General features: G+C 68.3%; 48 protein-coding genes and 9 pseudogenes (2 of these 57 only partly in view). 28 read left to right on the top strand and 29 right to left on the bottom strand.

Going from position 1 to position 57671, the window contains the following annotated elements:
* A protein-coding gene (locus ACFYW1_RS04720; protein ID WP_388987019.1) for an SLC13 family permease crosses the window boundary here: on the top strand, positions 1-42 show its final stretch. 1215 nt of this gene lie to the left of the window's left edge; the window shows 42 of its 1257 coding nt (coding positions 1216-1257); its start codon lies off the left edge, out of view; it ends in the stop codon at positions 40-42.
* A gap of 5 nt (positions 43-47) precedes the next feature.
* Positions 48-563, top strand: coding sequence for a universal stress protein (locus ACFYW1_RS04715; RefSeq protein WP_388986924.1), 516 nt, complete (start codon positions 48-50; stop codon positions 561-563).
* 290 nt (positions 564-853) lie between these two features.
* Here the strand turns inward: ACFYW1_RS04715 and ACFYW1_RS04710 are convergent, their stop codons facing one another.
* The 5 genes from ACFYW1_RS04710 to ACFYW1_RS04690 form a co-directional block, all read right to left on the bottom strand.
* Positions 854-2026: a serine hydrolase domain-containing protein gene (locus ACFYW1_RS04710; RefSeq protein ID WP_388986920.1), complete on the bottom strand. Its 1173-nt coding sequence runs from the start codon at positions 2024-2026 to the stop codon at positions 854-856.
* Complete coding sequence (locus ACFYW1_RS04705; protein ID WP_388986917.1) at positions 2023-3003, bottom strand: glycosyl hydrolase family 32; 981 nt, start codon at positions 3001-3003, stop codon at positions 2023-2025. Before ACFYW1_RS04705 ends, ACFYW1_RS04710 begins: the two co-directional genes overlap by 4 nt.
* A 71-nt stretch (positions 3004-3074) precedes the next feature.
* Positions 3075-3899: a carbohydrate ABC transporter permease gene (locus ACFYW1_RS04700; protein WP_388986914.1), complete on the bottom strand. Its 825-nt coding sequence runs from the start codon at positions 3897-3899 to the stop codon at positions 3075-3077.
* A complete protein-coding gene (locus ACFYW1_RS04695; RefSeq protein WP_388986911.1) occupies positions 3899-4897 on the bottom strand; it encodes a carbohydrate ABC transporter permease in 999 nt (332 codons plus the stop codon). The genes ACFYW1_RS04700 and ACFYW1_RS04695 overlap by 1 nt, the downstream gene beginning before the upstream one ends.
* On the bottom strand, positions 4897-6120 hold the full coding sequence (locus ACFYW1_RS04690) for an ABC transporter substrate-binding protein (protein ID WP_388986908.1): 1224 nt from the start codon (positions 6118-6120) through the stop codon (positions 4897-4899). Before ACFYW1_RS04690 ends, ACFYW1_RS04695 begins: the two co-directional genes overlap by 1 nt.
* Before the next feature lie 300 nt (positions 6121-6420).
* Between ACFYW1_RS04690 and ACFYW1_RS04685 the strand changes: the two genes are divergently transcribed.
* From ACFYW1_RS04685 to ACFYW1_RS04675, 3 genes are all read left to right on the top strand, one after another.
* A complete protein-coding gene (locus ACFYW1_RS04685; RefSeq protein ID WP_388986905.1) occupies positions 6421-7563 on the top strand; it encodes a LacI family DNA-binding transcriptional regulator in 1143 nt (380 codons plus the stop codon).
* A 937-nt stretch (positions 7564-8500) separates the two neighbouring features.
* Positions 8501-9220 (top strand): IS6 family transposase, encoded by a 720-nt coding sequence (locus ACFYW1_RS04680; RefSeq protein ID WP_388986902.1) that lies wholly within the window; start codon positions 8501-8503, stop codon positions 9218-9220.
* A gap of 142 nt (positions 9221-9362) precedes the next feature.
* Positions 9363-9530, top strand: coding sequence for a hypothetical protein (locus ACFYW1_RS04675; protein ID WP_388986899.1), 168 nt, complete (start codon positions 9363-9365; stop codon positions 9528-9530).
* Between the two features lie 77 nt (positions 9531-9607).
* Here ACFYW1_RS04675 and ACFYW1_RS04670 read toward each other — a convergent pair whose 3' ends face one another.
* The 4 genes from ACFYW1_RS04670 to ACFYW1_RS04655 all read right to left on the bottom strand — a co-directional run bounded on the left by ACFYW1_RS04670 (position 9608) and on the right by ACFYW1_RS04655 (position 13651).
* Positions 9608-11350: an endo-1,4-beta-xylanase gene (locus tag ACFYW1_RS04670; RefSeq protein ID WP_388986896.1), complete on the bottom strand. Its 1743-nt coding sequence runs from the start codon at positions 11348-11350 to the stop codon at positions 9608-9610.
* Between the two features lie 454 nt (positions 11351-11804).
* Entirely contained in the window at positions 11805-11975 is a 171-nt protein-coding gene (locus ACFYW1_RS04665) for a hypothetical protein (protein ID WP_388986893.1), read from the bottom strand.
* A gap of 147 nt (positions 11976-12122) precedes the next feature.
* Complete coding sequence (locus ACFYW1_RS04660) at positions 12123-12431, bottom strand: hypothetical protein (protein ID WP_388986890.1); 309 nt, start codon at positions 12429-12431, stop codon at positions 12123-12125.
* A 239-nt stretch (positions 12432-12670) separates the two neighbouring features.
* Complete coding sequence (locus ACFYW1_RS04655; protein ID WP_388986886.1) at positions 12671-13651, bottom strand: GlxA family transcriptional regulator; 981 nt, start codon at positions 13649-13651, stop codon at positions 12671-12673.
* Between the two features lie 122 nt (positions 13652-13773).
* Here ACFYW1_RS04655 and ACFYW1_RS04650 point away from each other — a divergent pair, with 122 nt between their 5' ends.
* The 6 genes and pseudogenes from ACFYW1_RS04650 (at position 13774) to ACFYW1_RS04625 (ending at position 19398) form a co-directional block, all read left to right on the top strand.
* Positions 13774-14817, top strand: a complete 1044-nt coding sequence (locus ACFYW1_RS04650; protein ID WP_388986883.1) for a nuclear transport factor 2 family protein — start codon at positions 13774-13776, stop codon at positions 14815-14817.
* 375 nt (positions 14818-15192) lie between these two features.
* Positions 15193-16373, top strand: a pseudogene (locus ACFYW1_RS04645) (IS3 family transposase); the annotation flags it as partial.
* 94 nt (positions 16374-16467) lie between these two features.
* Entirely contained in the window at positions 16468-16875 is a 408-nt protein-coding gene (locus tag ACFYW1_RS04640) for a hypothetical protein (RefSeq protein ID WP_388986880.1), read from the top strand.
* A 156-nt stretch (positions 16876-17031) separates the two neighbouring features.
* Positions 17032-17528: pseudogene (locus ACFYW1_RS04635) on the top strand (transposase); the annotation flags it as partial.
* Positions 17482-17868 carry a helix-turn-helix domain-containing protein gene (locus tag ACFYW1_RS04630; RefSeq protein ID WP_388986877.1) on the top strand — a complete coding sequence of 129 codons (387 nt, stop codon included), beginning with the start codon at positions 17482-17484 and terminating at the stop codon, positions 17866-17868. The pseudogene ACFYW1_RS04635 and the gene ACFYW1_RS04630, both read left to right, overlap by 47 nt.
* Before the next feature lie 111 nt (positions 17869-17979).
* Positions 17980-19398, top strand: coding sequence for a hypothetical protein (locus tag ACFYW1_RS04625; protein WP_388986874.1), 1419 nt, complete (start codon positions 17980-17982; stop codon positions 19396-19398).
* Positions 19399-19467: 69 nt separating this feature from the next.
* Here ACFYW1_RS04625 and ACFYW1_RS04620 read toward each other — a convergent pair whose 3' ends face one another.
* The 4 genes from ACFYW1_RS04620 to ACFYW1_RS04605 all read right to left on the bottom strand — a co-directional run bounded on the left by ACFYW1_RS04620 (position 19468) and on the right by ACFYW1_RS04605 (position 25507).
* Positions 19468-20223 (bottom strand): transposase family protein, encoded by a 756-nt coding sequence (locus ACFYW1_RS04620; protein WP_388986871.1) that lies wholly within the window; start codon positions 20221-20223, stop codon positions 19468-19470.
* Positions 20224-20551: 328 nt separating this feature from the next.
* Positions 20552-21319 carry an STAS/SEC14 domain-containing protein gene (locus tag ACFYW1_RS04615; protein ID WP_388986868.1) on the bottom strand — a complete coding sequence of 256 codons (768 nt, stop codon included), beginning with the start codon at positions 21317-21319 and terminating at the stop codon, positions 20552-20554.
* Positions 21320-22030: 711 nt separating this feature from the next.
* Complete coding sequence (locus tag ACFYW1_RS04610; RefSeq protein WP_388986865.1) at positions 22031-23461, bottom strand: wax ester/triacylglycerol synthase family O-acyltransferase; 1431 nt, start codon at positions 23459-23461, stop codon at positions 22031-22033.
* Between the two features lie 555 nt (positions 23462-24016).
* Complete coding sequence (locus tag ACFYW1_RS04605; RefSeq protein ID WP_388986861.1) at positions 24017-25507, bottom strand: alpha/beta fold hydrolase; 1491 nt, start codon at positions 25505-25507, stop codon at positions 24017-24019.
* Positions 25508-26283: 776 nt separating this feature from the next.
* Between ACFYW1_RS04605 and ACFYW1_RS04600 the strand changes: the two genes are divergently transcribed.
* On the top strand, positions 26284-26430 hold the full coding sequence (locus tag ACFYW1_RS04600; protein ID WP_388986858.1) for a hypothetical protein: 147 nt from the start codon (positions 26284-26286) through the stop codon (positions 26428-26430).
* Positions 26431-26977: 547 nt separating this feature from the next.
* On the opposite strand, the pseudogene ACFYW1_RS04595 reads toward ACFYW1_RS04600, so the two are convergent.
* Together ACFYW1_RS04595 and ACFYW1_RS04590 are read right to left on the bottom strand one after the other, a co-directional pair.
* Positions 26978-27714, bottom strand: a pseudogene (locus ACFYW1_RS04595) (alpha/beta fold hydrolase); the annotation flags it as partial.
* A gap of 13 nt (positions 27715-27727) precedes the next feature.
* Positions 27728-29432 (bottom strand): annotated as a pseudogene (locus tag ACFYW1_RS04590) (ISAzo13 family transposase).
* A 124-nt stretch (positions 29433-29556) separates the two neighbouring features.
* On the opposite strand from ACFYW1_RS04590, the gene ACFYW1_RS04585 reads away from it, so the two are divergent.
* Positions 29557-30342, top strand: coding sequence for a transposase family protein (locus ACFYW1_RS04585; RefSeq protein ID WP_388987016.1), 786 nt, complete (start codon positions 29557-29559; stop codon positions 30340-30342).
* 241 nt (positions 30343-30583) lie between these two features.
* Positions 30584-31484: pseudogene (locus tag ACFYW1_RS04580) on the top strand (IS5 family transposase).
* A 21-nt stretch (positions 31485-31505) separates the two neighbouring features.
* Here ACFYW1_RS04580 and ACFYW1_RS04575 read toward each other — a convergent pair.
* On the bottom strand, positions 31506-31634 hold the full coding sequence (locus tag ACFYW1_RS04575) for a hypothetical protein (RefSeq protein WP_388986855.1): 129 nt from the start codon (positions 31632-31634) through the stop codon (positions 31506-31508).
* Between the two features lie 71 nt (positions 31635-31705).
* On the opposite strand from ACFYW1_RS04575, the pseudogene ACFYW1_RS04570 reads away from it, so the two are divergent.
* Together ACFYW1_RS04570 and ACFYW1_RS04565 are read left to right on the top strand one after the other, a co-directional pair.
* Positions 31706-31878, top strand: a pseudogene (locus ACFYW1_RS04570) (imidazolonepropionase); the annotation flags it as partial.
* 186 nt (positions 31879-32064) lie between these two features.
* Positions 32065-33417: an erythromycin esterase family protein gene (locus tag ACFYW1_RS04565; protein WP_388986852.1), complete on the top strand. Its 1353-nt coding sequence runs from the start codon at positions 32065-32067 to the stop codon at positions 33415-33417.
* Here the strand turns inward: ACFYW1_RS04565 and ACFYW1_RS04560 are convergent.
* The 3 genes from ACFYW1_RS04560 to ACFYW1_RS04550 all read right to left on the bottom strand — a co-directional run bounded on the left by ACFYW1_RS04560 (position 33371) and on the right by ACFYW1_RS04550 (position 36679).
* The gene (locus tag ACFYW1_RS04560) at positions 33371-34765 is read right to left on the bottom strand and encodes an IS701 family transposase (RefSeq protein ID WP_388986849.1); all 1395 of its coding nucleotides are present in this window, start codon (positions 34763-34765) and stop codon (positions 33371-33373) included. The genes ACFYW1_RS04565 and ACFYW1_RS04560 overlap by 47 nt on opposite strands.
* Before the next feature lie 206 nt (positions 34766-34971).
* Positions 34972-35685, bottom strand: coding sequence for a hypothetical protein (locus ACFYW1_RS04555; protein ID WP_388986846.1), 714 nt, complete (start codon positions 35683-35685; stop codon positions 34972-34974).
* Positions 35686-36040: 355 nt separating this feature from the next.
* Positions 36041-36679 carry a LysE family translocator gene (locus ACFYW1_RS04550; RefSeq protein ID WP_388987013.1) on the bottom strand — a complete coding sequence of 213 codons (639 nt, stop codon included), beginning with the start codon at positions 36677-36679 and terminating at the stop codon, positions 36041-36043.
* Positions 36680-36778: 99 nt separating this feature from the next.
* Here ACFYW1_RS04550 and ACFYW1_RS04545 point away from each other — a divergent pair, with 99 nt between their 5' ends.
* Entirely contained in the window at positions 36779-37069 is a 291-nt protein-coding gene (locus ACFYW1_RS04545) for a helix-turn-helix domain-containing protein (protein WP_388986843.1), read from the top strand.
* Positions 37070-37179: 110 nt separating this feature from the next.
* Here ACFYW1_RS04545 and ACFYW1_RS04540 read toward each other — a convergent pair whose 3' ends face one another.
* Positions 37180-38049, bottom strand: coding sequence for an IclR family transcriptional regulator (locus ACFYW1_RS04540; protein ID WP_388986840.1), 870 nt, complete (start codon positions 38047-38049; stop codon positions 37180-37182).
* 132 nt (positions 38050-38181) lie between these two features.
* Here ACFYW1_RS04540 and ACFYW1_RS04535 point away from each other — a divergent pair, with 132 nt between their 5' ends.
* From ACFYW1_RS04535 to ACFYW1_RS04525, 3 genes are read left to right on the top strand one after another with little or no spacing between them, the layout of a single operon-like run.
* The gene (locus tag ACFYW1_RS04535) at positions 38182-39312 is read left to right on the top strand and encodes a homoserine dehydrogenase (protein ID WP_388986837.1); all 1131 of its coding nucleotides are present in this window, start codon (positions 38182-38184) and stop codon (positions 39310-39312) included.
* Complete coding sequence (locus tag ACFYW1_RS04530) at positions 39305-40732, top strand: aldehyde dehydrogenase family protein (RefSeq protein WP_388986835.1); 1428 nt, start codon at positions 39305-39307, stop codon at positions 40730-40732. Before ACFYW1_RS04535 ends, ACFYW1_RS04530 begins: the two co-directional genes overlap by 8 nt.
* Positions 40729-42108, top strand: a complete 1380-nt coding sequence (locus ACFYW1_RS04525; protein ID WP_388986832.1) for an aspartate ammonia-lyase — start codon at positions 40729-40731, stop codon at positions 42106-42108. Before ACFYW1_RS04530 ends, ACFYW1_RS04525 begins: the two co-directional genes overlap by 4 nt.
* A 113-nt stretch (positions 42109-42221) precedes the next feature.
* Here ACFYW1_RS04525 and ACFYW1_RS04520 read toward each other — a convergent pair whose 3' ends face one another.
* The 5 genes from ACFYW1_RS04520 to ACFYW1_RS04500 form a co-directional block, all read right to left on the bottom strand.
* The gene (locus ACFYW1_RS04520) at positions 42222-42662 is read right to left on the bottom strand and encodes an Lrp/AsnC family transcriptional regulator (RefSeq protein ID WP_388986829.1); all 441 of its coding nucleotides are present in this window, start codon (positions 42660-42662) and stop codon (positions 42222-42224) included.
* Positions 42663-42744: 82 nt separating this feature from the next.
* Positions 42745-43518, bottom strand: coding sequence for a cyclase family protein (locus tag ACFYW1_RS04515; protein ID WP_388986826.1), 774 nt, complete (start codon positions 43516-43518; stop codon positions 42745-42747).
* A gap of 112 nt (positions 43519-43630) precedes the next feature.
* A complete protein-coding gene (locus tag ACFYW1_RS04510) occupies positions 43631-44290 on the bottom strand; it encodes an HAD hydrolase-like protein (protein WP_388986823.1) in 660 nt (219 codons plus the stop codon).
* Positions 44287-45669 carry an amino acid permease gene (locus tag ACFYW1_RS04505; protein WP_388986820.1) on the bottom strand — a complete coding sequence of 461 codons (1383 nt, stop codon included), beginning with the start codon at positions 45667-45669 and terminating at the stop codon, positions 44287-44289. The genes ACFYW1_RS04510 and ACFYW1_RS04505 overlap by 4 nt, the downstream gene beginning before the upstream one ends.
* A 267-nt stretch (positions 45670-45936) precedes the next feature.
* Entirely contained in the window at positions 45937-46410 is a 474-nt protein-coding gene (locus tag ACFYW1_RS04500; protein WP_388986817.1) for a hypothetical protein, read from the bottom strand.
* A gap of 147 nt (positions 46411-46557) precedes the next feature.
* On the opposite strand from ACFYW1_RS04500, the gene ACFYW1_RS04495 reads away from it, so the two are divergent.
* Positions 46558-47322, top strand: a complete 765-nt coding sequence (locus ACFYW1_RS04495) for an IclR family transcriptional regulator (protein WP_388986814.1) — start codon at positions 46558-46560, stop codon at positions 47320-47322.
* Between the two features lie 31 nt (positions 47323-47353).
* Here ACFYW1_RS04495 and ACFYW1_RS04490 read toward each other — a convergent pair whose 3' ends face one another.
* Positions 47354-48283, bottom strand: coding sequence for a LysR family transcriptional regulator (locus tag ACFYW1_RS04490; RefSeq protein WP_388986811.1), 930 nt, complete (start codon positions 48281-48283; stop codon positions 47354-47356).
* 90 nt (positions 48284-48373) lie between these two features.
* Here ACFYW1_RS04490 and ACFYW1_RS04485 point away from each other — a divergent pair, with 90 nt between their 5' ends.
* From ACFYW1_RS04485 to ACFYW1_RS04470, 4 genes and pseudogenes are all read left to right on the top strand, one after another.
* Positions 48374-48925 (top strand): DapH/DapD/GlmU-related protein, encoded by a 552-nt coding sequence (locus ACFYW1_RS04485; RefSeq protein ID WP_388986808.1) that lies wholly within the window; start codon positions 48374-48376, stop codon positions 48923-48925.
* 53 nt (positions 48926-48978) lie between these two features.
* Positions 48979-49632 (top strand): annotated as a pseudogene (locus tag ACFYW1_RS04480) (IS5 family transposase); the annotation flags it as partial.
* 175 nt (positions 49633-49807) lie between these two features.
* Positions 49808-50197: pseudogene (locus ACFYW1_RS04475) on the top strand (transposase); the annotation flags it as partial.
* Between the two features lie 126 nt (positions 50198-50323).
* Entirely contained in the window at positions 50324-51769 is a 1446-nt protein-coding gene (locus tag ACFYW1_RS04470; RefSeq protein WP_388986805.1) for an NF041680 family putative transposase, read from the top strand.
* A gap of 834 nt (positions 51770-52603) precedes the next feature.
* Here ACFYW1_RS04470 and ACFYW1_RS04465 read toward each other — a convergent pair.
* Positions 52604-53422 (bottom strand): annotated as a pseudogene (locus ACFYW1_RS04465) (IS5 family transposase).
* Between the two features lie 1166 nt (positions 53423-54588).
* Here ACFYW1_RS04465 and ACFYW1_RS04460 point away from each other — a divergent pair.
* The gene (locus tag ACFYW1_RS04460; protein WP_388986802.1) at positions 54589-55122 is read left to right on the top strand and encodes a GrpB family protein; all 534 of its coding nucleotides are present in this window, start codon (positions 54589-54591) and stop codon (positions 55120-55122) included.
* Positions 55123-55153: 31 nt separating this feature from the next.
* Positions 55154-56131 carry a transposase family protein gene (locus tag ACFYW1_RS04455; protein WP_388986800.1) on the top strand — a complete coding sequence of 326 codons (978 nt, stop codon included), beginning with the start codon at positions 55154-55156 and terminating at the stop codon, positions 56129-56131.
* Between the two features lie 187 nt (positions 56132-56318).
* Here ACFYW1_RS04455 and ACFYW1_RS04450 read toward each other — a convergent pair whose 3' ends face one another.
* Together ACFYW1_RS04450 and ACFYW1_RS04445 are read right to left on the bottom strand one after the other, a co-directional pair.
* Complete coding sequence (locus tag ACFYW1_RS04450; RefSeq protein ID WP_388986797.1) at positions 56319-56600, bottom strand: aminotransferase class I/II-fold pyridoxal phosphate-dependent enzyme; 282 nt, start codon at positions 56598-56600, stop codon at positions 56319-56321.
* 264 nt (positions 56601-56864) lie between these two features.
* Positions 56865-57065 carry a hypothetical protein gene (locus ACFYW1_RS04445; protein WP_388986794.1) on the bottom strand — a complete coding sequence of 67 codons (201 nt, stop codon included), beginning with the start codon at positions 57063-57065 and terminating at the stop codon, positions 56865-56867.
* A gap of 62 nt (positions 57066-57127) precedes the next feature.
* Here ACFYW1_RS04445 and ACFYW1_RS04440 point away from each other — a divergent pair, with 62 nt between their 5' ends.
* Positions 57128-57671, top strand: the 5' portion of a protein-coding gene (locus tag ACFYW1_RS04440; protein WP_388986792.1) for a PhzF family phenazine biosynthesis protein. 362 nt of this gene lie beyond the right edge of the window; 544 of the gene's 906 nt are visible here — the first part of the coding sequence; it begins with the start codon at positions 57128-57130; its stop codon lies beyond the right edge, outside the window.

Below are 57671 nucleotides of genomic sequence, written 5' to 3'. Positions count from 1 at the left end.
GTGGTGGCGCTGTGGGCCTCACTCCAAACCATCGGAGGCTGAACACCGTGGCCGTCATCGTCTGGATCGTCGAGGGTACCTGGCCCGCCTGCGTCGACGCCGCCCGCACCCACACGCCTGCCAACGCTGACCTGGTGCTGCTCCACATCACCGGCCACGAGGTGCCGGGGGCCGCGCACGGCGCCTACGCCGGGCTGCTGGGCCGCGCACGCCCCGACCGCGACCCCGGCACCGCGGTGGAACACCTGGCCGCTGCCTCAGCCGAGCATCTCCTGGCCAGAGCGGCCGAGCGGCTGGGACGGCCGTGTGCCCGGCAAGAACGCTCGGGCAGCGTCGAACGAGAAGTCGTGGCCGCCGCCGAAGGCGCCGACCTGCTCATTCTCGCCCGCGACGGCGACCGCACCCACCTCGGACCCCGCAGCCTCGGCCCCGCCGGCCGCTTCATCGTCGACCACGCCCCGTGCCCCGTCCTGCTGGTCTGGCCGGAGACCGTACCCGGCACGGCCACCATTCCGCCGCCACCCCACCGGCCGCAGTCTCCAGGCCGCCCCCCCGGTCGGTGAAAGACACGGCGCGGAGCCGCTGCGGATGCCGTACGGCTACGTCATCCCCGATGACTGGGCCCGGCCGGATTTCCGCTCGGGACATGGCCCACGGACCAGCGGAGGTTCCCGCCACAAGGCGGGGCATCTCGATCCGGGGCGGGTGAAGCAGCTGGACGGGCCGGGGATGGTGTGCTCGCACCACGTTTCCCGTGCCTCGCAACTGCGCACCGGCAACACACCCCGGGCAATTGCCGCCTCTCGACGAAACCGCAACACCTCTGGGCCAGACCCCAGCCCCCACCCCGGCGTTACTTGCGGAGGATGCGGCGGAGTTCGTCCACGATTGCGGTGGCGCGGTGGTCGGGCCCCGCTTCCATGAGGTTGGTCAGGAACGCGAATCCGACCTGGTGTGTCGTGTCGGCAAAGGCGACCTGCCCGCCGGCGCCGTCGTGTCCGAAGGAGGCGGGCCCGAGGAATTCGCGGGCGAGAGAGGGAAGCTGGAATCCCATGCCCCACCGCGCGAAGGGGGGTTGCCCGCCGAATATCGGGGTGCCTTCGGTCTGCGGTCGCGTGGCGTCAGTGACCGTGCCGGCGTCCAGCAGCCGCACTCCGTCGGTCTCCACCACAGTGGATGACCAGATCGAGGCCAGCGCCCGGGCCGATGCGATGCCGCCCGCTCCCGGCAGCTCCGCCGCTTGGATACGGGGGTCGTTGAAGCCGCCGGTGACGTCGACGAGTTCAGGCGGGAACGCGTTTCCGAGGGTCATGGCCCGCTCGGTCCAGTCGATCTCGCCGGCAACGCGCGCCGCTGCCTGTTGAGCAACGAGCGCGGTGAGGCTCGTTCCGGCCCGTAGATGGGCGACCTTGTGCCGCGCCCCGCGGGGGAGGCCGATCCACGCGTCGGCCTGCAGCGGTGCGGCGATGAGCTCGTCGAAGTACTGGCCGACCGTTTTGCCGGTGATCCGGCGGATGACCTCACCGGCGAGCCAGCCGTGGGTGAGAGCGTGATACGCGTGCCCCTGACCGGCGGTCCACAGTGGTTGCTGGGCTGCCAGGCGACCCGTGACGACATCCCAGTCGATGACGTCCTCGACGTTCAGGAGATCGCGTGGTGCCGAGAGCCCGGCCCGGTGGGCGAGAAGATCGGCGACCGTGATCTCTTCTTTCCCTTCGGCGGCGAACTCGGGCCAGTAGGTCGCGACGGGAGTCCGGTAGTCGAGGAGTCCGTCCTGCACGAGACGTGCCGCGAGGATGGAGACAAGGCCCTTGGTGCAGGAGAAGATGACGCTGGTGGTGTCCTTCGTCCAGGGCGAGCGGTCGCGCGGGTCGGCAATCCCGCCCCACAGGTCAACGACTGTCTCGCCGGCCACCCGGACACAAAGTGCCGCGCCCATGGCGTCATGGCCGGTGAAAGCGGTGGAGAAGGCTTCCGCGAGGGGCGCGAAGCCTGGGGCGGTGCTGCCCTCGATGCGGGTGCTCATTCCGGGGTGCCTTTGCTCTGGAGGGCCAAGGGGGCGATGCCGTGCCGCTCCGGTGACCAGCTCACGTGGATGGGGTCGGATATCGAGCCGGCGAACCTGTCGTCGACAGTGGAGTTGTCGAAGGCCAGCATCACGGTTCTGCCGGTCCGGTCTTCGATGAGGCGCCCGCTGTAGAGGGATTCCTCGACGACCAACGCGGCGTCCTCCACCGGATACGGGCCCAGGACTGCAGCGGCTGGAACGCTCCAGACACCTCCGACCTGGCCGGCTTTGCGCCGTGCGGCGGACAGTCGTGGAGTGTCGCAGGACAACAGCAGTACGGACGCGCCGTCGACAGTCGTGATCTGGGGTACCTCCAGGTGGGCGAAGCCGGCGCCCACTCGGCTGAGCGGTGGCCGGACGGTCCATGCCTGAAGATCCGGGGATGTCGCGTGCCCGATCACGCCCCGGTCGTCGTCAGCACCGTGGTTGGCCCGGGCCGTGATGAGCATGTGCCAGCCGTCACCGGCCGGGTCCGGGAAGACCCAGGGATCGCGCCATGCCTCCTCCGGCCAGCTGGAGTCTCCCAGCCTCTCGTACCATCGCCCGTCCGCCTCGATGAGCGGCCCGGGCTGTTTCGTCCAGGTGTACAAGTCCGTGGAGGTGGCCACTCCGATGGTTTCGACGTTTCCCCCGGCGTCGAGGAAGCGGGCTCCGGTGTAGAACATCCGCCAGACGCCGTCGGGTCCGCGGAGCACGCTGCCCGTCCACGTGGCGGTCTCGTCGAAGGTGCCGGGTTGTCCGGGGCCGAAGACCGGTCCGTGGTCCTGCCAGTCGACCAGGTCGACGGAGGTGGCGTGCCCGATCCGGGCGTTGCGGTGGCGCAGCTCCGGGTTGCCCAGGTTCTTGGGTGCGTGGAGGTAGAACAGGTGGAAGGTGTCGCCGTCATCGGCGAACCAGAAGTCCCACACCCAGGCGTGGTCGAGGCGAAAGGTCATGCATTGTCCTTGTGGCTGCGGCTGTCGTCGTGAGCAGGCCGGACCGATGAGGGAGACGGAGGAGGTGCGCTTCAGCCTTTGACCGCGCCCTGGAGAAGCGCCTTGATGAACTGGCGCTGGAAGATGACGTAGATCATGATCGTCGGCAGCATGATGATCAGCGCGCCTGCGAACAGCAGAGGGAGCTGGTTGAGGTACTGCCCCTGGAACGCTCCCAGGGCTCCGGCCATGGTGCGTTTGTCGGGGTCGTCGACCAGGACCAGGGGGAGGAGGAACTGGTTCCAGGTCCACAGGAACAGCAGGATGGCCAGGGCGGAGAGAGCGGGCATGGCCAGTGGGATCTGGATGCGGCGGATCTCCTGGAAGGTGCTCGCCCCGTCGATACGGGCCGCTTCGGAGAGTTCGGTGGGGACGCCGACGAAGTGCGCACGCATCCAGACGACGCTGAAGGGCATGTAGAGCCCGATCAGCGGAAGGATGATCGCCCACTGGGTGTTGAGCAGTCCCATGGCGCTGATCTCGTAGTAGATCGGGATGATGATCGCTTCGAAGGGAATGGTCAGTCCCAGCAGGAGCAGGACGAAAACGAATCTCCCGCCGGGAATGCGCAGGTTGCCCAGGGCGTAGCCGGCCAGCGTCGACAGGAGCAGGCTGAGCGGTACGACGCCGAGGATGATCAGGGTGCTGGAGCCGAGGAGTTCCCAGACATGCGCGGTCTGGAAGGCGACGACGAAGTTGCCCCACTGGGGATCGCTGGGCCAGGAGAAGCCGTCGGGGATGCGATCCGCGGGCTGCAGGGCTCCGGAGAGCATCCCGGCGAGCGGCAGCAGAGTGAGGATCAGCACGAGGACGAGGACGACACGTCCGATGAGCGCTTCCGTCTTGTTGACAACCATCAGTCCCGTTCCCTTCCCAGCAGTTGAATCGGCAGCACTGCCAGGAGGACGAGTGCGAGGAGGATGATGCCGAAGGCGGATGCCAGGCCGACTTCGCTCTGGGTGAAGGCGAGCCGGAAGATCGAGATGCCGGGGACGAGCGTGCTGGTTCCCGGGCCGCCCTTGGTGGTGGTGTAGATGATGTCGAAGCTGCTCAGCGCAGCGATGACAGTGATGGTGACCAGCACCACGATCTCCTGCCGCAGCCCGGGAAGGGTGACCGTCGCGAATTCTCGCCACCAGCCCGCTCCGTCGAGCCGTGCCGCCTCGTAGAGGGAGGTGTCGATCTTTCCGATGCCGGTGAGCAGCAGGATGGTGCACAGGCCGGTCAGTACCCAGGAGCCGATGAGGCCGACGGCGGGCAGAGCGGTCCCGAAGCCCGCCAGCCAGGACCGCGAGAGGAAGCCCAGGCCGACGGAGTCGAGAATGGTGTTGATCGTGCCGGTCTGCGCGTACATCCACGACCAGGCGATACCTGCGGCCACCAGCGGGATGATCTGCGGAAGGAACAGCACCGTGCGGGCGACCGCGGCGAAGGGACCGGGCCGCATCGTGCGGATCAGGGTCGCCAGGGCCAGGCCGCTGGCAACCGGGATCACCGTGAAGAAGACGATGAGGACCAGCGCGTTGACGATCGAGATCAACAGCTCCGGATCGGTGAAGACCCGGACGTAGTTGTCGACGCCGGCCCAGGTCGACGCGCCGATGCCGTTCCAGCGGTAGAACGAGTACTGCACGGCCGTGATCAACGGGTAGACCACGAAGGCGCAGAAGAACGCCAGCGCCGGCAGGACGAAGAGCCAGCCGATGACACTCCGGTGGCGGGCCGCCCTTCGTACGGAGGGCTGGCCGGCCCGACGGGAGGACCTTCCGACGCCCGCAGCATGAGCGCCCACGTTGGGTTGCCGCAGGGCCGCGGTCGGCTTCGGATCCTCATGCTTACGGACATCGTTGGCCATCAGCCCGCCAGCTCCTTGGCGTAGTACTCCTGGATCGCCGCCACGAAAGCCTCGGGTTCCATGCGCCGGGTCAGCAGCTTCTGCTCGTCCGGCTGGAAGGCGCCCGCGTAGATGCCCGCCGTGGTGTTGGCCATGAAGTCGACGAACCCGTCATCGGATCCGACCTTCGCCGACGCCGTGAGGGCCTGCGCGATCAGCGAACCGTCCTTCACCTTGGGCAGCTCCTGCGAGGGATCTCCCCCCGGGGAGGCGCCCGTGACGTCCACCACGATCTGACGGGCCTTGGGGTCGGTGTGGACCCAGTCCAGGAAGAACGCCGCCGCGTCGGCATGCTTAGCTTTGGCCGGGATGGCGAAGGAGTTCGCGGCGCCCATCGCCACGTGCGCACCACCGGCGGTGGCCGGAGGCGCCAGGACGAACCGGGCCGCGCCTTCCCCCATCGCCTTGTCGGTCTTCGCGGCGTCCCAGTTTCCGTCGAACATCAACAGACCCTTGCCCGCCTGGAAGTTGGACACCATCGTCGTGTAGTTGATCGCGTTCACGTCGGAGGGGAAGTAGCCCGCGTCGGCCCACTTTTTGAAGGTCGTGGCGCCCTTGAGGCTGGCCTCGGTGTCGAAGGTGGCACCGGGCTTGTTGAACATCCAGTTCACCAGGTCCGTTTTGTTCCCGTACTGGTTGATCAGCGACTGGAGCGCGAACGTGCCCACGCCGTCCTGCATTCCGATCTGCACGGGAAGGATCTTGGCCGCCTTGGCCTTGGCCATCCACTGCTCCAGCTCCGCGATGGTCGATGGCGCACCGGAGAGCCCCAGCTGCTTGGCGTACTTCTGGTTCACGTAGATGCCCGTGACGCTGTATCCCAGGCCCATCTGGTAGAGGGAGCCCTCGCCCCTGATTCCCTCGGCGCTCATCCGGGACGCGGCCAGCTGGCCGGCGGAGAATTTGTCCCACCCATAGCCCTTGAAGTACGGGTCGAGGTTGGTCAGGAGCCCGTCCTTGACGGTGTCCCCCATGGTGGGAAGCCGGATGAGGTCGGGCGCGTCGGCGCCGGCCAGAAGGCGTGGCGCGTTGGCGGTGAGGTTGGCGAAGCTGTCCCGGACGACCTTGAAGGTGATGTTCGGGTGCTGCTTGGTGAATTCGGCGGCCAGGTTGTCGGTGACGGGGAAGCCCGCTTCGTCCTGGATCTTGATCGTGATCTTGTCGGAGGGGAGCTTCAGGCTCACCTTGCCCGATGCGGTCGGGCTCGCTTCCTGGGATCCCGGTGCACACCCGGCCAGGGCAAGCCCGCTTACGGCGACCGCGGCCGTGACGGCCGACCTCCAGTTCATGAGTGATGCGGCTCTGCGTCCCTCACCGGGGCGGATCGACTTGTGTGCCATGTACAAGACTCCGTTGTCTGAGCGTGCTCCGTGGAAGTTGCCCCTGCGCACCACAAGCGGGTGCCGCCACTGTCCGGGGGGTCAGCACCCCCGACAAACGGGCTAAACTGTCTGCTAAAAGCATTTAGCGCTGCTCATACTGGGATGCTGGATGCCCCCTGTCAAGGAGTCAGCGGTCAGGACGTTGTGATTGTCTTGGGACCGGCACGCACGCCGTCCCGTCGCCCCGCACGAGAGGAACTCATGCCGTCCAAGCGCGTCACGCTCGCCGATGTCGCCCGCCGTGCCGGGCTGTCCCCGACCGCCGCGTCGATGATCCTCAACGGCAGGCCCGACTCCCGGCTCTCCGCCGACGCGCACGCCCGGGTCCACGAGGCGGCTGCCGAACTTGGATACCGGCCGAACGTCGCGGCGCGCAGCCTGCGAACCGACAAGAGTCTCACCATCGGGTTCATCTCCGACGTCGTCGCCACCACCCGCTTCGCGAGCGGCCTGATCCGAGGAGCACTGGACGCCGCGCAACAGGCAGGGCATGTCATGCTCGTGCTGGAGACCGGTGGCGACCCAGCACGTGAGTCGGAGGCGATTGGCGCTGTACTCGACCGTCAGGTGGACGGAATCATCTTCGCCGTCATGCGCGCCCGGGAACTGTTCGTGCCCGAGATCCCGTCGACCACGCGCGTCGTCATGCTCAACGCCACGAACAAGAAGCACCCCGTTTCGGTGCTTCCCGACGAATCCGCCGGAGGTGCCTCAGCAGTCAGACTTCTCGCTGCCGCCGGCCACCGTGAAGGAATTGCCCTCATCGGGCACAACGCGGAAGCCGAGAAGGGGCTCTTCCGGTCCACCACCGTCGAGCAGCGGATTGCCGGCATCCGCGCGGAGATGGCCAGACAATGCCTGCAGTTCGCCACCGAGGAGTCGTGCTGGGACTGGGAGCCGCACCACGGCTACGACGTCACCCACGCCCTCCTCGAACGCCGGAGCGACATCCGAGCCCTGCTGTGCATGAACGACCGCCTCGCGTTCGGCGCGTACCAGGCCCTGGCCGATCACGGTCTGACCGTCCCGAAGGACATCTCCGTGGTCTCGTTCGACAACGACGAACTCGCCTCCTACCTCCGGCCCGGCCTCACGACCGTCGGACTGCCACACGAGGCCATGGGCCGTGCCTCCGTCGAAATCCTCCTCTCCCCCAGCGCACCGTCCGGCAGCCGCCTGATTCCCATGCCGGTGATCGAGCGGGCATCGGTCCGGACCCACCCGTTCGATCATGCGACTGCCTGAGAGCCAGCTCGTTCGAGCGCCGGCTGCGAGCCTCTCCCGGTGGCCCATCGGCTGCTACGGATCAGGTGCGGCGGAGCAGTGAACCGGCCGCTGCCGAAATGCCGGGCGGTGGCGGCCGGTCAGCCGCCCCGCAGACGGGTACTGGTACAGCGCACGGTCTAGGGGGCGCTGCTACCGGCCTGTGGCCGTGGCGTGATGGGCGAATTTGCACCTTGATCTATCGCTGTGTCTGGTCTGTGGTACATGGTGCGAGTGCGGGCCCCTCGCCCCCAGGTGAGGGCCTCCTGCCGGGGCTTCACGGCTGTCCGCAGCCGCCACTCACGCCCCAGCGGCAGGGGCAGGGGCAGGGGCAGGGGCAGTGAAATCATTTCGTTGAAAAGCCTCTGTACTGAACCGTTCCGGGTTCGGTACAGACTCATCCGTGCCCCCGAGCAGGCCGGCCGCTGGACCTGACTCTTCCTCGCCGCCCACACCCAACTCCGCCTGGCCCGGCCACTGGTCGCCAACCACCGGTTGGCCTGGGAGCCCCGCTGCCGCCGAGGAACGCACCTCCGGCCGGGTCCGCAAAGAACTCGGACACCTCTTCGCATATACCGCAAGCCCGGCCAGGCCACCGAGCCTTCAGGCCGCCCACCAGGCAGACGCTCGGCCCCGGCGGCACAAGACCCATCCATCAAGACAACTGCATACTGACTTCGGCTCGTTGGGGTGAATCTGCGCGAAGTCCCTGAAGGGTCTGGAGTGGTGGCTGTATCCCGTGGTGTGTGAGGTATGCGGATGGGGCGGGCTGATCGCTGAGGGACGTCGGCGCCGGGAGTCGGTGCAGATGCAGGCAGCCGAGCTGTTCGAGCGCAGGATCAAGCCGCCGGAGGGCGCTGTCGCGTTGGCTGACCGGTTGGGATGATCTCCTGGTTGGTCGTGCCGGGAGGGGTGGTCCGTGGACAGCGCGTCGCCGTCGTACGAGGGGCATCGGTACCCGGGGGAGATCATCGCGCCCTGCGTGTGGCTGTCCTTCCGTTTCCCGTTGTCGTTCCGGGAGGTCGAGGAGCTGATGCTCGAGCGCGGTGTGCTCGTCTCCCACGAGACGGTCCGGCGCTGGTGTGCGAAGTCCGGGCAGGCCTACGCCGACGGCCTGGGCCGCCGGCGTGTGCGGCCGGGCGACAAGTGGCACCTGGACGAGGTCTTCCTCAGGATCAATGGTGAGCTGAAGTACCTGTGGCGGGCCGTCGACGCCGACGGCACCGTGCTCGACATCCTGGTCCAGGGCCGAAGGGACAAGGCCGCGGCCAGGCGCTTCTTCCGCAAACTGCTCAAGACGACCCGCACGGTGCCCAGGGTGGTCGTCACCGACAAGCTCCGCTCCTACGGCGCGGCCCACCGCGAGGTCATGCCCTCGGTCGAGCACCGCGCCCACAAGGGCCTGAACAACCGGGCCGAGAACAGCCACCAGCCCACCCGCCGGCGCGAACGCGCGATGAAGGGCTTCCGCTCCCTCGGCAAAGCCCAGCAGTTCCTGGCCACGTTCAGCGACATCTCGCCCCACTTCCGACCCCGCCGCCACCTGATGACCACCCCCGAACACCGCACCGAGACGACCACCCGCTTCGCCATCTGGGACCAGGCCACCGCCGCAGCCAGCCAGCCCGCCAAAGCCTGAGCACCAGCCCGAAACCCGGCCCCACCACGCCCGACACGCCGTCAGAAGCACACGCAGCCAACAACGTGACAATGCCCGCGGACCGGATCCCCGCCTCCCGCCGGAACTGCCCGAGCATCCGGACTACGCCCGCATCCTCACCGTGTTCAACGAGGCGACCAGACCACTACGAGCCAAGAACGTCTGCCAGGTCCTCGGCCACGAACTCCTACCCAAGAACGTCGAGGGCATCCGAGCCGAGCTGAAGCGCCTGGTCGAACTCGGCGCCCTCATCGAAGCCGACACGGGCAGCTTCGCCAGGAAGCAATAGTCACCGCCACGACCAGCGCCCCTGACACAACCCTCACCCGGAAACGGATATCACCTCACGAACCGCCCACTGATGCCTCACGCCTCGTCAAAGGCCTCGAGCAGGCGCTCGTACGCCAGCTTCGGCCGCAGGGCCGCGTCCCACGGCAGGGAATCGGCCGTGCGCGGAGGATAGATCTTGGTGTCGGCGGTGGAACCGTACCGGTCGGTGAATCCCCACGTGGAGAACGATGTGCAGTTCGGCTCCTCCAGGCAGACCCGCAGCTTGCCCACCATCTCGTCGGCCTGGGTCTCCCGCCCGTCCTCCTCGTTCTCGCCTATGGGGACGTCCATCTCCGACACCCGTGCCTGGACCCCGAGCTCCGCCAGATCCCGCACATGGCTGCGGAAGGTCTCCGGGTCGATGCGGTCGCCGGGTGCGTACTCATGGTTCTGGAAACCCACGCCGTCGATCGGTACGCCCCGTTCCCTGAGCCGCTTGACCAGATCGTAAAGGGCGTCCCACCGCTCGCCTTCCTCCTCGACCCCGTACTCGTTGAGGAACAGCCGTGCCTTCGGATCGGCCCGGTGGGCGGCCCTGAACGCCTCGTCGATGTACTCCTCGCCCATGGCCTCGAACCACGGGCTCTGCTCGGAGCGCAGACCAAGATCTCCGTTGGTGTAGCTCTCCTTGTCGTCGGACATGGGCTCGTTGACCACATCCCATTCCGCGACCTTCCCCTTGAAGTGACCGGCGACCGTGGCGATGTACCGGAGCATGGTCCGGCGCACCTCCTCGGGATCGTCGTTCTCCCGCATCCAGTTGGGCAGAGCCTCGTGCCAGACGAGGGTGTGCGCATGAACCTTCATGTCGTTTGCGCGGGCGAAGCGTACGAGTAGGTCCGCGTCGCGAAAATCGTAGACGCCCCGGCGCGGGTGGAGGAACTGTGGCTTGAACGCGTTCTCCGGAGTGAGCATGGAGAACTGACTCCCCGCGAGCGCCCGGTAGCGGGAGTCGGTGAGCAGCGGGTTCTCGGCTAGGGCGGCGCCGACGTCGAATGGTCGCCCCACGTCTGCGGCCCGCGCACGCAGCGAGTCGTCGGACTGTTCCTGGCGTAGCTGCGGCGCGTTGACCACGTGGAGCGAGTCGCCGCTCTCTGCCCGCGCGATCAGCTGCGTCAGACGCCATCCCTCGCGGCGCTCGTCTTCGCCCGCGTCCGCCTCCAGGCCGAACCAGACAGTGCCCTCGGCGAACACCCCCGGGTCCTGCACGGTTCCCAGCCGCCGCCCGTCGGCTTTCACGCGGAAGGTGTCACCGATGCTCGACACGGCGAGGGTCACCGTCCCGGAGCAGCCGCAGTCGAAAACCTTGGAGGTGGCCGGCTCGTCGCCCTCGCCGTCCCATATCTGTACCTTCACTTGTCCGTCGGCGGTCACGCCGACGCGGAGTGAGGGCCGCTCCTGCCGCCACTCGTCGTAGATGACCGGTACCCGTCCGTACAGCCGCAGCCATGAGTCGCCGTCATCGTCGCCCACACCGGACATCCGTGCGGTGACGGTGAAGTCGCCGTCGGACCTCAGATGCGGGCCGGTCAGGTTCAGCGGCGGATTGGGCCGGCCGCCGGAGGAGTCCTGCTCCACGATGTGCCGATCCAATGCGCTGACCCGCAGGACGCCGTTCCGCGCGGTGGTGCCCGGCATCTGCGTCCAGTCGTGGTTCCGCAGCAGGTCTTTGTCGTTCCCGCCCTCCGGCCCTTCGCCCTGACCCGTACACCCGGCCGCCACCGCCATGACGAGCGCCACGGCGGTCAGCCGCTGCCACGTCCCCCCGCCAAGGTTCACGGTCCCTCCCACTTTCTTGCCGAGACGAGATCAACGTCTGGAAATCGGGCCATAGTTCATCACACATGAGGTACGGCGGCGGGCGTGACTGCGGCCGGGCCGTCGATGCGAGGAAAACCCGGGGCGCGGGTTCCCCTCGCATCGACGGCCCGGTGACGGGGCACGGCCTGGCAGCAGGTCAGGGACGTCGGCGGGACGGGTGCGCCGGCGGGTTCGGGGTCCCGGCGGTCGGCCCCGGACGGCGGGAGGGGGCGAGTGGGCGATGGTGGTCAACGACACGGTGAAACGACGGCAACGGGCGGGCGGGGCGGTGACCAGACCTCCATGGACACACGAAGCCGAGCCTGGCCGCCGGCGCGACAGGAACCCGGCACGGCGGGGCAGGCAGAGCAGGACCGGGGCGGGGACGGTCGTCCGGGAGCTGGGCCCGGGCCGGGTGCGATGGCGTGCTGGGTCAGTTTTCCGGCCGGGGCGCCGGGTTCAGGCCATGGCCCAGGATGTTCATCAGCGGTCCGTCGCCGAAGCGGATGTCGATACCGGTGCCCGGATCCTCGTGGACGGTCGCGACCTCTCCCCCGCTGCCCTCCGGCAGCTCCGTGTCCGCGAAGTTCGTCCTGACCAGCATCCGGCAGTGATCTCCGCTGTCCTCATGCCACAGATTCTCCCAGCCTCGCGGTCTCCCGGACGAACGCAGCCCGGCGCGGTGGCGGGCATGGCAAGCCGAGCAGCGGCGGGGACAACAGCACGGCAGGCACCTCGCGTTGCTGTGCCGTCAAGTCCGGGGAACGAGTCCTCCGTTCACGGCGCGGAGGAAGAGCCGCCGGTGCCATTCGTTGGCGTCCGGTCCGGGGTCGGTGGCCAGGACGGGGTTGGGGCCGGTCTCGATGAGGTGCAGGAGCGGCCAGGCGACGCCGTAGCAGTCGTCGGGGCCGAAGCAGGTGACGAGCGCACGGGCTTCCTCTCCCGTGACCGGCTTCGGAATCGCTTCGAGCTGCTGGACGCGCCTGTCGATCTCTTCTTCGCTCGCGTCCCCGTCAGGGAGCGGGCCCTCGGCGACGAATGCCTGGACTTGAGGTCTCATGTGCGCATAGTCAGGGGTTGTCGACCTCCCCGGCAGGTCACGGGTGCGTCCGGCCCCGACAGTGCGAAGCGGCGGGGCGGCTGCGGCTGGCCGTCGCCCATCGCGCAGCCGGAGCAGCGACAGCGGCGGGGCAGGCCCGGGGACGACGGGCGAGGGGTGCTGTTCTGTGACTTTTCATCATTCTTTCAGGCGGTTTGAGGGTATGGGTAGCTGGGGCGAGCTGGCGGGTGATCTCGAGGTCAGCGGTACGGGGCAGGCTTGGGGTGTGAGGGGGAGCGGAAGGCGGCCCGGTATGCCTGGGGGGAGGTGCCGGTGTGGCGGGCGAAGTGCTGGCGGAAGGTCGAGGGGGCGCCGAATCCCGTTTCGGTGGCGATGCGCTCGATGGGGATCGCCGTGGTTTCGAGGAGTTCCTGGGCGCGGTGGACGCGGGCTCGCAGCAGCCATTGGAGGGGGGTGGTGCCGGTCTGGGTGCGGAAGTGGCGGTTGAGGCTGCGCACGCTCATTGCGCCGTGCCGGGCGATGTCGTCCAGGGTCAGCTGTTCGTGCAGGTGGGCCTCCATCCAGTGCAGGACGGGCTGGAGGGTGGTGTCCTGGCCACCGGGGTCGGGGTGTTCGATGAACTGGCTCTGACCTCCGTCGCGCTGGAGGGGCATGACGGTGCGGCGGGCGGTGGTGGCGGCGAGGGCCGCTCCCAGGTCGCGGCGGACCAGGTGGAGACACAGGTCGAGGGCGGCGGCGACGCCGGCGGAGGTGATCAGGGGGCCGTTGTCGATATAGAGGCTGCTGCCGTCGACGTCGACGGCCGGGTGGCGGTGGGCGAGTTCGGCGGCGTGCTGCCAGTGGGTGGTGGCGCGGTGGCCGTCGAGCAGGCCGGTGGCTGCGAGGGTGAAGGCGCCGACGCACACGGCCGCGAGGCGGGCGCCGTTCCCGGCTGCCGTGCGCAGGGCGGCGACGACGGTGGCGGGCGGGGTATCCAGGAAGCCTGCGTGTCCGGGGATGACGACGGTGTCCGCCTCGGCCAGGGCTTCCAGGTCCCAGTCGGTGGCGAGGTGGAAGCCGCCGTACTCGGCGGGGGTGGTCACCCGTCGGCCGGGGGCGCAGACCCTGACTTCGTAGTGGGTACGGCCGATGGCCTCGTTGGCGGTGCCGAAGATCTGGCCGGGGACGGAGAGTTCGAACGGCAGGACGCCGTCGAGCGCGAGTATCGACACAACAGTCATGGCCAGAAGCTAGCGCATGGTGGCATTCCGGCCACTGGTGGGGGTGGGTCCAGGGGCAACAGGATCGAGGCATCCGCCACGGCGCGTGCCGTGGACCGATGACCTGTGAGGAATCGATTCCTGTGACATCCCGTTCGACCCAGACGTACGCCGGTTTCGAGCTGCCGGGCAGCGACCTCGCCGTGGCCGCGCTGCGGTATGCCGAGGAGCTGACCGCGCCGTACGTCTTCCGGCACAGCGTGCGCGGCTACCTGTTCGGCCGGTCCCTCGCCGCGCGGCAGGGGCTGCGCCCGGACGCCGACTACAACGATGAGCTGGTGTTCGTCGCCAGTGTGCTCCACGACATCGGGCTGTCGGACGAGGGCAACGGCGACCAGCGTTTCGAGGTGGACGGCGCGGATCTGGCCGCCCGGTTCCTGCGCGAGCACGAAGTGCCCGAGAGTGATGTGGCGATCGTGTGGGACGCCATCGCGCTGCACACCTCCGACCAGATCGCCGCGCGCAAGGGGCCGGAGATCGCGCTCTGCCAGGCCGGTATCGCCGCGGACATCCTCGGACAGGGCCGCACACAGCTGCCCGAGGGCTTCGCCGACCGCGTGCACGCGGCGTTCCCCCGCGAGAACCTCGCCTACGCCCTGACCGGCGCGATCGTGGCTCAGGCCCAGGACAACCCGCTCAAGGCGGGCCCGCTGTCCTTCCCTGGCGGGCTGCTGCGCCGCCATCTGCCGCCGCGGGCCCTGCCCGACTGGTACGACCTCATCGCCGGCGCGGGCTGGGGGGACCGGTCCCTGGACGGTGAAAAGGACGCGGCGCGCAGCCCGCAGGAGCTGGGCGAGCTGTTCGTGCGCCATCTGGCGGCCGGCGACCTGGACCGGCTCGCCGGACTCTACGAGCCCGGCGCCGTGTTCGTTCCCGGGCCCGGCACGACGGCCACCGGCGCCGAGGCCGTGCGCGAGAGCCTGCGGCATTACGTCGAAGGCGGCGTACGGATCGGTCTTGAGCTGCGGCGTGTTCACGAGACCGGGGATCTCGCGCTGCTGTCGTCCGTCGCGACCGTCGACGCCCCCGGGCGGCCTCAGGTGACGACGGTCACCACGGAAGTCGCCCGCCGGCAGCCCGACGGACGCTGGCTGTATGTCGTGGATGACCCGTCGTTCAACGACTGATATTCCTCGCGCCTCGTTCGGCCGGGCCCGGTGCGGTCGCCGGGCTCCGGCCGAACGAGGGACGCCGTCAGCCGTCTGTCCCGGGAGTGCGGGCCGCCGTGCCGGCGGGTGATGTGCCGTATGGCGGCGAGTCCGCCGATGCCGGGGATGGAGAGTGAGAAGCTTCGCGGGCGCCGTCGCCGTTGAAAGGCTCAGGGTGCCGAGCACGATCAGAAGGTAGGCGCAACCGTGCACCGGGCCGAGGAGCGCGAACAGCGTCCGGTTGTGCAGGGCACCGAGATTGGCCAGCAGGAGGGCGAGGGGGGCGATGGGCCTTGACCCCGGATCTTGGACACACGAGACACTGGATCCTGAGGATCTGAGAACGGACATCTCGTGGTCATGAAGAACTGTCCGACGCAGTTCAAGGCGGACGCGGTCGCGCTGTATGAGCCGCGGCCCGAAGCGACGATCAGGTCGGTTGCCGCTGATCTGGGGGTGAACCCGGAGACGTTGCGGAACTGGGTCAGGGCGTCTGGTGCCAGTCGGCCTCGGGGTCGCCGGGCCGAGGCGTCCGCTGAGCCGCCCACTGCACTGGAGGCGGAGAACGCGGCCCTGCGCAAGAAGATCCGCGAGCTGGAGGAAGAACGCGAGCTCCTGCGGAGAGCGGCCAAGTATTTCGCCGGGGAGACGCGCTGGTGAACCGCTTCCAGTTCGTCGCCGACCACCGGCGCCACTATGGCGTGAAGCGGTTGTGCACCATCCTGGGCATCGCCCGCTCCAGCTTCTACTACTGGTGCCGCACCGCCGTCGACCGGGCCGCCCGGCAGGCGGCCGACGCCGCTCTCGCATCACGGATACGGGCCGTGCACCGCCAGTCGGACGGCACCTACGGCGTCCCCAGGGTCACCGCCGAGCTCCGCGAGGGTGGCGACCGCGTCAACCACAAGCGGGTCGTACGCATGATGCGGAGCATCAGCCTGGCCGGCGTGAGGCTGCGGCGAAGGCACTGCACCACGGTCGCGGACCCGGCCGCGACGAAGGCCCCGGACCTGATCGGCCGTGACTTCACCGCACGCGAGACGAACACGAAGTACGTCGGCGACATCACCTACCTCCCTCTGGAGAGCGGGAAGTACCTCTACCTGGCCACCGTCATCGACCTCGCCTCACGCCGCCTGACCGGCTGGGCGATCACAGATCACATGCGCACCGATCTTGTCGTCGACGCCCTGGCCGCTGCCGAACGCACCCGAGGCAGCCTCGCCGGAGCGGTCCTGCACACCGATCACTGCGCCCAGTACACCAGCCAGGACTTCGCCGACGCCTGCCACCAGGCCGGCATCCGCCAGTCCATGAGCGCGATCGGCTCCAGGGGGGACAACGCACTGGCCGAGTCCTTCAACGCAACGTTCAAACGCGAGCCCCTCCAGGGCCGCAAGCACTGGGCCGGCGAGCGCGAGGCCCGGCTCGACGCGTTCCGATGGCTGCACCGCTACAACGTCCGACGCCGACACTCCCGCCTCGGACACCGCCGCCCCATCGCCTACGAGAACGCCCTCCGAACGACATCAACTACGCTGACGCAAGCCGCATACCCCGTGTCCAAAACCGGCGTCGAGGCCCGATCGACAAGGCCTGGACTGACAACGTGTGTGTGAAGGGGTGCTGATGACTACCACCAGGCCAGCGAACGGCCCCGGCATGCGCCGGGTGCTGGGACGGATGGGACGGTGCGTCCTGTCATACGTCCTGCTGCACGTGGCCGTCTGGATCGTCATCGCGCTGGTGGTCCCGGAATGGTCTTTCCTCGATAGCATGCGGGTCGGCCTGCTGATGCTGGCCTTCACCGGCATTCCCACGGTGTTCCTGGCGATCGTGGCGGGACTGGCCCATCAGCACATGGAGGTCGCCCTGTTTCGGGCCCTGCTGGTCTTCCCCATGATGTTCTTTGCGCTGCCGCTCATAGGGGCGGCCATGACCGAGGCTGTGATGCTCCAGGTTATGGCCCAGGTGGCCTTTGCGGTGTGGCTGATGCCCACGCCGCTCGTCCCGGAGAACTGGGAGGGAAAGCCGTAACAGGCCAATGAGGCACCTGGTGCCCCGGCGGGGCAATCCTCCGGGGCACCGGTCATGACTGGCCTGGGCGGTCTGGTTTTCGGCCAGGGCCGTCGGGTCAGGCCGCTCTACCTTGTTGGTCGGGTTGGTCCTCCCGTTCGTAGGGGGGCGCCCAGGGGCGTCGGGTGGGCTCTCCCGCCGTGTTTCGGGGTCTCCAAGTCAACTGCTCACCGGCGGTTCGTGATCTGGTCCAGGGCCGGTGTCTGGGGCCGGCTGCACGAGGCGGTACTCGACCGCATCGACGGGTGCGGCCTGCTCGATGTGCCCCGTGTGGTCCTCGACTCCGCCCAGGTACGGGCCAAAAAAGGGGCGGACTCACAGGTCCCAGCCCCGTGGACCGGGGCAAACCGGGTTCCAGGATGCACATCCTGTCGGACGCGAACGGACTGCCCCTGGTCGTCGGGCTCTCCGCCGCCAACGCCCACGACAGCCAGGGCCTGAAGCCCATGGTGGCCGGTCTCCAAACGAGACACGACCCCCACCGCGGCTGGAACTTCAAACCCCGCAAGCTCCACGCCGACAAGGCATACGACATACCCGAGCTGCGGAAATGGCTCCGCGGGGAAGATGTCCAATCTGTGGTCCGGGCAGCCGGTCACCATCCGTCTGGACGACCTCGACATCATCTGCGAGGTTCTGGGCTGCCAACCCAACAACCTTCTGGCCCCGGAGCCCGAGAAGTCCCGCAAGCACGTCCGCCCCAGCGGCGGTCGCGGGCGAGCACCCCAGGATCGAGCGTCGGGTCGGTCGGGCGGAACCACCACTGCGAATCTGCGGCCCCGGCCGTGCAAGCAGTGCGGCGACAAGGTCGCGGAGTACGGCTGGCTCCGCTGCTTCAGCTGTCTGCATCCCGAGCTTCCGCCGCCGGCCTGCAAAGCATGCGGCAGCGACGCCCACTACGTCAGCGGCTACTGCCGTCGCTGTCATCCCCGTATGCCGTACGCGGACAGCTGAAGCGACTGCTTCACCTGGGGCACCTGGCACCGCCACGGCCGCTGTGCAGCCTGCACTTCCTTATGCAACCGCGGCCACCAACCCGGCACTTGCGAAACCTGCCGCCGCACCGTGCCGCTCCTCAAGCACGGGGTGTGCCGGCTGTGCCGCTGCCGGGCCCAAGCCGTTCCACGGACGTGGCAGCGACCGGACCTCACCACCGCGGCCACCACCGGGCAGCAGCTGTTCATCGCCGATCTGGTCCGGCGGGCCCACCTTGCCGCCCGGATGCGGGAGCGCGGCTCACCCGAAGCGCACCAGCCCGTCGGCGGCTCATTCTGGGCGATGCCCCGGTGGCGTCAGGAGCCGCTGTTCATCGCCGAGCGGGACATGTCGCGCGTCACCGTGCCCGATGTCGAGCCCATCGACCCCGCCTTCACCGCCTACGTCTCCGCGCGGGCCGAGGCCAGCGCCGAGGCCCAAGGCTGGTCACCGGCCTTGCGCGAACGGGTGCTGCGAAGCCTGTACCTGCTGACCGCCGTCCACGGGCCGCACGAAAGCATCAAGGCCAGCACCGTTGCCACTCTGCCGCACCGGCAAGTCAGACGTGCCATCACCCGGGTTACCGAGGTCCTCGCTCACCTCGACCTCCTCGACGACGACCGCATCGGCCCCCTCGACGCATGGATCCACCGTCGGCTCAGCGACGTGCACCCGGAGATCCGTGCAGAAGCCCTCGTGTGGATCCGCATCGTCCGATACGGCGGGCCCCGTCGCCGGCCCCGTTCGACCAACACCGTCCGCAACCAGGTCAACGCCTCGGCCTCATTCCTCCTCGACTGCTCGAAGCGCTATCACACCCTTCGCCAGGTCACGCGCGCCGACCTCACAGAGTGGCTTGCCCATTGCTCATCTCCGCACAACGATGCCGTCGCGCTGCGCAACATGTTCAAGACCCTCAAGAGCCAACGGCTGCTGTTCACCAACCCCGCACGCGGCCTGCGTCTGGGGGCGAAGCCCACCTCGGTGCCCACGCCGCTGAGCGCCGAGGCGATCCAGACCCTCGCCGCGGCCGCCGACACCGACCCCGCCCTCAAGCTACTGATCGCCCTCATCGGCATTCATGCGCTCTACCCCCACCAGGCCCGAGCACTGCCCTTGGCTGCCATCGACTTCACCGGCGGCCGACTCTCGTTCGTCGACACCGACCATCCCCTCGACGCCTTCACTCGCCAGGCCGCCGCCAACTACATCCAACTCCGGAACGCACGCTGGCCACACACCCGCAACCCCCACCTCTTCCTCAGCTCGCAGACCGCGCACTCTCGCACGTCGGCCACCATCGGCTGGATGCAGCCCCTGCTCAAGGATCTCCCCGTCACCGCACGGCGACTTCGCGAGGACCGAATCCTCGAAGAGGCCGCCGTCACCGGCGCCGATCCGCAACACCTGTGCGCGGTATTCAACATCACCCCCGACACCGGACTGCGCTACACCAGGCCATTCCACCCCGACCCCGTATCCGACCAAGACCAGGAGGACACCCCGTAGACGGCCGGTGACGGCGCCTGCGAGGGGCGCAGCCAGGTCTCCGTTGTATGTAGTGAGCCTTTTCCAACCTCACGTTGAAACGTGGTGAAGGACGACGACCGCCTTCACCACGTCCGTGATCCGGTTCGTGCTGCAGCGGAGCTTCCGGAGGAGGCGCCAGCCCTTGAGGGTGGCCATGGCGCGTTCGCCGAGGCAGCGGATCTTGGCGTGGGTGGTGTTGTGACGACGCTTCCATCGCTTGAGGCGGCGGCCACGAAAGGGCACCCGGACAGGCCTGCCGGCTCCCTGGTACGCCTTGTCCGCCCAGCATTTGAGGTCCGCCTCAGCGAGGGCTTCGGTGATCCCATGGTGGCGTGCGGCGGTCAGGTCGTGAGTCGAGCCGGGCAGAGCCGGCGAGGCCCAGAGCAGGTGTCCGAACGGGTCGGTGAGGACCTGGACGTTTATGCCGTGGCGTTTGTGTTTCCCGGAGTAGTACGGGGTGTCGGCGGCGATCCGGTCGATCGGCAGCAGGGTGCCGTCCAGAATCACGAACGCCTTCATCTGGATCGTCTTCATCGCCTCGGCCAGGGATGGGGCGAGGGCGGCCAGTACGTCGACGGCCTCGCGTATATAGCGGAAGGCGGTCGCGATCCCGATGCCGAACCCAGCGGCAAGCTGGGCGTAGGTGTCACCACACCGCAGGTGGGCGAGGGCGAGCAGAGCCTGGCGCCCTGGTGCCAGTCGTCGCCACCGCGTGCCGATCTCCTGCCGCCGGGAGGTGAGATGTCCGGCCAGATATCGCAGGGTGCGACTGGACAGGTCGATCGACGACGGGTAGACAAGCACGCGAAGCTCCTGGCAGCACGGTGGATCTTGGTCGTGACACCGTCTACCAGGAGCTTCGTCGTTGCGCAGGAGCATCCAACTCGTGGCCGCTACTACCAGGTTGGAAAAGGCTCACTCTCCGTCAATGGGCATGATCTTCTCCTTGCCCGCTCGCGTCTGCGCATCTCAACCGGCACCTACCTGCGCCGCATGGCCGCTCGAGGGCCGTTGGTGGCTGGCATCCGCTTCAAACTTCGCTCAAGAAAGCGGATGCGGAATGCCTTATGGCTCGATGCGCGGCCCTTGGACGTAGCGCCTGGGCGGAGGGAGGGTTGTCTTGGCTACCACCTCAAGGCGCGTCGGCGGGGTTACGGTCGGGCGGGCTCGAGGCCCAGGCGACGGCGTCGTCGAGTTCTTCGTACCCGAACTGTCGTACTTCGGCTTGGACGAAGTGGTTCGCAAGGTGAGGTACGAGGTCGGCGAGCTTGCTGTCGGCCGCCAGCGCGATCCTTGTGACCTTGCGATGATGGTCACGGACGAAACGGACGTGCCGGAGCAGGCTTCCGATGTTCTCCCATCCCGGGAAGGCGCGAGCGTGCACCACGACACCGGCCAGTTCGTCGTGAGTTTCGAGCCAGCTGTCGGCTGTCTGCGCCAGTGCGTCGAAGTCCTGTGTACGCAAGGGCTGTTCGATCTCGACCACAAGAACCTTGGACCCGGACAGGAGTTGGTGTGAGACGCCGGGTCCTTCGGGCAGTGAGACGAGCCAGCGCAGAGCCTCTTCGCGATCCTGGCCTCCGAAGACTCGTACCGGACAGGGCATCAGGAAGCTCGCGAGCCGGGTCGACTGCCGGATCCAGCCCGTGTCACTGACGACGGCGCACCCTTCGAACAGGCGCATGGAGCCGATCCCGACCTTGAGGTCCTCCCACCCGGCCGCTGGGGTGAACGCCCGGAATTCCGGGCCGGCTTCCCACAGGAGCCGGATCCGGCGGCCTTCCCTGCGTGCATCGTCCACGAGCGGCTCGATCACCGCTTTGTAGTCGTCCTTCGACACTGTGCCGATCGCCTTCACGGCGTCGACCCCAGAAGGCACGTCCTGGACTCTGTCGAGCATGCCGTTCCTCTCAGCCGAGACCCGCCCCTGCTGCCAGAATCGACTCGTATCGCATTTTTCCTACCATCTCATCATGCCAAGATGTCCGCGACCGCGTCATGAACGCCCTCGCTCGCCCCTTGCCGGTGGCCAACAGTACGAGAGCGGGAGATATCTGGCCGCAGGTGGGGCGATCGAGTCTGCCATCAGCGGAGATATCCCGAGGCGGCCAGCAGGGCGTCCCAATCCGAGCACCGTCCTCCCCATCATGCGCGCAGCCAGCGCTTTTGCCCTGGCTCCCTGGAAGCGGCAGACGGCCGACCTCGACCACAGCCCCCGAGCTGCTGCTCGAAGCCGTGAACATTCGACGTGGGCCAGCCTCCACAGCACCTCCCGAACTGCTGTCAGAACGCTGCTCACTGTCGTGTACGAAGCCAGTCCGGTGACGTCGAGGGAAAACCCCCTATGTGATGGATTTGGCGGACCGGCGACGGGAAGTGGAGCAGGAGAGTCGTAGCGTCCTGCCGGAGCATCGATCACACCTTCGGGACGGCGTTGGCAACCTCGGAGCACATGTTGCGGTGGCTGAGGACGCAGCCGCTCGGCCGGTCGTGCCGCCCGCCGGGCCTGTACGCACCACGGCGACAGCTCATTCCGGCCCCGGTCGTGGCCGCCTACTTTCTCGCGAGGCCCCGCCGTAGGACCGGACTCGGGCTCCAAGGCCCGGGCGCCTTACCCGACCAGCGACTTCAGCTCCTCCAAAGCGTCGTGCAGGTAGTCGGCAATGTGCCAGACGTCAGGAACCATCGCGCGGTCGACCACGATCCCCATACCGAGCTCACCCCTGTAGGAGAACGCAGTGATGTTCAGGCCACCGCCCGCATCATTGATCAGGGACACCGGGTACTGAGCGAGGACCGCTCGGCCGCACATGTACAGCGGGATCTGCGGGCCGGGGACATTCGAGACGGTCAGATTCACCGCCGGGCACCCCCGGGCCAGCAGCCCGAAGAGCGCGCGATCAGCCAGACCGGTCAACGCGGCAGGCACGCTCTCGCAGAGCCCCTGCAACCACTGGGCCGGGGCCAGATCGAAGCGCTCCTTGATCTTCCGCATCGCCTCGTGGGTGGCCTGCAGCCGCTCGCGCGGGTCGGCGATCTGGGTCCCCAGCGAGGTGAGCATCACAGTGATCCGATTACCGGTCTCCCCTACGCCCTTCCTGCGCAGCGCGAATGGCACGCAGGCCACAAGCGGCTCCTCGGGCAGTGCGTCGTGGCCGATCAGCCACCGCCGTACGGCCGTCGCGGCAAGGTCAACGACCACGTCGTTGACCGTCACGCCGAAGGCGTTCTTGATGCCTTTCACCTCGTCCAGCGGAAGATCCGTGAAGGCGAAGCGCCGGTGGCGGGAGATCGGTCCGTTGAAGGGCGTCCACGGCACGGCCAGGCTCGGCAGCTCCGGAGCTCCCTCAAGCCCAGCGAGGCGACGGGTCACCGACCGGACCGCCTTCGACACCGAGACCGCCCCCGGTAGCCGGGAGACCAGCGGAATCTCATCGAGATACGGCACTGTCTCAACGACGGACCTCGTCAGGCGCGCGGGATGGGCGACCATCCCCGCCACGGACCTCGCCAGGACCTCAGCTGTGGGCGGGACGCGATCAGGCTGCGCACGCGGGCGGGGGCGCTGACGCTGCGGGCTCGGCTCCCGACTCATGAAAGCGTTCAGCAGCACCGTCCCGCCCACGCCGTCGACCGCCGCGTGATGCGCCTTGACGTACACCGCTGCGCGCTTGCCGTGCAGCCCGCTGATCACGTACATCTCCCACAGCGGATAGCAGCGGTCCAGGCGCTGCTCGTGCAGCCAAGCGACCTGCTCGGCCAACTGATGGTCGTTGCCAGGTCGCGGCAGGGCCAGCTCGCGTACGTGATAGTCCAGGTCCACGGACTCGTTCTCCACCCAGTACGGGCGATCCAGGCCCAACGGCACCGTCATGAGCCTCTGCCGTAGCACAGGGGTGATCGCGCAGTGCTCCTTCACCAGCTCGACCAAGTCGTCCCGGGAAAACCGCCCGTCGACGATCGACAAGCCTCCGATGTTGGCGACATTGGTGTCGCTCTCGTAACCGAGGAACTGCGCATCAAGCGCGCTCAACTGCCGCACGACACCCTCCTTGCCCCGCTGGCTGACATCCCGTCGCACCGCTGCACGCTGTGCTGGGAGCTACACACAGGTCGTTGTTTGTGACTGCTCACCCCTTGATCTCGATGTGGCGCCTTGATATCGATGTGGCGGTCTTGGGGTCTGCGCCTCGGGTACGGTCACCGTCAGGACCTCGTCAAGGAGGAGCGGCTGGCCTCTTCCGTGGACAACAGCGCCCGATACTGCGGATCACGTCCGCCACACTGCTGCATTCGGGTTACCTCCATCCTGGCCCGACCCCTCGCAATTCGCCTACCGGGGCGTCGTACCTGCGCCACCCTGGCCGACATCCGAGAAGACAGCTGCCCCATCTGGTTGGTCTACGAAGGCGGACGTACCTGGGGAACGGGGACCTCCAGTTGTCCGTGCTCTTCGCGGTAGGAGAGGGCTTGGCAGTAGGCGCAAGTACGCGGAGCGGGAGGGCCACCCTTTCCCTTGCCAACGCACTTCCGAAAATGATGCCGCCCGTTTCGGCACGCCAGTCGGCCTCCCCCGCCCATGAGTCTCCGACTCAGGTCACTGGCCACCGCAGGTCAGGTCCTTCGCGGGCAGTCGGCCCGTGGTCAGGTACCGCGTGACGCCGGCGTCCGCGCAGGACGGTCCGGCCACCACCACGCCGTGGCCCTCGCCGCCAGCCACGGTGACCATCCGCGCACCGTGCAGCGCCCGCCGCATGCCTTGCGCCATGGCCAGCGTCGCCTGCGGATCCCACTGGTTCTGCACGATCAGCGCGCTGACGTCGTTGCTCACCACGGTGGCCGACTCCCTGGCCGCCGACTTCCAGAACGCGCACGGCTGAATGGTGGCCCCCAGGTCTCCGGCCAGCGGGTACTTGGCACGGTCTCGGATCACGTCCCGGCGGTACTGCTCGGGGTTTCGCGGCCAGCTGCGGGTGTCGCCGCAGAAGGCGGCCCAGGTAACGGCGGACTGGTTGTCGGCAGGAACGTCCGCACCAAATGCCCCCGCGTCGGCGGACCGAACCGGGGTGGAGCCGGGGACAGTCGGTTCGGCCGACGCGGTCGGCGTGGCCGGCGCGGGCGGTCCGCCTGCGGCCGAAGCCTTCAATGCGACGATCCACGGGGTGACGGTCTTGACGCCGACGAACGCACCGTACTGGGAACGGATGGCGCCGCCGCTGAGCGCCCCACCGTTCGTCGGGACGGGTGTGCGGTCGGCGCGGGTGATGAGCTCCCAGTACGTCTGCCGGACCTTCGCCGGAGTCGGCCCCAGACCATAGGTGACGTTGCGGGCGGCGGCCCACTCGGTCCAGCGGGTGAAGGCGAGTTCGGCCCCGGTCGACCACCCCCGGAACGTCCCTCGCCACGCGAGCGTCGGATCGAGGGCGCTGTCGAGCACGAACCGGTCCGAGCGCCGGGGGAACATCTGCGTGTAGACGGCGCCCAGGTAGGTGCCGTACGAGTACCCGAAGTAGGAGATCTTCTCTTCCCCCAGTGCCGCCCGGACGACGTCCATGTCCCGTGCCGTGTTGCGGGTGGTGAGGTGCGGCAGCATGTCGCCCGCCTTGGCCCAGCACTTGTCGGCCACCGACCGGGTCAGGGCCACATCTTTCGCGAACGTCCGTGCGGTGTAGGGGCGCTGGACGGCCTGTTCGTCGACCGTCAGACCGCAGCTGATCGGCGCGCTCCGTCCGACCCCGCGCGGGTCGAAGCCGACCAGGTCGAACCGCTCCCGTACCTCCGCCGACAGCAACGGCTCCATCTCCACGGGCATGGTCAGCCCCGGAACGCCCGGTCCCCCGGGATTCATCAGCAGCACGCCGTGCCGCTCCTTCGCGCCGTTCGCCTTTACCCGCGATATCGCGAGGTCGATCTTCCGGCCCCCGGGGTCGCTGTAGTCCAGCGGCACCTTGACCTTCGCGCACTCGAACGTCGCCGGACGGCCCGGATCGCAGCGCTCCCAACGGAGTTCCTGCTGCGCGTACTGCTGGAGCGGATCCCCCGCCGCGAACGCCGTCACGGGGGTGAGCGCTGCCATCAATGTCGTCACCGTGCCGACCGTGAGTACGGAAATCGTTCGGGCGCCTCGTAGAGCCATGCCAGTCCTCTATGCAGAATCAGTGTCTCGAATTGCCTCCAGTCTCTGTTCCGCCCCACTCATACCTCGTACTGCACGAGGATGGGCTCATGATCCAACTAGCGGTGTAGGACGGCACACCGACGTCCTGCTGGAGTCCTGCTCCGTGTCGTTCATCAATCAGGGTGGGCGGCCGATCGACCGTCTGCCGACAGTCGTGCCATCGACACCCCGACCCGCAGCGCTGAGGCGGCGTGGGAGGGCACAGTGCCGACGGCGCGGCCCCTCGCCGTGTCGTCGGCGCCCGGGCGGGAACGACTCAACACGGTTGGCGTGTACCTGCACCCGCCGGCTGGGTGACGACGCCGGCCTCGTTGCGCACCAACCCGACCGGGCTGCCGTTCTTCGCAGCCACAAAAACCGGCGGACGGAGGCCAACAACAATGCAGTGTCGATCAGTTGCCACCTCGCCACCGCCCGCACCCACCCGCAGACAGCGGCGCTCCGGTGCGATCGGCCCAGATCGCCTGCACCGATTCGGCCGTGTCGCGGGCGGCGATGCGGGTGGACCAACGCGGGTCGAGCGCCCGATCGGCGGCCAAGTTCTTGTCGGCGGCGAGCTCCTCGGGAGCGACAATGGCGTACCAGTCCGGCCCATCGGTCCACTCGGCGCGGCCCTCCTGTCTTACGGCTTTGTCGGACCAGCGCGTGGGTCTCCCGGCCCCTAGGGGTTAGGGGAGGGTCCTCCGATGCTGGTCCTCCTGCAGACCGTGTGGCTCGCGCTGAACTGGACGCACGGGCAGCGCAAGGCCACCGAGGCCGGATTCCGGACGCGCGGCCCTGGAACGGGCACCACGAAGAAGACCGCGGGCGCGAGGAAACGCAGCGCGTCCTGAGCGGGGGAAAAACGGGCGGTTACCGGGGATCATGCTCGCGACACCGGGCAGCCTGCCGTCCGCAAACGCGCTGCAAAGCCGCTTGGACCAGTGCCCACTTGGCATGCGCTGGTGGGCAGCTGAGGTGCAGAACGCGGGAGGGGAAGGATCCGATCGGGATCCGGGCCACTCTCGTGCCTGCTCGTCCGCCCATTCCTGAAGTGCTGGGCGGGTGCCATTGCACTCTGTGCACCGCGTCGCGGTGCCGTCCGAGGCACCGGCGCGCGGCCCCGCCGACGCGTGAGGGACTGGCCGACCGCCGATCCCCGAGGCACTCCCGCCCGCCCAGACCTCGCCCTCTCCATTTCGACAGGTCCGGCGGCGGGGGTGCGCAGAAGGGATGACTGTGCTCGTCGTCGGTCCCGTGCCCGGCGGACGGCGCCCCGATTCAGGGGTGACCCAGGCCGGGGCCGTGGTCTTGGTCCGGGCTCGGGTCCGGAACCCGCCGAGAACCGGCAGGGCGGCGAGGGAGACCCCTCACCCGACCTGCCGGTGGCCTGCGGCGGAGTCAGCTCTTGAGGAAGTCCAGGAGGTCCTGGTTGAACTTCTCCTTGTCGTCCGGCACCAGGGCGATACCGTCGGAGCCGCCCTGGTAGACCTTGAGGATGGCGTTCGGGATGATCTTCGCGGACTTGCGGCCGGTCGCGTCGATCGGGACGACCTGGGCATCGTCACCGTGCACGATCAGCATCGGCACGCCGAACTTCTTCAGGTCCTCGTGGAAGTCCGTGGACGCGAAGGCGTCGACGCAGTCGACCCCGCCCTCGATGGTCTGGGCCATGACCATGTAGCAGAAGGCGTCCTTGTGTCCTGGGTGACCTTGTTGCCGTCCCGGTTGGCGCTGAAGAAGCCGACGGCGGTGTCCTTCCAGAACTACGAGCGCTGCGTCAGGATGCCCTTCTTGATGTCGTCGAAGACGCTCTGCGGCACGCCCTCGGGGTTGTCCGGCGTTTGCAGCATCAGCGGCGGCACTGCGGAAAGCTGGACGGCGGACTTGACGCGGTCGGTTCCGTGGCGGCCGATGTACCGGGCCAGTTCGCCACCCCCCATCGAGTGGGCGACCAGGATCACGTCGCGCAGGTCGAGCTGGGTGATCAGGTCATGCAGGTCGTCCGCGAACGTGTCGAAGTCGTACCTGTTCTACACCGGCGTTGACCAGCCGTGACCACGCCGGTCATGCGCGATCCCCCGGAAGCCTGCGTCCGCCACGGCCTTGAGCTGGTCCTGCCAGGCGTCACCGTTTAGGGAGCGCAGAGAATCAACATGCGGATTTGATCTTGTGCTGGGCGGCTTCCGGGGTGAGGGAAGCTGTCAGGTCCGCAGGCGCGCGGACCCTTGCGGTGGACGGCGGGATCGCGTGGCCGAGCTCGACCAGGAGAGGCTGCACCTCCTGCACGGCTCTGGGCATGGTGCTGCGGGTGACGCCGAAGAGTGCGGCAAGGAGGTCGTGGGTGCCGATCCTCCGCTGGTGGAGGACGGCGGCGAGGATCCGGTCGGGTGCGGTGAGCGTGTCCTTGGCGCCGGCGCCCCGGGCCCGGAGCCGATTGCCGCCGCGCTGCTGGTGTCGGCGCTTCTCGCGTCTGTCATCGAGGGCAGGGATCAGCGTGCGGATCAGCTGGTCCAGCTGTGCGGCCGTCATGCCTGTCAGTTCCGGGTCGCGGAGCGAGACGGGGCCGGGACGGGCTGAGGCCCGGGCGGGGGCGGTATCTGCCGGTGTGGTGGGGTCGGCTGCCCGGGGCGTCGGCCGCGCGTGTGCAGTGTTGAGGGGGTAGTTCCAGTCGCCGTGGAAGCGGTGGCGGAGCATCGGCAGGGCGTCGATCTCGGCGTCGGTGACCTTGATTCCGGTGTCGTAGGCACCCGTGTCCAGATGGGCCTCGACCCGTAACCCGGTTCGGGTGGTGGTCGCGGCGATGCTGTTCACGATGACGTGGTGGCTGGTCAACGGCCTGCCACGCCAGTTCATGCTGATGTGGGAGAAGAGCCGGTGCTCGATCTTGTTCCACTTCGACGTGCCCGGCGGCATGTGGCAGACCGTGATCTCCAGTCCTGTCTCGGCAGCGAGCGCCGCGAGTTCGGTCTTCCAGGCGCGGGTGCGGTGCCCGTTTGGAGCCGCCTGCGTCGGCGGTGATCAGAAGCCGGTTGGCGGCCGGGTGGTCGTACTGGCCGCGGGCCTGCCACCAGCGGCGGATGGAGGCGACCGCGAACGCCGCGGTGTCGTGATCCGTGCCGGCATTCACCCGGCCGGTGTTCGCGGCGATGTCGTAGATCCCGTACGGGATCGCCTTGCCCGGTCCCTGCCGGTCGAGGAAATCGTGCGTCCTGACCTTCACCGGCTCACCGGTCGGCCGCCACTCTCGCCCAGCGTTCCGGTACTCGCCGACCAGCTCCTTCTTCTTGGTGTCCACGCTGATCACCGGCTGTCCGGTGTCCATATGGGCCTGGGCCTGCTCGCTGATGTAGTGGAACTGGGCGTCGCGGTCCGGGTGCTGGGCGCCCTCAATGGTCTTGGCGTTGGCCTGCAGGCTGAAACCTTCCTCTCGCAGCAGGTCACCCACCGTGTCAGCGCCGATCTTGTGCCCCTTCCGGGTGAGTTCCCCCGCCAGTTTCCTGGTCGGCTTCGTCGTCCAGCGCAGCGGTGACATCGGATCCCCGCGCGAGTCCGGCTCAACCAGGGCGCACAGGGCCAACCGGAGTCCCGGGTCCATATCGGCTGCTTTCTTGCGTCCGCCCCCGGGCCGGCGGATTCGTCCCAACGGTTCCGTCCCGGATTCCAGCTCGTCCACGCCCTTGCGGATCGTGGTCTCGCTGACCCGGGCCGCCTGCGCGACGGCCCGGATCCCGCCATGGCCCAGCAACCGGGCCTCGGTTGCCATCAGCAGGTGCCTCTGCCGCTCGTCGAGGTGCGGGAACAACGCCTCGAACCGCAGGGCGAGTTGACCACGGATCGACTCGGAGATGCTCATGCCACATCAACGAGCCGCAGAGCGGAAAGCAACACGTTGATTCTCTGCGCTCCCTAACGAGCTGGTGCGTGATAGCGGGTGATGTGTTCTTGCTGGTGGGTGGCATGATCTGGATGTGGCAATCATGCTCGGTCGGACGGTTCTCGCGCATCAGGTGTTCACAGGGGTCTCCCGGGGGCATCTCGCCTCCCTGGTTGAGGTGTTGGCGGGACCGTGGCAGGCCGTGGTCGAGGGGCGTCGTCACGAAGCTCGCGGCGGGGTCAGGAAGCGCGAGGCAGGAGCCGGTGCCCCGCATCGGCTGGTGTTCATCAACCGGCTCGTGGCCACGCTGATTCACCTGCGGCACGATCTGCCGCATGCGGCGTTGGGGCTGTTGTTCGGCGTTGACCGCTCCACCATCACCCGTGCGATCGCCGAGATACGAGGGCTGCCGGCCCCGGCCGACCGCGGCGGGCGCCATGCGTTCGTCCCGGGCAAGAAGAAACAGAACACCATGAAGGCCACCGTCATCGCCGACCAGCAGGGCCGCACGCTCTGGACCGATGCCTTGCGACCAGGGCGGATGCACGACACGACCGCCGCACGCAACGAAGGCATCAGTACCTGTTTCCAGCACTTTCGCGACGTGGAGGTCCTTCTGGACGACGGCTGTCCCGGGCTCCGTCGCGATCGTCCCGGCCAGGCCGTGACCCCGCCCGGGAAGGGAAACAGGATCAGCCCGCCCGAGGTCCTCGAAGCCCGCCTGCGAGCCCGACACCGGCACTCCTCAAAGCGCATCACCGTCGAACACGCCCTCGCCGATCACAAACGCCGGAAGCAACTGGTCCGCTGGGCCCACCGCCGGGAGAACCTGCCCGCCACCTACCCGGCCGTCGCCGGCCTCGTCTCCGACCGCAACACCACCGGCTGACGCAAACCCGCAGCACAGGCCCCCACGTATCCAATGCAATCACGCACCAGCTCACAAGAGGTCGTTTTCGTCTCGACTGCCCGCTATCGGAGGATCCTCGGAGCGTGGGGGTGTGGTGCAGGTGAGGTTGTGGAGGGGGCGATGTCTGCGGGGCGGGTGGGGCGGAAGGTTACGTGCTCCTGTGTCATCCCGGGATGGCCGGTCTCCGCGGTCGTGTGCTTCCGTCGCCATTGCTGTGCGCCTGGGCGCACTCGGTCCGGCGCGGTACGCCGGAAGCACGCCGAAACGGCGTCCGTATCCGAGTGATCTGTCCGATGCCCGCCGGGAGTTGATCGAGCCGGTCCTGACCGCGTGGCGTCTCGAGCACCGCGGCAGGACCCTGGCTCTCGGCCGGCCGCACGAGCGCGAGCTGCGCGACATCATGGACGCGATCTTGTACGTGGACCGCACCGGGGTCCAGTGGCGGTACCTTCCGCACGACTTCCCGCACTGGAGCACCGTCTGCGGCTACTTCTCCAAATGGGCCGACGAGGGCGTGTTCGCCCAGCTCAGCGGCCTGCTCCGGCAGCCTCTGCGGGAGAAGGAGGGCCGGGATGCCGAGCCAGCGGCCTGCGTGATCGACGCCCGGAGCGTCAAGACCTCCACCAGCGTTCCCGCCACCGGCCAGGGCATCGACGCCGGCAAGAAGAGCGTCGGCAGGAAGCGAAGCATCGCCACCTACACGCTCGGCCTCCTCCTCGCGGTACTGGTGACCGCGGCCGGCGTGCAGGACTCCGTGGCCGGCACCGCACTGCTCGACCAGGCCGCTGCCGACCATCCGGGCATCCGCAAGGTGTGGGCCGACGGCGGATACCGCCGACACCGAGCATGCCGCCACCCTCGGCACCGACACGGAGATCACCGCCCGCAAGCCCGGGAGCAGGGGCTTCACCCCGGTCCCGAAGCGGTGGGCGGTCGAGCGGACCTACGGCCGGCCCATGCTCCACCGCCGCCCGGCGCGTGACCACAAAACCTTGCCCACCCGCTCCGAAGCCGTGATCCACATTGCCATGACCGACCTCATGGCCCGCCGCCTCACCAGCGAGAACACCATCTCCTGGCACGACCCGAAGAAAGCCACAGAACATTTCATACCTGGATGAAATAACGGACGAAAACGACCTCTACGATGACCTCTTAACGGGGCCGGTGGGGTCGCAGGTGCCTGGCAGGGGCCCGGCGAGCCTCTCCAGGACCAGGCCGTGGTCGGCGCGGGCGGTGTGTTCGACGGCGTCGCGGCCGAGGCGCTTCATCTCGTACACGGTGAAGATGACCCGGCAGTACGGAGCGTGCGCCTTGACCTCCCGTGCAGTGAGTGGCGATGACCGCCTCGGCAGGCGACGCGGCGGCCCTACGCCGCACTGACATCGGCCGCACCACCCCGGAGCCCACGCCGACCTGGCGTTCCTCAACGTCCTGTCCCACGTACACCTGGCCTACCGCTGCGGTGGCTCGCTCATCTCCGAGGTCCGGCAGCGCGGGGAGCACAGGCCCTGAGCTTCCCCAGTTCGGAGCGCGGCCGGGCAACGGCTGCCCTGGTGCAGCTCTCGCCCCTCCCAGCGGGGGGTATCCCCCGAAGAGGTTTGGGAGCTGCCACTACTGCGCGGGACGGGAATCGCGGGCGATGATCCAACTCAGGTTGCAGCAGCAAGTTGCAGTTAAGCACGCTGAGGGGCAGAGAGCATGACCATGTGGCGGAAGCACATCGGCCGACGGGGACTGCTGGTGACGACGGCGCTAGTGATGGGGGCGGTCCTCGTCCCCACCACGGATCAGGCCGCCCTGGCCCACACGGCCGACGGAAAGCAGAACCCGGTCCGTGCACTGGAGCAGGCGGCCCACCCGCTGCGATCGACCGAACCCGGTCGGAACACGACTGACCTTCGGGCCCTCGGTGCGATGATCGGCGACGCGAAGGTGGTCGGCCTCGGCGAGGCCACTCACGGCTCACACGAGTTCTTCGCCATGAAGGAGCGGGTCTTCCGCCACCTCGTCGAGGAGAAGGGCTTCACCACCTTCGCCCTGGAGTTGAGCTGGTCCGCGGGTCTTCAGATTGACGAATACCTCCAGACCGGCAAGGGCGACGCCCGCGAGATCGCCAAGGAAACGCTCACCAACTCGCCCTGGGAACGAGAGGAGTTCGTCAGCCTCATCGAGTGGATGCGGGACTACAACCGCCACCACCCCGCCCGCACCGTCCACTTCATGGGCGATGACATCGGCGCTCCCGCACTGAGCGACGAGTTCTTCGACCGGGTGACCGGCTACGTGCAGAAGAACCACCCGGAGGCGCTGCCGCGGCTCAACGAGTTCTACACCGGCCTGCGCCCGATCGACGACGTCTTCGCCTACCTGGGCAAGCCGCTCGCGGAACGGCAGCAGCTCGCCGTCAAGGCACAGCGGGCCCTGGAGCTGATCAGCGATCTGAAGGGCTCCGGCGGCGACGCGTTCGACTGGGCCGAGCAGAACGCCCGGTCCGTCGCCCAGACCACCAAGTTCCTCACCCTCGACCCCAAGGACCCGGAGTCGAACGCCGCTGCCCAGCGCTTCCGTGACGAGGTGATGGCCCAGAACGTCTCCTGGTGGCAGCGGCGCACCGGCCAGAAGGTGCTGCTGTCCGCCCACAACGACCACGTCGCCTACGTCGCCAGCAATCCCGAGACGTACTCCAAGACGCAGGGGTCGTTCCTGCGCGACACCATGGGCAAGAACTACCTTCCCATCGGCTTCACCTTCAACCAGGGCTCCTTCCTGTCGAAGGACGCCGCGCTGGGCGGCGAGTGGAAGAAGTTCATCGTCCCCGCCGCCGAGGCCGGCTCGAACGAGGCCACCCTCGACAAGGTCCGCTACCGGAATTTCTACCTCGACGCCCGCAACACCCCGGCCCCCGTACGCGCCTGGCTGAACACCGCCCGGCCCACGCTCAACGTCGGCACGCAGTTCCCCGAGGAACCGCGCGACACCGCGATCGCCAAGTCCTTCGATGTCCTCATCCACCTCCACGAGGTCCGGGAGGCCGACAAGCTGAAGCCGTGACGGCTGAGCCCCTACGAGCTGCCCGAAGCCTCCCCCTCGTGTGGGGCGACCGCCACACCATCCGCTCGCCGTGCCGCTGACCGGTGGAAACAGAGTTGAGCCCGGTTCCTGATCCGTGTGTAGGGATCCAGCCGGTCCGGGTTCGGGTGGCCGGTGAACTACTGGGCGAAGCGGATCGTGCACAACGCCCAGGCGGAACCCTGAACGCACCAACCGGACCTGGGACTGTAAAACGTTCGGTGTAACTCCCGACCATGGAAGATGCATCGATGACCAGCGACCACACGAACGAGGTCGAACCCGCCGAGCCGTCTGAGACGGCGTCAGCGAAGTCTTTGGACAACCGGTTGATTGACGAACTGGTGGGTCGGGCCTCGATGCACCACCTGGTCCCGGCCACCCTGACCAGCTCGGACAGCGGCATCCGTTTTGGGGACCAACACAGGTAGAAGGCGAGTTCGCCGCTGCTCGGGTTGCGAGGGGTCAGCAGGTGCCGGTGGCTGTCGGCGCCGATCTCGATCCAGGCCCAGTCGTAGTAGCGCGGCCCCTTCGCTCCGGCTCCTGCGCTCTGCCGGTGCCAGGCCGAGGCGGGCAGGCGGTCGGCGACGGCATCCGCTCGGGCAGCGGTTCGCCCCTGGTTGATCCGCACCCGGGTGCTGCAGGCGACGGCCAGGACGTAACCGGTCCGGAGGGACTCCAGTAGCACGCGCAGACCGGGGTCTTGCCCGTATGCCTCATCGCCGGTCACCCAGGATGCGCCGATGCCAGCGTCCAGCGCGGCCGCGATCATCTGCCCGGCCAGCGTGGGCTTGGTCGCGAACTTCACCTGGTCGGGTACCCCGGCACGGGTGAGGCGCTCGGCGTCCCGGGACCACGACGTGTCGGGCAGGTAGAGCCGGCGGTCGATCAACGCCCGCCCTCTGCTGGAGGCGTAGGCAAGGAAGACACCGACCTGGCTGTTCTCGATTCGCCCCGCGGTGCCGGTGTACTGCCGCTGAACGCCCGCCGCGGTGGCGCCCTTCTTGAGGAAGCCTGTCTCGTCGACGATCAGCACGCCGTTGTCGGCGCCGAGATGCTCATGGACGTAGGCGCGCACGTCGTCACGGAAGGCGTCGGCGTCCCAGCGGGCGGTTCGCAGCAGCCGCTGCATCGGCCCGGGGCGGGCACGGCGGGCCTGCTCGGCCAGCCGCCAGCAATTCTTCCGCTCGACGCCGGACAGCAACCCGAGCCCGAACGCACGGGCCGTGGCGCGCGGCTCGACCCGCTTGAACCGGCCCGCGACTCGGGCCATGGCTTGGTCGAACATCGCCCGCCAACGCACGGCAACTATGCCGTGGCTCACGGCCACCGCACGATTCTCAAGGGTCCACACAACCCCCGATGATCACGCGGTGACCGTTTCGGTGCCCACTCCGGTCCACAGGTGGTGCCGGGCCTGCCTGCGCCCGCCGGGGTACAAGCGGAGCCGCCTGCCGGTGTCCGAGAGTGAGACGGTGGAGAACCGGCCCACCCTCGTCTCCCCGAGAATCAGGGAGTCGACGGAGCCGGACCCGGTCACAGACCCGCCAGGGGCCCCTCCAGGCCGAGCCCGGCCGAATCGGCGGCCGGCCGCACGCTGTACTCCACCGTGAACTTCACCCCGTCATCACCATCGCACGACCAGACAGCTCCGTACGCCTGGCGGTATGAATGGATCTCAGGGCTTGAGCCAGTGCAGATCTTGTCATCCTCGTTGGTGTCGTAGTCCATGAGCCAGGCATCGATAACGAAGCCCCACTCCCCCTGCTCCCCGGTGAAGTTCTGGGTCAGCTCGAACTGCCCGGCGCCTTGGTTGTACGGCAGGTCGTCGGCCTGCTTCCCTTCGTTGAGCGGACGGTTCTCCTCACAGACATCGACCGCCTTGTCGGAATCCGCCAGGAAGTACTGCCGCTTGTTCACCGCCGCCCCCTGCGCGTCGGGGACGTGGACGTCCAACCCCCCGTACACCTCGGCACATGTCTGCCCAGGCTCGATGGTGCCCTGGATATCCGTGATGCAGGCGTTCTTGATGACGAAGGTGTATTCACCGGGTTCATACGACCCCGGAGCGGCGCCGGACGGAGATGTGCTGACGGCTGCCAGCAGGGCGGCCCCATACCGGCGAGGGCGAGGCGGCGGGCTGACGGGCGACTTGGGCGAATGAGGCGCATGGCGGTACTTCCTGTTCAAGGCGTAAACGGAGGACGGGACGGCGAGCGGCGCCGATCCTCCGTACGGCTGTGTGGCCATGATCCATTCTTCGGGTTTCCCCAGCAGGCAGGTGATCCATAGAAGGCTTATTCCCTCGAACAGGTCGCCTCTTGTTGACGCCGTAGATGAAACCAGGTGAGAGATCCAGCCCTGTTGGCATCGGAAGTGCCCCTCTCGCTGATGTGCTGGGTGCGAGCGACGGGCGCAGCAGGTCGGGCGGCCCGGAGACGAAGTGGAGCAGCTCGCAGCGACCCGGGGCGGGCGTTCTGTCGGGCTGGACGTCCACGTAGCAGGTGACGGCGGGCCGCCAGCGACGATCGCTACCCCCGCGACCGGATGCATCACGAAGTGGCACTGGAGTACTAGCTCCAGCCCTGCGACCGGCCGAAACGGATCAGTCCTTGCGCCCTGTCGCAGCGACGGTGACTCCCAGGCCGATCATGGCAAGCCCGCCGATCCCGCCCACCAAAGAAAGCCGCTGCGGCGAGCGCGCGAACCAGTCCCGGGCAGTGGCCGCGATCATCCCCCACGCCATGTCGGACGCCACAGCGATGATGTTGAAGACCAGGCCCAACAGCAGCATCTGCACCGCGACATCCCCCTGACTGCGGTCAACGAACTGCGGCAACACAGCGGCGAAGAACACGATCGTCTTTGGATTGGTCACCCCGACGGCGAACCCCTCCCAAAACGTCCGCAGACCTCCCTGCGCGACTCCCATCCCAGTGGCCGTCGGCTGCAACGACCCGCGCTCGCGCCATGCCTTGACGCCGAGGAACACCAAGTAGGCGGCACCCACCAGCTTGAGCACCGTGAAGACAAGAACCGAGCGTTCCACCACCGCCCCGACCCCGAATGCCACAGCCACGATCAGGATGTAGGCGCCGACCGTGTTCCCCACAACCGTGGCCAGCGCGGCACGGCGCCCCTGCGCCAACGCTCGCCCGATCACGAACAGCACACTGGGACCGGGAATTACGATCAGCAAGAATGACATGGCCGCGAAGGCGAGTATACGGTCGATAGACACCATGAAAATCATGCAAGCACGGGGAGGCGCCGCCCATCCAACCCATTTCCCATCCCAAGCCGAGCAGCGGAGGCTGGAACGCGGTACGCGCCGGCTGACCTGGTGGCGAGAGCGCGGATCATCGCTCTGAGCCGGGACGGTCTGCGGGTAGCAGGGATCGCGACGGAGTTGGGCTGTCATGCAAAGACGGCGCGGTGGTGGCTGCGCCGTTTCAACATGCTGAGTGTGGAGGGGACGGAAGACCGGCCGGTAGCCGACAGTCCGCGCCGGATCACCAAGGCGGAACTGTCGAGGATCATCGGACTGGCCAAGCAGGCGCCGCAGGGGCACCTGACCAGGCGTGAGGAAGGTGAACTGGCCGCGGAGGACGAAGCGGGGGCACCGGGGCACTGACGAACTGCAACCGACGTGGTTCCGGCCGATCGCGGGCGGGGCACGGCGGCGAGAACGAGAGCCGGTCAGGAGCGGGCGGACTTTGACAGGCCGCTGCTACGCGGGCCTGGTCAGGAAAGGTTCCCCAACTCGGCCGCCGCTGCCGTCAGATCGGTGCGGACCAGTTCCTCGTGCGGGGCGAGGTCGTTCTGCCGCCCCAGGACGGCGACGGCGGCGAAAACCCGGCCCCGGGCGTCGCGCACGGGCGCGGCGTACTCGGTGATGCCGTGCTCGAACTCCCCGTGCGCGGTGACCAGACCTCCGGGCGCGTCGCGTGCGTTGGCCCGGGCGACCTCGGCGGCCGAGTGGGCGGCGTTGGGGCCGCCGACTCCGATGAGTTCGTAACCCGCCAGCAGCACGGCGATCTCCTCCTCGGTGTGGTCCCACAACAGTGCGCGGCCCGCGCCCGTACACCAGCAGGGGGTCACCAGCGTCGCCCTGGTCAGCCACTGGTCGGCCATGGCGGGCGAGGGCTCGGCACGCAGCAGACGTACGAGGACACCGTCCCGGACGGACAGCCGTGCGCTCGCTCCGTGCCGGATCGCGAGGCGGCGCAGAATTGCCCGGCTGCTGTGCAACAGACCGGGGTTGAGGGAGGCCGCCAGGGCGAAGAACTCGTGGGCGGCGCGCAGAGTGGAGTCCTCGCGGCGTTCGAGGAAGCCCTTGTCGCACAGCTCCTGTGTCATCCGTGAGGCCTTGCTGCGCTCCAGGCCCATCTCGTCGGCGAGCCTGCTGACATTGAACCCGGTGCGCCCGGACCGCTCGCGGTCGACCACGGCGTCGACGAGGCGCAGTCCGGTGCGCAGCGACGAGGCCGTGGAGTTCCCGGAGTCGCTCCTGCCCGGCCGGCTGCTCCCGGACGGCCCGGATCCTCCGGGACCGGGCCGGTCACCGCCCTGCTGGGACCGCTCGGATCGCTTGTCGGGGCCGAATGCTGTCACGTCGGCACTATAGCGATCCGCTCGTCGCAGGAGCAGATCGGCATGAGTCTCGGCCGCATCGGCACGGTCCGGATGACAGCCCCGGGCGCAACGCTGTTCAGCACGCACAGGGTCCACGTGAAGGAGAACCAGATGACCCGATACGATCTCGCCCTCATCGGATTCGGCGGTGTCAACCGCGCGCTCGCCGAATTGATCACCGAGCGGGGCGACGCGCTTGCCGCCGAACTGGGTTTCGGTCTGCGCGTGGTGGCCATCACCGATCTGCGTGCCGGTTCGCTGGTGCGCACCGACGGCATCGAACTGGCTCCGCTGCTCGCGGCCACGCCCAGCGAACTGGACTTCTCCCGCATGGCGGGCGGCAGCTCTGATCCCCGCAACGAGTGGGTGATCCGGGAGGTCCCGGCCGACATCGTCGCCGAGGCGACCTTCACCAATCCCGAGGACGGCCAGCCCGCGCTGTCGCACATGCGATGGGCGCTGGAGGCCGGGAAGCACGTCTGTACCACCAACAAGGGCCCGGTGGCACTGCACGGGCGCGAGCTGAAGGAACTGGCCAGGCGTCATGACGTCGCCTTCGAGTGCGAGGGATCAGTGCTCAGCGGCACGCCCGTGCTGCGCACGGCGCGGCGGATGTTCGGGGGGCTGCGGGTGTCGTCCGTCGAGGGCGTCATGAACGGCACGTCCAACTACATCCTCGGCCGACTGGAGAGCGGCCTGGACTTCGCCGACGCGGTGGCCGAGGCTCAAGCGTTGGGATACGCGGAGGCCGACCCCACCGCCGACGTGGAGGGGCATGACGTCCAGCTGAAGGTCATGATCCTGGCCGGTGAGGTGCTGGGCGCGGAACTGAAGCGCGCCGACGTGCCCTGCGAAGGCATCTCCGGCATCACCGCCGAGAACATAGAGGCAGCCGCGGCCGAAGGACTGCGCTGGAAACTGGTTGGATCGGCGACCCGGCGCCCCGACGGCGGGGTGGACGCGCGCGTCGCCCCCGTGGCGCTGCCGGACAGCCACCCGCTGGCCGGGGTCTCAGGACCGGTGAACGCGGTGGCCTTCCACACCGACCTGCTGGGAACCGTCACGGTCTCCGGGCCGGGCGCGGGGCGCACGGAGACCGCGTACGCGCTGCTGTCGGACATCATCAGCATCCATGAGAGCCACAACGACCGTGGCACCCGAACCCGGGGAGCCGCCGGCGTGGCATGCGTCGGCGCGCCGGTGGACGGTGCACGTGAGCTGGAGGAGACGAACCGTGTCTGAGACCGTGATCAACACCGCGCTGCACCTCGGCGACGACATGGCGCCTGTGCGCAACCCCTACACCGGCGAGACGATCGGTTCGGTCTGTGTCGTCGCTGCGGACGCCCTGGAAGCCGTAATGCTGCGGGCCCGTGACGGCCGCACCACTGCGCGGGCCATGTCGCGGGCCGCCCGGGCCGAGGTCCTCGACGGCGCGGCCCGGCTGGTGGAGGAACGCGCCGAGTCCTTCGCCCGGCTGATCGTGAGTGAGGCGGGGAAGACCCTCGTCCAGGCCCGCAAGGAGACCGCCCGCGCGGTCAATACCCTGCGTCTGTCGGCCGCCGAGGCCCGGCGCAACGCCGGTGAGGTGGTGCCCTTCGACGCGTACGAGGGCTCCGAGGACCGCCAGGGGTGGTTCACCCGGGAGCCGCTGGGGATCATCGCCGCCATCACCCCGTACAACGACCCGCTGAACCTGGTCGCCCACAAGCTGGGGCCCGCCGTCGCGGGCGGCAACGCGGTGGTACTCAAACCGTCCGCGCTGACCCCGCTGTCGGCGCTGCGCCTGGTGGACACCCTGGTCGAGGCCGGTCTGCCCGAGGAGGTCGTGACCGTCGTCAACGGCGGGCCCGAGCTGGGTGCGGCCCTCGTCGCTTCGCGCGACGTGCGGATGGTGTCCTTCACCGGAGGTTTCCGCACCGGTGAGGCGATCGCCCGCTCGGCGGGACTGAAGAAACTCGCGATGGATCTCGGCGGCAACGCGCCCGTGATCGTCATGGAGGACGCGGACCTGGACGCCGCCGTGGAGGGCTGTGTGTCCGGTGCCTTCTGGGCGGCCGGCCAGAACTGTATCGGCGTCCAGCGGGTCCTTGTCGCCCGCCAGGTGTACGCGGCCTTCCGTGACGCCTTCGTCGCGCGAACACTGCGGCTGAGGGCGGGCGACCCGACGGACGAGCGTACGGACGTAGGGCCGATGATCACAGCCGGCTCGGCGGCCGCTGCCAAGGCCCTTGTCGACGAGGCGCTCGAGCAGGGGGCGACTCTGCTGTGCGGCAATCGGATCGAGGGCAGTGTCTATGCCCCGACGGTCCTGGAGGAGGTCCCGGGCACGGCTGCGGTGTGGCAGGACGAGGCGTTCGCACCGGTCGTCGTCCTCCAGCCCTTCGACTCGTTCGAGGAGGCCGTCGAGCGGGCCAACGAGATCGAGTTCAGCCTGCACGCCGGTATCTTCACCACCCGGCTGGACCGTGCCCTGGGGGCTGCCCGGCGGCTGGACGCCGGAGGCGTCATGGTCAACGACTCCTCCGACTACCGCTTCGACGCGATGCCGTTCGGCGGCTTCAAGTACGGCAGCATGGGCCGTGAAGGGGTGCGGTTCGCCTACGAGGAGATGACCCAGCCCAAGGTCGTCTGCTTCAACGGGACGGGCGACGGCCGGTGAGCGGCTTCCGCATCGAGTCCGACTCTCTGGGCGAGGTGGAGATCCCCCGGGCGGCGTACTGGGGCGTGCACACCGCCCGCGCTCTGGAGAACTTCCGGATCAGCGGTGTCTCCGCGGCCTCCCACCCGCACCTGGTGCGGGCCATGGCCGCCGTGAAACACGCGGCGGCCATGGCCAATGAGGAGGTCGGTGCTCTGGAGCCGCGCAAGGCACGGGCCATCGCCGAGGCGTGCACCGAAATCGAACGGGGTCGATACCACGAGGAGTTCGTCGTGGACGTCGTCCAGGGCGGTGCCGGCACCAGCACCAACATGAACGCCAACGAGGTCATCGCCAACCTCGCCCTGGAACGCCTGGGTTGTGCCCGTGGACGGTACGACGTCCTCCACCCGCTCGACGATGTCAACCGATGCCAGTCGACCAACGATGTCTACCCGACGGCCCTGAAGATCGCCGTGAGTGCGGCTCTCGCCGACCTCTCCGTTGAACTCGGCCTCCTGTCCGAGGCGTTCACGGCCAAGGGCGGGGAGTTCCGGCATGTCGTGAAGGTGGGCCGCACCCAGTTGCAGGACGCGGTCCCGATGACACTCGGCCAGGAGTTCGCCGCGTTCGGCGTCACCCTGGCCGAGGACACGGCTCGCATCTCCGAAACGCTTCCGCTGCTCGCCGAGACCAACCTCGGCGCCACCGCGGTCGGCACCGGCGTCACCGCGGCACCGGGTTATGCCCAGGCCGCTGTCCGGCATCTGCGGGCACTGACCGGGCTGGATCTGAAGGCGGCGTCCGACCTCGTCGAAGCAACCTCCGACACCGGTGTGTTCCTCCAGGTGTCCGGGGTCCTCAAGCGCACGGCAGTGAAGCTGTCGAAGATCTGCAGCGATCTGCGGTTGCTGTCCAGCGGCCCGCAGTCGGGCCTCGGGGAGATCAACCTGCCGCCGCGCCAGGCCGGCTCCTCGATCATGCCGGGCAAGGTCAACCCGGTGATCCCGGAACTGGTCAACCAGATCGCCTTCGCCACGGCCGGGGCCGACGTGGCGATCACCATGGCCGCCGACAACGGGCAGTTGCAGCTCAACGCCTTCGAGCCGCTCATCGGTCACCTGCTGCTCCAGCACATTGCGTGGCTGACTCGCGGCTGCGCCACCCTGCGTACCCTGTGCGTGGTCGGGATCACGGCCAACGAGGAGCGACTGGCGCGGCAGGCCGCGGGGTCCGTCGGGGTGGTGACGGCGCTGACACCTCGCATCGGGTACGCGGCAGCGGCCGAGGCCGCCCGGCAGGCACTGGCCACCGGTGCCGACGTGCTGGACGTCGTCGTCGACAGCGGACTGCTCGACCGTGACAGCGCCGAGCAATTGCTCCGGGCGGGCGTCTGACGGGACGCCCGCAGCCCTTGAGGCAAGGTACGCGGCCGGCCTCGCGGGGCAGCCCGCGTACCGCTGCTGCCCGCCGGTCCGCCGGGGGGCAGCAGCTCCCTCGCCCCTGCGATTCAGGACCGGCCGCGGTCGACGACGCGGGACAGTGCGAGAGTGGTGACCGTGTCACGTACACCGGGCATCTGGGCCATGTGCTCCCAGATGCCCCTTACGCGTTCCAAGGACCGGGCCTCCAGACTGACCAGCAGGTCGAACTCGCCGCTGAGCACATCGCAGGTGACAACTTCGGGGATGCGCCTGATCGCGGCGAGGACGTCCCCGCCGCGCATCCGGTCCTTCCGGTATACGAGCACATGGGCGCGGACCAGATCCGCGGCCGCCGTGCCGGACGGGCGGACCAGGGTGTAGCCGCCGATGTGCCCCTGCCGCTCGAGACGTTCCACCCGTTGGCGCACGGCGTTCCTGGACAACTGCACACGCTGGCCGAGTTCGGCGTGGGTGATGCGGGCGTTGCTGGTCAGTTCAGCGATGATCTTCTCATCGACGGCGTCCATGGTCTCCTGGTCCTGGTCGTGAAAGAACCCCGGCGGCCTGCTGGCCGCCGGGGCGGGGGCATCGGTTACTGCTCCGGCTGTCTCATCGGACGGTGCACTCCGTCCCGTGGAGGGCGAACACCCGGGCCGGGAAGCCGGAACCGCCCTGCGGCTTCGGCCAGGTCGCGACGATCAGGGCGCCCGCCTCGGGGACCCGGTCGAGGTTGGCCATCAGTTCGATCTGCCACCGGTCGCGCTCCAGGACATACCGCTCCAGGCTGAAGTCGCCTGCCGAGGTGGCCAGACCGGGGTCGGTGTCGGTCTGCTCGTGACCGATGGCGGTGACGCCCACCTCCTCGAAAAGATGGCGCAGTACCGGGCCCGACCAGCCCGGCGCGTGGCTGAGACCCGCCTCGTCCCGGTTGGCCATGGCGGACGGGTCCGGCCAGCGGCGGCTCCAGCCCGTGCGCAGGGCCACGAAGGACCCGGCCGGTATGCGGCCGTTGCGGTCTTCCCAGGCGGTCACGTCGTCCAGCGTGGGCACGGAGTCGGGATCGGCCTCGACACGGTCGGAGATGTCGAGGACGACCAGCGGCAGGAGCATCTCCTCGACGGGGATGTTGTCCAGCGTGCGTGCGCCGTCCACGAAGTGCACGGGCGGGTCGACGTGGGTCCCCCACTGGCCGACGAGCGTGTAGAGGTGCACATTGAAGCCGTCGCCGCGCTTCATGTCGAAGGGCATCTCGCGGCGCTCGTCCGGGAACGCCGGAAAGTGCGGCTGGCCCGGATGGAAGGCGTGGGTGAGGTCCGTGTGGACGGACGTCTCGGTCAGCTCGCGCAGGGCGGCCCACAGGCGGGGCTCGGGGAAGCGGTCCATGTGCTGTTCGACCTTGTCTCTGTGTCGTGGGCGGGGGTGCCGACCCGTGCGACGCGCACGGCCGGCCGGTAGGACAGGGGTGTTTCGGGGCTGCGGGCCGACGCTCGGCCCGTCAGGCCGGATCGTTCGTCAGCAGGTCGGCCAGTTCTGAGGGCCCGGCGACGGACGCGACGGCGCCTGCGGCCTCTTCGGGGCCGCCGTAGCCCCACCGCACATGGACGGCGGGGATCCCCTCGGCCGCCGCGCTCTGCACGTCGTACGCCCGGTCGCCGACCATGAGCGGCCTGGAGACATCGACCCCCCGTGCCCGCAGCCGGGCGAGGCAGACCCGGATGACCTGGCGCTTGGTGGTCCGTCCCGCCGACTCGTCGATGCCGCAGACCGCAGCCAGACGGGCGTCCAGACGGTGGTGCCGGGTCATGCGTTCGGCCTGGTCCTGAACCTTGGACGTCGCGACGCCCATCGTCATCCCCAGCCCGGCAAGGGCGTCGAGCATCTCCGGAACGCCCGTGAACAGGGAGCTGTCGAGGGCACCGTGCTCCGCGTAGTCGGCCCGGTAGGTGTGCAGGGCCCGCCGCGCCGTCTCCTCGTCGAGGCCGACGACGTACCTGAAGGACTCGTACATCGGCGGTCCGACGAAGGAGCGCAGGGTGGGCTCGTCCAGCACCCCTGCACCCACGCTGCGCAGCGCGGCCGCGGCACTGGCGGTGACGCCCGGCGCCGAGTCGACCAGGGTGCCGTCGAGGTCCAGCAGGAGACAGGTCGGATTCATGAACATCCCGTCTCCGTCCTTGTCGCCTCGGCCGACTGCCCGGCCCCGTGGCGCAGGTGGTAATAGAGGAAGCAGGCTCCGACGAATGGGATGCCGAAGTACAGGGCTGTGACCTGTGCCGGGTCGAAGGCGATGCCGACAAGCGATGCCAGGCAGAGAGTGAAGGCGAGTACCGGCACGACGGGGTAGAACGGGGTCCGGTAGGCCAGGGTCCTGATGTCTCCGCCGGACTTGACGAACTGCCGACGATGGAGGAACTGGGAGGCGACGATGGACATCCAGACGCCGACGGCGGCGAAGCCTGCCACGGAGACGAGTACCAGGTAGACCGTCTCCGCCGCGACCACGCTGCTGAGCAGGGAGGCGAGGCCGCCCAGCATGCTCAGGAGCAGCGCGGTCATGGGGATTCCGCGGGAGTTGAGGCGGCGCAGTGCCGGTGGTGCCTGTCCTTCCTCCGACAGGGAGAACAGCATGCGGGCGCAGGAATACAGTCCGCTGTTCCCGGCCGACAGCAGCGCCGTGATGATCACGAAGTTCATCAGGTCCGCCGCGTACGGGATGCCGACGGTCGAGAAGACGGTGACGAAAGGGCTCTCGTCGAGACCGACCTTCTCGTACGGGATGATCGCGGCGATCACCGTGATGGCACCGACGAAGAAGATCAGCAACCGGACGACGGTCACTCGCAGCGCCTTGGGGACAGCGGTGGCAGGGTCCGCGGTCTCACCTGCGGCGACGCCGATGAGTTCGGACCCGGAGAAGGCGTAGAAGGCTGCGAGGACGGTGACCAGGACGCCCGAGAGGCCGTGGGGGAAGAGGCCGCCGTCGGTAGTGAAGTTCTCGAAGAGGGACGGGAATGCTTGGCCGCTGTCGGCGAGCGGGTGGAAGCCGGCCAGGGCGGCACCGCCCAGGACGATGAGAGCGACCACGGCGACGACCTTGATCAGTGAGAACCAGTACTCGGTCTCGCCGAAGACCCGTGCCGAGAAGGCGTTGACGGCGAAGACGACCGCGGCGAAGACCACGCACCAGACCCACACGCCGATCGAGGGGAACCAGCGCTGCATCAGCAGACCGCAGGCGGTGAACTCGGAGCCGAGGGCGACGGCCCAGGTGAGCCAGTACAGCCATGCCGTGGCGAATCCGGTCGCCGGGCTGATGGAACGGGCAGCGTAGATGTGGAAGGAGCCCGAGACGGGGTAGGTGACGGCGAGTTCACCAAGGCAGGTCATGACCAGGTAAACGACGAACGCGCCGACGAGGTAGGCGAGCACGGCACCGAGAGGGCCGGCCTGGGAGATGGTGAAACCGGAACTGATGAACAGTCCGGAGCCGATGACGCCGCCCATCGCAATCATGACAAGGTGGCGCGCGGTCATGGAGCGGCGCAGTGCCTCGCCGGGCGCGTCGGACGGGGGTCCGGGCGGTGCGGGGGACTGATGAGGGGACGAAGGCGCTGTGTGCGGCTGCGCCGGGGGGCTTCCCGGCGTGAAGGGCAGGGACATAGGAGGTGTCCTTGAGTGGCAGCGGCTGGGGACGGCAACGCATGGCGAGGGGGTGGGGCCACTGATAGGGCCTGCGGCGCGCGGGATGGGTGGCCCCGCGCGCCGCGGCGGGGAGGAGCGCCTGAGGTCGGCGACGTCGAATCAGGCGCGGTGGACGAGGTCGAACGGAGCGGACAGTTCGACGACCGGGACTTCCCATGGATGGGCGTCCAGGATGCGGCCGAGGACGTGCGACACCTCGTCGTCCGGCGTACGAGCGTCGATGTGGACGGTGACAGTGAGCGTGGGCGAGAGGGAACTGTCGCCGACGGAGCCGAAGGCCGGCCGGGCGCCCGGCTCCGTGGTGAAGCCCTCCACGCCGACGCACACCTCGAAGACGTCGCTGTAGACACCGAAGTCGCCCGCGCACGGTGAAGAACGCAGGACCTGCAGCAGCGAGCCGAATGCCGCGTCGTCGCGCAGCGTCTCGGTGTGGCCCGCTCCCAGGGCGGCGAGTGTCTCACCGGTGACCGGCCAGTACACCCGGACCGACCGGACTGAGCGGAGCTTGACGTCCCCGAGGGGGGACCGTTCGGACACACCATTGAGTGCCGATGCCGTCGTGGCGATGGTCATGTGGGTGAGTTCCCTTCTCCGATTGACCGTGATGCTATGCGTGCGTTAACTGCACGACAAGATGCGAATACTGCACAGTTTGGAAAAGTTCTCCGGATGATCACCGAGGCCGTCGCTGAGGGTTCCGCGCCGGGTAGAGTGCCGCGCATGGAATCGAGTGTGGGCCGGGGCTTCGACATGCTGTCCGCGCTCACCGGTCGTACGGTTGCCGGCCCCCGCGGCGTCTCGATCAGCGACCTGGCCCGCGACATGGGACGCGACCGCAGTCAGGTGTCCCGGGCCCTGAACGCCATGGCCGAGGAGGAATTCCTCCTGCGCGACGCCGCGTCACGCACCCTCGCACCGCACTGGCGGCTGTACGCGGACGCACAGGAGCTCACAGCCCACCGGCTGCGCACGGATGGGCAGACGGCGCTGGAAGGGCTGGTCGCCGACACGGGCGAGAGCTGCTACCTCGGCATACTCGTCGGCGACGCCACCGTCACCATTGCGGAACGGGTGCCGCCGGGCAGCAACCAGATCGGCTCCTGGATCGGGCGGCCCTACCCGGCGTACTGCAGCGACTGCGGCCAGGCCCTGCTGTGCGACGCCGAGGACGATGAGGTCGCCTCCGTCCTCGCCCGCACCGATTTCGTACGCCACGGACCCAAAACCCCCACCGGCATCGACGACTTTCTCCACCGCCTCGCGGGGACCCGCGAGCGCGGCTACTCCGTCATCGACGAGGAGGCGGAGCCCGGCCTGTACTCGATCGCCGCACCGGTACGCGACTTCCGCGGTGAGGTGATCGCCGCGATCCAGATCGTGGGACCGCGTGTCCGCCTGGCCCCCCGAACCGATGACCACGCGGCGGCGGCCCTCTCCTGGAGCCGTTGGCTCCAGGACGCACTGCGCGGCCACAACCCCCGCTGACCAGGGCGTGTCCGTTAAATCGGTCGTCCGGTCAGCGGCCTGTCCAGTCCGGCGCCCACACGTCGTCCGGGGTTCGCGGCCCTGAGGTGCGCAGATGGTCGCGTAGCGCGGTCAGCACCGGATGCTGGTCTCCGGTGCGGGACAGCAGTACGTGCGGGTAGACCGGGGTCGGGTCGTGCAACGGGATGCGCCGCAGGTCGTGGATCTGGGGCCACAGGTACCGGTCCCCGTCGGCGACGAGGGTGGCCAGCGAGGCCGAGTCGGCCAGCGCGTCCATCAGGGCCTCGTCACCGAAGTGGGGGCCGAGCGCGTCGATGCTCAGACCGAAGGCCTCGGACAGCGCCCGGTAAAACGCCGCCCACTCCGTGCCGGTCCTGATCCCGGGGATCCAGATGCGGTGGCCGGCCAGGTCCACAGGCCTGACCCAGGGCGCGTCCGCCAACGGGTGGCCGGGTCCGACCAGGACCTCCAGGGGCGTGTCCAGGAGTCGTTCGGCGCTGATCCCGGCCGGAACTTGCCCTCCGGGCAGAGCACGGAAGGACGCGTCGACAATCCCTTCGAGTACCGCCTGGATGGCCTGGGCGGCGTTCTCCCTGCTCAGCGTGACGGCGTCGAGGTTCATCCCGGGGTGGGAGCGGTAGAACCGGTAGACGGCCTGGGCGGGCGCGATGCGCCGGTTGAGGACGTCGACGCGCAAGGGCCGACTGCCGGGACGCACGGCCTGCTCGGCCTGCTCGACGGCGGTCAGGACCTTTTTGGCGTGCGGCAACAAGACCTGCCCGTCCAGGCTCAGCCGGGAGCCGCGGGAGGTCCGCACCAGGAGCGTGACCTCGAGGTGCTTCTCCAGGGTCGCGATCCGCTTCGAGACCGCCTGCTGGCTGATCTCGAGCTCGTCCGCCGCCGCCTGGAACTGGCCGGTCTCGGCGACGGCCACGAACGTCCGCATCGCTTCAACATCCACACTCCCACCCTAATTTCACAACGGTTGGTTGTTGCTGGGTGGTCGCGAAGTTGTTTGATCTTGCGCTCCTCAGGGTGGTGGGATTGACGCATGTCCACTCGCACAGATCAGATCATGTATGTCCAAAAGCCCGAGTTCGCGCGTCATATGGAGCGAGTCGTGGAGGTGACCGATGCGACGTCTCGACTGAACGTGCTGCCGTTCGGCGACGTCAAAGGTCGTGCTGAACTATTTTCTGTTGTGTTCGGTGGTCCGCTCGCGGAGTCGGTGACGATCTACCCGCCGTTCTTCACCGAGTGCGGGCTGAACACGACGTTCGGGGAGAACGTCTTCGTCAACCAGGGATGCACGTTCATGGACAAAGGCGGGATTCGGATCGGCAACGGTGTCATGATCGCCCCGAAGGTCAATCTCATCACCGGGGGGCACCCTCTGCCCCTCGCCGAGCGCCGCGAGTACCTCTCCCTCGCCCCGATCGTCATCGAAGATGATGTCTGGATCGGCGCGGGAGCAACCGTCACGCAGGGAGTGACCATCGGTGCCGGCGCGGTGGTCGCTGCCGGGGCGGTGGTCACTCGTGATGTTCCTGCCCGAACCCTGGTCGCGGGGGTCCCCGCCCGGGCGGTCAAGACGATCGACTGAGCCCGGCCGGGCCACCGGCCCGGGGTGAGCAGCACGTCAGCGCTCTGATCCTGATGCCCCGTCATGCCCGACTGACCGACCGGCAGTGGGGCCGCATTCGTCCGCTGCTGCCGACCAGCAACGGGAGGCGGGGCCCTCCCTGGGCTGATCACCGCCGTGTGGTGGAGGCGATCGTCCACCGGTACCGCACCGGCGTCCCCTGGCGAGACCTCCCGAGCAGGTTCGGGTCGTGGAAGACCGTGTGGGCCCGCCCCCGCCGGTGGGCCGGGGACGGGCCCTGGGACCGAATCCTGGGCGTGCTGCTCGCTGGTGCGGACGCTGCCGGGCAGGTCGACTGGAGGGTCACGGTCGACTCCACGATCAACCGGGCCCACCAGCACGCCACGAACACCCGCCGTCCTGAATCGTGCCGGGCTGCGGCCCATGCCTGCGGTCCCGGTGCCCACTGCGAGCCAGTCGGGCACGTGATCGGACGCTCTCGTGGCGGGTTGACCACGAATCCACCACGCCCTCGATGGCCGCGGCCGCCCCCTGGCTGTGGTTGTGACACCCGGGCAGGCGCACGACGGGCAAGCCCTGCCGTTACTACTGGGCGACCTGCGCATCCCGAGGACTGGGGCAGGCCGCCCGCGCACATCCCCGTCCATGCTGCCCGGGGACAGGGCGCGTACTCCTCCCGGGCGATCCGCAAGACGTTGAAAGGGCGTTGTCACGTTGGTGCGGTGTTGATCGATTGAGGGCGCGTCAGGGTGTGTAGGGGCCTGGCTTACGCTGCGGTGGGCAGGGCGGTGGCGCCGGCCAGCCCGCCAAAGCCTGAGCACCAGCCCGAAACCCGGCCCCACCACGCCCGACGCGCCGTCAGAGGCACACGCAGCCGACAACGTGACAATGCCCGGCAACGTCCTCGACGTCCTGGTGCAGTCCAGGCGGGACACCAAAGCCGCGAAGCGGTTCATGGCCAAGCCGATGAAGAACCAGCACCGGGTACCGAGGGTGCTGGTCACCGGCAGACTTCGCTCCTGCGGCGCCGCTCACCGGAAGCTGATGCCCCCAGTGGAACACCGCGCTCACAAAGGACTGAACAACCGGGCCGAGAAATCCCACCAACCCACGAGACAGCGGGAACGGGCCATGAAGGGCTTCCGCAGCGCCGGCGCCGCCCCACGGTTCCTGTCCGCGTTCGGCAGCATCTCACCCCACTTCCCTCCCCGGCGGCATCTCCGCACCGCCGCCGAACATCGCCTCGAGACGCCCATCCGTTTCACCGTCTGAGCTTGACGTTTAACGTCGCAGGTCACCCGACCTGCTGACCTGCGGTTCTTTCCGGGACAGCGGAGGCGGCCGTTCTCCACGCTTCGAGATGTCGAGTCACGAAGTACAAGAGAACGGCCGCTGTGTATGAGTCTGTCTGCCGATGCGCCCACAGGCCAGGCGTTGGACGTGTTGTCCCGCTTTCGGGTCGAGTTCTACGAATGCCTCTACGCCCGTGCCGATGTGCTCTTCGAGCTTACCGACGCGGTGCTGTGTGCGGACGGGCCGGTGAAGACGCTGGTCGAGTTGTCGCTGGCGGCCGAGCACCGGCGTGGGCACGGAGCCCTGTACGCCACTTTGGATCGGGGCTGGCTGGAGCCGACGCGGTTGCGCCGGACCCTGGCCGGCCTGCCGCTGCCAAGGGCGGCCGACGGGCGGATCGTGCTGGCCGTGGACGTGTCCAACTGGCTCCGCCCCGATGCCCCGACCAGCGACGAGAGGCTGTTCTGCCACGTCTACGGACGCGGTGACCGCAAGACGGACCAGTTCGTGCCAGGCTGGCCGTACTCCTTCGTTGCCGCTCTGGAAGCGGGCCGCACCTCCTGGGTGGCGATGCTGGACGCCGTGCGCCTGGGCCCCGCGGACGACGCGACCGCTGTCACCGCCACCCAACTACGCGATGTTGTCGGGCGGTTGATGCAGGCCGGGCACTGGAATCCGGGCGATCCCGAGATCCTGATCGTGATGGACTCCGGCTACGACGTCACCTACCTCTCCCACGCCCTGGGGGATCTGCCGGTGGTGCTGGTCGGGCGTCTGCGCTCGGACCGCGTCATGCTCCGTGACCCGGGCCCCGCGTGTTCCGGGCCCAAGGGCGGCCGCCCGCGCCGACACGGCGGCGTACTCACCTTCAGCAAGCCCGAGAGCTGGCACCAGCCCGAGGTCACCACAACTACGGACACCACCCGCTACGGCAAGGCCGAGGCGATGACCTGGGACCGGATGCACCCCCGACTCACCCATCGCGGCCCCTGGCTGAAGCACACCAAGGAGGAACTTCCCATCCTCCACGGCACGTTGATCCGGCTGAAGGTCGAGTGCCTGCCTGGCGACCGCGACCCGAAACCGGTCTGGCTGTGGTGTTCGGCGACCGGCGCCACCGGCACGGATGTCGACCGCTGGTGGCATTCGTTCCTCTGCCGCTTCGACCTGGAGCACACGTTCCGGCTGATGAAGCAGACGCTCGGCTGGACCGCCCCGAAGGTCCGCCACGCGGACACCGCCGACCTGTGGACCTGGCTCGTCATCGCCGCCCACACCCAGCTCCGCCTCGCCCGACCTCTCGCCGAAGACCTCCGCCGCCCCTGGGAACGCCGCACCGAACCACGACGCCTCACCCCCGCCCGCGTCCGCCGCGGGTTTCGCAACCTCCGACCGACCACGGCCCGTCCGGCAGCCGCACCGAAACCGTCCCGCCCCGGCCCCGGGCGGCCGCCCGGCTCGAAGAACAAACACCGCGCCAAGCGCCACGACGTCGGCAAGACCGTCAAACGCGCCGAGACCATCAAGGAACACGAAGCCCGCCGAGGATAAACGCCAAGCTGAGACCACATCACCGAGAACACCTGCCGACCAGCCGCGGCCTGAACGGGCACCGGAACCACACCCCGGCACGCCCCGAAGCCCTACCGACCAGCCACCCACCGTCAACGTGACAACGCCCTCCGCTCCCCGTCCGGCCCACAACCAGCGGCGTACCAGAAGAATAGCCGCCTGGCCACAGGCAGAGTACTCCCAGCCAGCCGACCGCCAGGAGAGCCGTGGTCCAACCAAGCCAGCGCTCGTTCAATACCTTGAATTCCTCCCTGGATATTCCTGGAGTTGCACAAGCCGATCATCGGAGCAAACTGGAAAACAGGTAGCTAGTGCAGAGCCTGCAGGGACCACAAGCCCTGGAGTAGCACTCTCAAACTAGGGTGCTTGCCCTGAAGAAGAGGCTGTTATCATCTCGGAATTTGACACTCAAGAGGACGCCGAGAAAGCAGCACGCGAGCGTAACGCTGAGAGCAAGCCACTACGCCATGCTCACGCATCGGTGCACCACGACGACTCTGAATGACCCGCTTCGCTAGAGGCGGTCGAGGCCAGAGCAGAAAGGGCGTACCAACAATGCTTGACGAAACTGACGCGCAGAGAAAAGCTCGCGCCGAGATCGTCGCCGAGCTGAATGACATTGAGGCCCGACTGCAAGAGGTGCACGAGAAGGCCCGGCAACTATGGGGACACCACGAAGAGGGCATTCGCTGCTTGAAATGCTATGACCCCCCTTGCCCTGACTTCGAAGAACCACACAACCACGGGCCCATTTGCGCTCGCAACACCTGCCATCACCATATGGCTTCCCATGACTTCTACTAAGACCGTGTCCTATGTGGTGAGTCGGAGAAGTCGTTTGTAGCAGCAGAGGGTGGCGGCGAGTCCGAGGAAGGCCAGGTAGTTGCGGGGGTGGCGTTCGTAGCGGTGGTTGAGTCTGCGGTAGCCGGTCAGCCACGACATCGTGCGCTCGATGACCCGCCTCCGTCGCCCGAGCCGTTCGCGGGATTCGGTTCCCTTGCGGGCGATACGGACGCCGATACGTTTTCCGCGCAGTCATTTCCGCAGGTCGGGTATGTCGTAGGCCTTGTCGGCGTGGAGCTTGCCGGGTTTGTAGTGCCGGCCGCGGTGGGGGATCGTGTCTCGATTGGAGACCGGCCACCATGGGCTTCAGGCCCTGGCTGTCGTGGGTGTTGGCGGCGGAGACGCCGACAACCAGGGGCAGTCCGGCCGCGTCCGACAGGACGTGCATCTTGGAACCCGGTCTACCCCGGTCCACGGGGCTGGGGCCTGTGAGTCCGCCCCTTTTTTGGCCCGTACGTGCGCGGAGTCGAGGACCACACGGGTCACATCGAGCAGGCCGCACTCGTCGATGCGTTCGAGCACCGCCTCGTGCAGCCGGCCCCAGACACCGGCCCTGGACCAGATGACGAAGCGCCGGTGGGCGGTCGACTTCGAGATCCCGAAGCACGGCGGCAGGGCCCGCCAGGCACACCCGCTCACCAGCACGTAGACGATCGCCGCGAACAGGGTCTCATCAGGCGTGTCCTGTGTCCCGCCGCCCTGCGGACGCACCCTCGACGGCGGGATCAGCGGCTTCGCGATCTCCCACAGCCCGTCCGGAACAATCCAACTCCACGTATCCCGCCCCATGAACAGCCCAACGAGCAATCACCACATAGGACACGGTCTTAACGGACCCGCTCCAGTCTGCAAGCAGGCACAAAGTCCTTCGGGCCCCCGACAGGTGTCGCCCTTGTGTGAACCGCACCGCCTCGGAGGTCTGGCCCCCTGTCCCATCTGCACCGATCCTGACTACCCGCACCCTGGCTGGCACGCTCGCTGCCCGGAGGAGTTGTCGTGGTTCGCGGGGCTGCCTGGGACCGCTCCCGCATGGCCCCGGCGACATCCTCGGCCTTTCCAGGACCGGCATGCTCGGCCACTCCCTGGGCAATGCGACCGCAACCTCGGCGATGGCGGCAGGGGGCGCCGATCACGGCAGGCGCGAACCTTGACGGCAGTCTCATCGTCCTGCCAACGGGCTGCGCAAGCCGTTCCTCCTGATGAGCGAGGATGCGGACAACAAACCGAGCTGGCCGCCGCTGCGGAGGCGGGGGCGGCGAGGCTCTCTTGAAGGGAAGTCGCAGACAGCGGTCCAGGGCGCCGTCGGGAGAGAAGTGGAAGCCCCTCGTGAGGACGAGGTTGCGCGTGGCCGCCAGGTAGGCCAACCGGCGGGAGTCGGCGTCGAGGAGGTCAAGCCACAGGAACAGACCGCCCTGCAGGCCCGGGAAGCAACACCACGGAAGACCAGCCAGTCGCACGATCAAGTCGCCTCGTTGTGAACTGAGTTGAGCACGTCGGTTACCGATGACCGTCTCCTGGCGCTTCAGGGGCCGGCCGGCGAGGGGCAAGCACGGCCGCGAGCGCCGCTAAGGGCTGTCCCGTAATCCCCGGCGGGCGCACGACGACAGCTACGGCACCTCGCTGCGTTGTCGGAACATCCGAATACATCCAGTATGCGTACGCCCCTCCACCTTGCGATGCACCGCATCTGACGCCGCGCGCTGATCCACCGGGGATTACGGGACAGCCCTTAGCCACCGGGTGGCGTCGGAATGGACCCGGATCCAGCCTGCGCGCAGGCCCGGCCACAACGACTTGCTCAAGGGACCCACGCACATGACGTGCCGGTCACCGGCGCGTGACGTGATACGCGCCGGCGGCGCGGCTCCCTCGCGCAGGACCAACGACTCGGTACGCAATAGCCAGGGATCTCCGAGGGATGCGCTGGGCCCTGACGATCCTGCGAGACTACCGACATGACTGGCATGATCGTGGTCAGTGACTACGACCCTCGATGGCCCGAGCGGTTCGAGGCCCTGCGGCAGCGCCTGGCACCTCACGTCGCGGATCTGGCTGTGTCCATCGAGCATGTCGGCAGTACGGCCGTGCCCGGGTGCGCCGCCAAACCGATCATCGACCTCGACATCGTGGTGTCCGAGGAGGCCGTCATGCCCGAGTTGATTTCCCGGCTCGCCGGACAGGACTACCGACACGAAGGCGATCTGGGGATTCCGGGACGGGAGGCCTTCCAGGCCCCTCCTGCGGCTCCTGTACATCATCTGTACGGCGTAGTCGCGGGCTCAAAGCCCCACCTTGATCACGTCCTATTCCGTGATTACCTGCGCCAGCGGCCCGATGAAGTCCAGCGCTACAGCGCGTTGAAGGTGGCCCTGGCCCAGCAGTTCCCTGCCGACAGCGACGGCAGGGCGGCCTACTCGGCGGCGAAGAGCGCTCTGGTGGAGGAACTGGTTGCGAAGTCCTACACCGCTCAGGCCGCCAGCGAATCGTGACGTGAGGCGGACCGCACGGGTTGGTGATGCTGTGACGCATTACCGAGCCCGTGCGGCCTTGTCTCATCCTGCCTTCTGCGGCCTTGATCGTGCACATCTCGGCGGTCTGATCGAGGAGTTGGCCGATCCGTGGACGGCACGGTGCGAGTCCGCACTGCGCGAGCGCAGAGGCGGCGACCGTCGACGGGCGGCCGGCGCAGGGCCGGACCACCAACTGGTCTTCACCGACCGGGTCCTGGTCACCGTGGTCTACCTGCGGCTGCAACTGCCGCACGCGGCGCTCGCCGAGCTGTACGGCGTGACCCGCCCCACCGTCACCCGCGCCATCCACGAGATCCGGCCGCTGCTCGCCGCCCGCGGCTTCGCCGTCCCCGACCAGCCCGGCCTTCGCCTGCGCACCCTGGCCGATGTCTTCGCCTATGCCGAAGCCGAAGCCGTCGAGCTGCGGATCGACGGCACCGAGACCCAGGTCCGGCGCCCCAAGGCCGGACGCCCCGGCCGCAAGGCGTTCGTCTCCGGCAAGAAGAAGCAGAACACCGCCAAGACCACGACCATCGGCGATGGCTCGGGGCGTTTGCTGTGGTCCGGAGCCGACCGGCCCGGCCGGATGCACGACCAGACCGCCATGCGCACCGAGGGCATCGCCGAGCAGCTGCGGCTGCATCCACAGGTGACGGCGAAGGTCGACGAGGGCTACCGGGGCCTCGCCAATGACTTCCCCGAGCAGGTGCAAGCACCGCCCCGCAAGCCGAACAACGAGGCACCACTGGGCGAGCGGTACGCCTGGCGTGAAGCACGCCGACGACAGTCCTCGGCACGGATCTGCGTAGAGCACACCATCGGCGAGGAGAAGAAATGGCGGCCGCTCCAGCGGTACCTCTGCCGCCGTGAGTCCTACGCCGAAACACACGCCGCCATTGCCGGACTGGTCTCCGACCGCACCGCCCGCAGGGCCTCCCGGCGGTACACAAGCACCGAACTCGTGCTCGCCCGCCGGACCGCCTGCTGATCACCCACCAGCCAATCAGCCAAGCCAGCACGCCCCGACCTCAATCGCGTACCGAGTCGCAAGTCCCGTACGGTCTCCTCGAAGAGGACCAAGGTGTCGTGGGCGTGCAGCCGCCGGCCCAGTTCGGCACGCTCCTCCTCGCCCATCAACAGACCCGTCGGGTTGTGGAAATCTGCGATCAGGTACGTCAGGGACGGCCGGGCAGCCGCGAGGGCACGATCCATGGCGGGGACGTCCCAGCCGCTGGGGTGAGGGGCTGGGAGACCAGCCGGGCACGCGCGCCCCGGAACAGGGCGAGCGCGCCCGGATAAGTGGGAAAGCCCAGGACGACTCTGCTGTTCGGCCGCAGGTATGCCGCGCTGAGCAGGCTCAGCGCGGCATCGGCGCCGCTGGTCGGCAGGAGGTGCCCACTGTCGGTCGCGAGCCCCTGAGCCTCGTAGGTGTCGGCGATGGCTGTGCGCAGCGCCAACGGGCCGGCGTCTTCGGAGGGGGGTACAACAATGGGGCGGACAGCATGTCGGTAGCTTCCCTCACGGCCTGGAGCAGTTCGCCGAAGGGTGCCGCGGGTTCCACGACGGTGAGGTCCAGCGGTGCCCCGTCCTTGCCCGCTTCGCCCCGGTCGCTGGCCAGGGCGGGAGGCGCTCGTGCAGCCGGGGCGGCAGGGGGACGGCGCTGCCGGAGCCGGTCCGGGCAACGATCAGCTGTTCGGCGCGCAGGGTCTGGTAGCCCGTCGTCACGGTGCCCCGCGCGAGACCGAGCTCGCCGACGAGCAGGCGTTCGGCGGGAAGCCGTGCCCCGAGAGGAACCGACCGTCGCGGATGGCCTTCGCCACGGCATCGGCCAAGCGTCGCGCGAGCGGTCCGTCGCCGGCGTGCCAGTTGCCGAGCAGCTGGGGGAACCGTGACGCCGGGACGTCCCGTGCCGTGCCATTCACGGAGGCCACTTTCCCGGGATTGGACCATGACCGGATGGGCGGTCTTGCCCTAGCGTCGATCCGTGACCAGCCACTACCGCATCAGTCCTGAAGTCCACCCGCCCCTGCACTACCGCCATGTCGATGTGTTTGCCGGCAAGGCGTTCACCGGCAACTCCCTTGCGGTCTTTCCCGACGACCCCGGCCTCTCCGCCGCACAGATGCTCAGGATCACCCAGGAACTCCGGCACTTCGAGACGATCTTCCTGCGTGGCAATGATGAGAGTCAGGACGTCACCGCCCGGGTATTCGACCTCTTCGAGGAACTCGACTTCGCCGGCCACCCGGTCCTGGGCGCGGCCGCCGTCCTTCACGAGCGTGATGGCGGTCGGGGCCCGCAGCGCCGGACGTTGCACCTGGTCGGCAGGACCGTCGAGGTGACGACCTGGCGCACCGCCACCGGGTACCACGCGGAACTCGACCAGGGAGCGCCGGAATTCCTGGCAACTGTACCGGCGGAGGACAGGGCGGAGATCGCCGCGGCGCTGAATCTGCCCACCCGGGCACTCGCCGATCTTCCCCTGTGTGTCGTCTCCACCGGCCTGCCCTATCTCATCGTGCCGGTGG

It is taken from the genome of Streptomyces sp. NPDC002669 (genome assembly GCF_042889165.1).
GTDB lineage: Bacteria > Actinomycetota > Actinomycetes > Streptomycetales > Streptomycetaceae > Streptomyces.
Note: the sequence above shows the minus strand (reverse complement) of the source record. Positions and strands in the feature narration are given on the sequence as shown.

Excerpts from the sequence above, each read along its gene's own strand:
- ACFYW1_RS04585 (WP_388987016.1), top strand. The coding sequence starts at position 29,557 with ATGCTCGGTCGGACGGTTCTCGCGCATCAGGTGTTCACAGGGGTCTCC.
- ACFYW1_RS04700 (WP_388986914.1), bottom strand. The coding sequence starts at position 3,899 with ATGGTTGTCAACAAGACGGAAGCGCTCATCGGACGTGTCGTCCTCGTC.
- ACFYW1_RS04660 (WP_388986890.1), bottom strand. The coding sequence starts at position 12,431 with ATGAGACCTCAAGTCCAGGCATTCGTCGCCGAGGGCCCGCTCCCTGAC.
- ACFYW1_RS04710 (WP_388986920.1), bottom strand. The coding sequence starts at position 2,026 with ATGAGCACCCGCATCGAGGGCAGCACCGCCCCAGGCTTCGCGCCCCTC.
- ACFYW1_RS04600 (WP_388986858.1), top strand. The coding sequence starts at position 26,284 with ATGCTGGTCCTCCTGCAGACCGTGTGGCTCGCGCTGAACTGGACGCAC.
- ACFYW1_RS04470 (WP_388986805.1), top strand. The coding sequence starts at position 50,324 with ATGAGTCTGTCTGCCGATGCGCCCACAGGCCAGGCGTTGGACGTGTTG.
- ACFYW1_RS04615 (WP_388986868.1), bottom strand. The coding sequence starts at position 21,319 with ATGCTCGACAGAGTCCAGGACGTGCCTTCTGGGGTCGACGCCGTGAAG.
- ACFYW1_RS04505 (WP_388986820.1), bottom strand. The coding sequence starts at position 45,669 with ATGACCGCGCGCCACCTTGTCATGATTGCGATGGGCGGCGTCATCGGC.
- ACFYW1_RS04515 (WP_388986826.1), bottom strand. The coding sequence starts at position 43,518 with ATGGACCGCTTCCCCGAGCCCCGCCTGTGGGCCGCCCTGCGCGAGCTG.
- ACFYW1_RS04550 (WP_388987013.1), bottom strand. The coding sequence starts at position 36,679 with ATGGTGTCTATCGACCGTATACTCGCCTTCGCGGCCATGTCATTCTTG.
- ACFYW1_RS04510 (WP_388986823.1), bottom strand. The coding sequence starts at position 44,290 with ATGAATCCGACCTGTCTCCTGCTGGACCTCGACGGCACCCTGGTCGAC.
- ACFYW1_RS04640 (WP_388986880.1), top strand. The coding sequence starts at position 16,468 with ATGACTACCACCAGGCCAGCGAACGGCCCCGGCATGCGCCGGGTGCTG.
- ACFYW1_RS04460 (WP_388986802.1), top strand. The coding sequence starts at position 54,589 with ATGACTGGCATGATCGTGGTCAGTGACTACGACCCTCGATGGCCCGAG.
- ACFYW1_RS04485 (WP_388986808.1), top strand. The coding sequence starts at position 48,374 with ATGTCCACTCGCACAGATCAGATCATGTATGTCCAAAAGCCCGAGTTC.
- ACFYW1_RS04655 (WP_388986886.1), bottom strand. The coding sequence starts at position 13,651 with ATGACTGTTGTGTCGATACTCGCGCTCGACGGCGTCCTGCCGTTCGAA.
- ACFYW1_RS04565 (WP_388986852.1), top strand. The coding sequence starts at position 32,065 with ATGACCATGTGGCGGAAGCACATCGGCCGACGGGGACTGCTGGTGACG.
- ACFYW1_RS04535 (WP_388986837.1), top strand. The coding sequence starts at position 38,182 with ATGACCCGATACGATCTCGCCCTCATCGGATTCGGCGGTGTCAACCGC.
- ACFYW1_RS04495 (WP_388986814.1), top strand. The coding sequence starts at position 46,558 with ATGGAATCGAGTGTGGGCCGGGGCTTCGACATGCTGTCCGCGCTCACC.
- ACFYW1_RS04520 (WP_388986829.1), bottom strand. The coding sequence starts at position 42,662 with ATGGACGCCGTCGATGAGAAGATCATCGCTGAACTGACCAGCAACGCC.
- ACFYW1_RS04685 (WP_388986905.1), top strand. The coding sequence starts at position 6,421 with ATGCTGGATGCCCCCTGTCAAGGAGTCAGCGGTCAGGACGTTGTGATT.
- ACFYW1_RS04555 (WP_388986846.1), bottom strand. The coding sequence starts at position 35,685 with ATGGCCACACAGCCGTACGGAGGATCGGCGCCGCTCGCCGTCCCGTCC.
- ACFYW1_RS04500 (WP_388986817.1), bottom strand. The coding sequence starts at position 46,410 with ATGACCATCGCCACGACGGCATCGGCACTCAATGGTGTGTCCGAACGG.
- ACFYW1_RS04665 (WP_388986893.1), bottom strand. The coding sequence starts at position 11,975 with ATGCTGGTCAGGACGAACTTCGCGGACACGGAGCTGCCGGAGGGCAGC.
- ACFYW1_RS04575 (WP_388986855.1), bottom strand. The coding sequence starts at position 31,634 with ATGAAGCGCCTCGGCCGCGACGCCGTCGAACACACCGCCCGCGCCGAC.
- ACFYW1_RS04695 (WP_388986911.1), bottom strand. The coding sequence starts at position 4,897 with ATGGCCAACGATGTCCGTAAGCATGAGGATCCGAAGCCGACCGCGGCC.
- ACFYW1_RS04705 (WP_388986917.1), bottom strand. The coding sequence starts at position 3,003 with ATGACCTTTCGCCTCGACCACGCCTGGGTGTGGGACTTCTGGTTCGCC.
- ACFYW1_RS04630 (WP_388986877.1), top strand. The coding sequence starts at position 17,482 with ATGTCCAATCTGTGGTCCGGGCAGCCGGTCACCATCCGTCTGGACGAC.